The sequence below is a fragment of the Streptomyces sp. NPDC048484 genome (genome assembly GCF_040651415.1).
Taxonomy (GTDB): domain Bacteria; phylum Actinomycetota; class Actinomycetes; order Streptomycetales; family Streptomycetaceae; genus Streptomyces.
This window is the reverse complement of record NZ_JBEZJY010000025.1, coordinates 1-57,671: the sequence shown is the minus strand read 5'-3', so window position 1 is coordinate 57,671 and position 57,671 is coordinate 1. Positions and strand designations below refer to the sequence as shown.

At 70.7% G+C, this 57,671-nt stretch carries 45 protein-coding genes and 2 pseudogenes (1 of these 47 running past the window's edge); 30 read left to right on the top strand and 17 right to left on the bottom strand.

The window, feature by feature from the left end; genetic code table 11:
• Together AB0D14_RS25055 and AB0D14_RS25050 are read left to right on the top strand one after the other, a co-directional pair.
• Nucleotides 1-292: the 3' end of a protein phosphatase 2C domain-containing protein gene (locus AB0D14_RS25055; RefSeq protein WP_362782803.1), read on the top strand. Its footprint begins 1,841 nt before the window's first position; the window shows 292 of its 2,133 coding nt (coding positions 1,842-2,133); its start codon lies off the left edge, out of view; the stop codon is at nt 290-292.
• 95 nt (nt 293-387) lie between these two features.
• On the top strand, nt 388-2,130 hold the full coding sequence (locus AB0D14_RS25050; RefSeq protein ID WP_362782801.1) for a pyruvate dehydrogenase: 1,743 nt from the start codon (nt 388-390) through the stop codon (nt 2,128-2,130).
• Between the two features lie 25 nt (nt 2,131-2,155).
• On the opposite strand, the gene AB0D14_RS25045 is transcribed toward AB0D14_RS25050, so the two are convergent.
• Entirely contained in the window at nt 2,156-3,730 is a 1,575-nt protein-coding gene (locus tag AB0D14_RS25045; protein WP_362782799.1) for a helix-turn-helix domain-containing protein, read from the bottom strand.
• A gap of 311 nt (nt 3,731-4,041) precedes the next feature.
• Here AB0D14_RS25045 and AB0D14_RS25040 point away from each other — a divergent pair, with 311 nt between their 5' ends.
• Together AB0D14_RS25040 and AB0D14_RS25035 are read left to right on the top strand one after the other, a co-directional pair.
• Entirely contained in the window at nt 4,042-4,698 is a 657-nt protein-coding gene (locus AB0D14_RS25040) for a hypothetical protein (RefSeq protein ID WP_362783006.1), read from the top strand.
• A gap of 813 nt (nt 4,699-5,511) precedes the next feature.
• Nucleotides 5,512-5,934: an ATP-binding protein gene (locus tag AB0D14_RS25035; RefSeq protein ID WP_362783003.1), complete on the top strand. Its 423-nt coding sequence runs from the start codon at nt 5,512-5,514 to the stop codon at nt 5,932-5,934.
• 50 nt (nt 5,935-5,984) lie between these two features.
• Here the strand turns inward: AB0D14_RS25035 and AB0D14_RS25030 are convergent, their stop codons facing one another.
• On the bottom strand, nt 5,985-7,016 hold the full coding sequence (locus AB0D14_RS25030; RefSeq protein ID WP_362782796.1) for a DUF2637 domain-containing protein: 1,032 nt from the start codon (nt 7,014-7,016) through the stop codon (nt 5,985-5,987).
• Nucleotides 7,017-7,362: 346 nt separating this feature from the next.
• Nucleotides 7,363-8,286 carry a (2Fe-2S)-binding protein gene (locus tag AB0D14_RS25025; RefSeq protein WP_362782794.1) on the bottom strand — a complete coding sequence of 308 codons (924 nt, stop codon included), beginning with the start codon at nt 8,284-8,286 and terminating at the stop codon, nt 7,363-7,365.
• Between the two features lie 524 nt (nt 8,287-8,810).
• On the opposite strand from AB0D14_RS25025, the gene AB0D14_RS25020 reads away from it, so the two are divergent.
• Nucleotides 8,811-9,587 carry a GntR family transcriptional regulator gene (locus tag AB0D14_RS25020; protein WP_362783001.1) on the top strand — a complete coding sequence of 259 codons (777 nt, stop codon included), beginning with the start codon at nt 8,811-8,813 and terminating at the stop codon, nt 9,585-9,587.
• Between the two features lie 88 nt (nt 9,588-9,675).
• On the opposite strand, the gene AB0D14_RS25015 is transcribed toward AB0D14_RS25020, so the two are convergent.
• Both AB0D14_RS25015 and AB0D14_RS25010 read right to left on the bottom strand, forming a co-directional pair.
• Complete coding sequence (locus AB0D14_RS25015) at nt 9,676-10,455, bottom strand: hypothetical protein (RefSeq protein WP_362782791.1); 780 nt, start codon at nt 10,453-10,455, stop codon at nt 9,676-9,678.
• A 190-nt stretch (nt 10,456-10,645) separates the two neighbouring features.
• The gene (locus tag AB0D14_RS25010) at nt 10,646-12,409 is read right to left on the bottom strand and encodes a PucR family transcriptional regulator ligand-binding domain-containing protein (RefSeq protein WP_362782789.1); all 1,764 of its coding nucleotides are present in this window, start codon (nt 12,407-12,409) and stop codon (nt 10,646-10,648) included.
• 401 nt (nt 12,410-12,810) lie between these two features.
• Between AB0D14_RS25010 and AB0D14_RS25005 the strand changes: the two genes are divergently transcribed.
• The 5 genes from AB0D14_RS25005 (at nt 12,811) to AB0D14_RS24985 (ending at nt 19,735) form a co-directional block, all read left to right on the top strand.
• Nucleotides 12,811-13,710 (top strand): xanthine dehydrogenase family protein subunit M, encoded by a 900-nt coding sequence (locus tag AB0D14_RS25005; RefSeq protein WP_362782786.1) that lies wholly within the window; start codon nt 12,811-12,813, stop codon nt 13,708-13,710.
• Nucleotides 13,710-14,348 carry a (2Fe-2S)-binding protein gene (locus tag AB0D14_RS25000; RefSeq protein WP_362782784.1) on the top strand — a complete coding sequence of 213 codons (639 nt, stop codon included), beginning with the start codon at nt 13,710-13,712 and terminating at the stop codon, nt 14,346-14,348. Before AB0D14_RS25005 ends, AB0D14_RS25000 begins: the two co-directional genes overlap by 1 nt.
• 2 nt (nt 14,349-14,350) lie before the next feature.
• A complete protein-coding gene (locus AB0D14_RS24995; RefSeq protein WP_362782781.1) occupies nt 14,351-16,795 on the top strand; it encodes a molybdopterin cofactor-binding domain-containing protein in 2,445 nt (814 codons plus the stop codon).
• 154 nt (nt 16,796-16,949) lie between these two features.
• Nucleotides 16,950-18,407, top strand: a complete 1,458-nt coding sequence (locus AB0D14_RS24990; protein ID WP_362782778.1) for an NCS2 family permease — start codon at nt 16,950-16,952, stop codon at nt 18,405-18,407.
• A gap of 131 nt (nt 18,408-18,538) precedes the next feature.
• Nucleotides 18,539-19,735, top strand: a complete 1,197-nt coding sequence (locus AB0D14_RS24985) for an XdhC/CoxI family protein (RefSeq protein WP_362782776.1) — start codon at nt 18,539-18,541, stop codon at nt 19,733-19,735.
• 79 nt (nt 19,736-19,814) lie between these two features.
• On the opposite strand, the gene AB0D14_RS24980 is transcribed toward AB0D14_RS24985, so the two are convergent.
• Nucleotides 19,815-20,474 carry an ATP-dependent endonuclease gene (locus AB0D14_RS24980; RefSeq protein ID WP_362782774.1) on the bottom strand — a complete coding sequence of 220 codons (660 nt, stop codon included), beginning with the start codon at nt 20,472-20,474 and terminating at the stop codon, nt 19,815-19,817.
• 69 nt (nt 20,475-20,543) lie between these two features.
• Here AB0D14_RS24980 and AB0D14_RS24975 point away from each other — a divergent pair, with 69 nt between their 5' ends.
• Entirely contained in the window at nt 20,544-21,068 is a 525-nt protein-coding gene (locus tag AB0D14_RS24975; protein WP_362782998.1) for an NUDIX domain-containing protein, read from the top strand.
• A gap of 38 nt (nt 21,069-21,106) precedes the next feature.
• On the opposite strand, the gene AB0D14_RS24970 is transcribed toward AB0D14_RS24975, so the two are convergent.
• Entirely contained in the window at nt 21,107-21,277 is a 171-nt protein-coding gene (locus tag AB0D14_RS24970; protein ID WP_362782771.1) for a hypothetical protein, read from the bottom strand.
• A 128-nt stretch (nt 21,278-21,405) separates the two neighbouring features.
• On the opposite strand from AB0D14_RS24970, the gene AB0D14_RS24965 reads away from it, so the two are divergent.
• Both AB0D14_RS24965 and AB0D14_RS24960 read left to right on the top strand, forming a co-directional pair.
• Nucleotides 21,406-21,615 (top strand): hypothetical protein, encoded by a 210-nt coding sequence (locus tag AB0D14_RS24965; RefSeq protein WP_362782769.1) that lies wholly within the window; start codon nt 21,406-21,408, stop codon nt 21,613-21,615.
• 30 nt (nt 21,616-21,645) lie between these two features.
• Complete coding sequence (locus tag AB0D14_RS24960) at nt 21,646-21,966, top strand: hypothetical protein (protein WP_362782766.1); 321 nt, start codon at nt 21,646-21,648, stop codon at nt 21,964-21,966.
• Nucleotides 21,967-22,029: 63 nt separating this feature from the next.
• Here the strand turns inward: AB0D14_RS24960 and AB0D14_RS24955 are convergent, their stop codons facing one another.
• Both AB0D14_RS24955 and AB0D14_RS24950 read right to left on the bottom strand, forming a co-directional pair.
• Entirely contained in the window at nt 22,030-22,470 is a 441-nt protein-coding gene (locus AB0D14_RS24955; RefSeq protein WP_362782764.1) for an SRPBCC family protein, read from the bottom strand.
• A gap of 101 nt (nt 22,471-22,571) precedes the next feature.
• Nucleotides 22,572-23,984, bottom strand: a complete 1,413-nt coding sequence (locus AB0D14_RS24950) for a Gfo/Idh/MocA family oxidoreductase (RefSeq protein WP_362782761.1) — start codon at nt 23,982-23,984, stop codon at nt 22,572-22,574.
• 64 nt (nt 23,985-24,048) lie between these two features.
• On the opposite strand from AB0D14_RS24950, the gene AB0D14_RS24945 reads away from it, so the two are divergent.
• From AB0D14_RS24945 to AB0D14_RS24915, 7 genes and pseudogenes are all read left to right on the top strand, one after another.
• Nucleotides 24,049-25,350: an ABC transporter substrate-binding protein gene (locus tag AB0D14_RS24945; protein ID WP_362782758.1), complete on the top strand. Its 1,302-nt coding sequence runs from the start codon at nt 24,049-24,051 to the stop codon at nt 25,348-25,350.
• Nucleotides 25,347-26,288, top strand: a complete 942-nt coding sequence (locus AB0D14_RS24940) for a sugar ABC transporter permease (protein WP_362782756.1) — start codon at nt 25,347-25,349, stop codon at nt 26,286-26,288. The genes AB0D14_RS24945 and AB0D14_RS24940 overlap by 4 nt, the downstream gene beginning before the upstream one ends.
• Entirely contained in the window at nt 26,285-27,175 is an 891-nt protein-coding gene (locus tag AB0D14_RS24935) for a carbohydrate ABC transporter permease (protein WP_362782753.1), read from the top strand. The genes AB0D14_RS24940 and AB0D14_RS24935 overlap by 4 nt, the downstream gene beginning before the upstream one ends.
• Nucleotides 27,176-27,207: 32 nt before the next feature.
• Complete coding sequence (locus AB0D14_RS24930; protein WP_362782995.1) at nt 27,208-27,861, top strand: hypothetical protein; 654 nt, start codon at nt 27,208-27,210, stop codon at nt 27,859-27,861.
• 147 nt (nt 27,862-28,008) lie between these two features.
• Nucleotides 28,009-28,764 carry a hypothetical protein gene (locus AB0D14_RS24925; RefSeq protein ID WP_362782750.1) on the top strand — a complete coding sequence of 252 codons (756 nt, stop codon included), beginning with the start codon at nt 28,009-28,011 and terminating at the stop codon, nt 28,762-28,764.
• Between the two features lie 117 nt (nt 28,765-28,881).
• Nucleotides 28,882-29,634: a sigma-70 family RNA polymerase sigma factor gene (locus tag AB0D14_RS24920; protein WP_362782748.1), complete on the top strand. Its 753-nt coding sequence runs from the start codon at nt 28,882-28,884 to the stop codon at nt 29,632-29,634.
• A pseudogene (locus AB0D14_RS24915) lies at nt 29,628-29,744 on the top strand (DUF2382 domain-containing protein); the annotation flags it as partial. The gene AB0D14_RS24920 and the pseudogene AB0D14_RS24915, both read left to right, overlap by 7 nt.
• Nucleotides 29,745-29,856: 112 nt before the next feature.
• Here the strand turns inward: AB0D14_RS24915 and AB0D14_RS24910 are convergent.
• Nucleotides 29,857-31,287, bottom strand: a complete 1,431-nt coding sequence (locus AB0D14_RS24910; protein WP_362782745.1) for a hypothetical protein — start codon at nt 31,285-31,287, stop codon at nt 29,857-29,859.
• A 599-nt stretch (nt 31,288-31,886) separates the two neighbouring features.
• On the opposite strand from AB0D14_RS24910, the gene AB0D14_RS24905 reads away from it, so the two are divergent.
• The 3 genes and pseudogenes from AB0D14_RS24905 to AB0D14_RS24895 form a co-directional block, all read left to right on the top strand.
• A complete protein-coding gene (locus AB0D14_RS24905) occupies nt 31,887-32,213 on the top strand; it encodes a plasmid stabilization protein (protein WP_362782743.1) in 327 nt (108 codons plus the stop codon).
• Between the two features lie 445 nt (nt 32,214-32,658).
• Nucleotides 32,659-33,156 (top strand): restriction endonuclease, encoded by a 498-nt coding sequence (locus tag AB0D14_RS24900; RefSeq protein ID WP_362782740.1) that lies wholly within the window; start codon nt 32,659-32,661, stop codon nt 33,154-33,156.
• 32 nt (nt 33,157-33,188) lie between these two features.
• Nucleotides 33,189-33,419, top strand: a pseudogene (locus tag AB0D14_RS24895) (transposase); the annotation flags it as partial.
• A 41-nt stretch (nt 33,420-33,460) separates the two neighbouring features.
• Here AB0D14_RS24895 and AB0D14_RS24890 read toward each other — a convergent pair.
• From AB0D14_RS24890 to AB0D14_RS24875, 4 genes are all read right to left on the bottom strand, one after another.
• Nucleotides 33,461-33,838 carry a VOC family protein gene (locus tag AB0D14_RS24890; protein ID WP_362782737.1) on the bottom strand — a complete coding sequence of 126 codons (378 nt, stop codon included), beginning with the start codon at nt 33,836-33,838 and terminating at the stop codon, nt 33,461-33,463.
• Nucleotides 33,839-33,927: 89 nt separating this feature from the next.
• Complete coding sequence (locus AB0D14_RS24885) at nt 33,928-35,796, bottom strand: hypothetical protein (protein ID WP_362782734.1); 1,869 nt, start codon at nt 35,794-35,796, stop codon at nt 33,928-33,930.
• Between the two features lie 433 nt (nt 35,797-36,229).
• Entirely contained in the window at nt 36,230-39,442 is a 3,213-nt protein-coding gene (locus AB0D14_RS24880; protein WP_362782731.1) for a family 78 glycoside hydrolase catalytic domain, read from the bottom strand.
• A 270-nt stretch (nt 39,443-39,712) separates the two neighbouring features.
• Nucleotides 39,713-40,891, bottom strand: a complete 1,179-nt coding sequence (locus tag AB0D14_RS24875) for a magnesium and cobalt transport protein CorA (RefSeq protein WP_362782729.1) — start codon at nt 40,889-40,891, stop codon at nt 39,713-39,715.
• Nucleotides 40,892-41,064: 173 nt separating this feature from the next.
• Between AB0D14_RS24875 and AB0D14_RS24870 the strand changes: the two genes are divergently transcribed.
• Nucleotides 41,065-42,192 carry a winged helix DNA-binding domain-containing protein gene (locus AB0D14_RS24870; RefSeq protein ID WP_362782727.1) on the top strand — a complete coding sequence of 376 codons (1,128 nt, stop codon included), beginning with the start codon at nt 41,065-41,067 and terminating at the stop codon, nt 42,190-42,192.
• Nucleotides 42,193-42,321: 129 nt separating this feature from the next.
• Here AB0D14_RS24870 and AB0D14_RS24865 read toward each other — a convergent pair whose 3' ends face one another.
• Nucleotides 42,322-43,113 carry a serine protease gene (locus tag AB0D14_RS24865; protein WP_362782724.1) on the bottom strand — a complete coding sequence of 264 codons (792 nt, stop codon included), beginning with the start codon at nt 43,111-43,113 and terminating at the stop codon, nt 42,322-42,324.
• Nucleotides 43,114-43,488: 375 nt separating this feature from the next.
• Nucleotides 43,489-46,392, bottom strand: a complete 2,904-nt coding sequence (locus AB0D14_RS24860) for an AAA family ATPase (protein WP_362782721.1) — start codon at nt 46,390-46,392, stop codon at nt 43,489-43,491.
• 433 nt (nt 46,393-46,825) lie between these two features.
• On the opposite strand from AB0D14_RS24860, the gene AB0D14_RS24855 reads away from it, so the two are divergent.
• On the top strand, nt 46,826-48,463 hold the full coding sequence (locus AB0D14_RS24855) for an AMP-binding protein (RefSeq protein ID WP_362782992.1): 1,638 nt from the start codon (nt 46,826-46,828) through the stop codon (nt 48,461-48,463).
• 21 nt (nt 48,464-48,484) lie between these two features.
• Here the strand turns inward: AB0D14_RS24855 and AB0D14_RS24850 are convergent, their stop codons facing one another.
• Entirely contained in the window at nt 48,485-49,453 is a 969-nt protein-coding gene (locus tag AB0D14_RS24850) for a substrate-binding domain-containing protein (protein WP_362782719.1), read from the bottom strand.
• Nucleotides 49,454-49,650: 197 nt separating this feature from the next.
• Between AB0D14_RS24850 and AB0D14_RS24845 the strand changes: the two genes are divergently transcribed.
• Genes AB0D14_RS24845 through AB0D14_RS24825 form a run of 5 tightly spaced genes read left to right on the top strand, consistent with a single transcriptional unit; the run spans nt 49,651 to nt 57,455 of the window.
• Nucleotides 49,651-50,958: an extracellular solute-binding protein gene (locus AB0D14_RS24845; protein WP_362782716.1), complete on the top strand. Its 1,308-nt coding sequence runs from the start codon at nt 49,651-49,653 to the stop codon at nt 50,956-50,958.
• Nucleotides 50,955-51,926: a sugar ABC transporter permease gene (locus AB0D14_RS24840; protein WP_362782713.1), complete on the top strand. Its 972-nt coding sequence runs from the start codon at nt 50,955-50,957 to the stop codon at nt 51,924-51,926. The genes AB0D14_RS24845 and AB0D14_RS24840 overlap by 4 nt, the downstream gene beginning before the upstream one ends.
• 8 nt (nt 51,927-51,934) lie before the next feature.
• The gene (locus tag AB0D14_RS24835) at nt 51,935-52,801 is read left to right on the top strand and encodes a carbohydrate ABC transporter permease (RefSeq protein WP_362782710.1); all 867 of its coding nucleotides are present in this window, start codon (nt 51,935-51,937) and stop codon (nt 52,799-52,801) included.
• Nucleotides 52,801-54,744 carry a DUF2264 domain-containing protein gene (locus AB0D14_RS24830; RefSeq protein WP_362782707.1) on the top strand — a complete coding sequence of 648 codons (1,944 nt, stop codon included), beginning with the start codon at nt 52,801-52,803 and terminating at the stop codon, nt 54,742-54,744. The genes AB0D14_RS24835 and AB0D14_RS24830 overlap by 1 nt, the downstream gene beginning before the upstream one ends.
• A gap of 11 nt (nt 54,745-54,755) precedes the next feature.
• Complete coding sequence (locus AB0D14_RS24825) at nt 54,756-57,455, top strand: discoidin domain-containing protein (protein ID WP_362782704.1); 2,700 nt, start codon at nt 54,756-54,758, stop codon at nt 57,453-57,455.
• Nucleotides 57,456-57,671 lie beyond the last annotated feature (216 nt).

The window sequence follows — 57,671 nt, the reverse complement described above, 5'->3', positions numbered from 1 at the left end:
CATGGACCTGGGCATCACCACGCCCCCGAGCCCGTACGAGCCCGCTCCCGAACCGCCTCTCCGCGACCCCTTCCGCTTCCGTGCCTCCGTCGCCCGCCCGGGCGACACGCTGCTCCTGTGCAGCGGCGGGTTCGCCGAACCCCTGCGCGGCGAACCGCGCCTGGTCGAACACCTCACCTCCCGCTGGTCGGAGGGCGAACCGCCCGGCCTCGCCGCGTTCCTCGCGGACAGCACGGTCCGGGTCAAGGGCTACGCCGACGACCGGACCGCCGCCGCCGTTTGGGAGGCGTAACCGCGCACGCTGTGAATTCATGGGACATGAAAGGGAACTCGCGGGTTCCGTGGATTTCGTGACGGAGAACGACAGCAGCAAGGGGCGTGTGACTCATGGCCAAGCAGAACGTCGCCGAGCAGTTCGTCGACATCCTCGTCCGTGCGGGCGTCAAACGCCTGTACGGAGTGGTCGGCGACAGCCTCAACCCGGTCGTCGACGCCATCCGCCGCAACTCCGCCATCGACTGGATCCACGTGCGGCACGAGGAGACGGCGGCCTTCGCGGCGGGTGCCGAGGCCCAGATCAGCGGCCGGCTCGGCGCCTGCGCGGGCTCCTGCGGCCCGGGAAACCTCCACCTCATCAACGGCCTCTACGACGCCCACCGCTCCATGGCCCCCGTGCTCGCCCTCGCCTCGCACATCCCGTCCAGCGAGATCGGCCTGGGATTCTTCCAGGAGACCCACCCCGACCATCTGTTCCGTGAGTGCAGCCACTACAGCGAGATGATCTCCAACCCCCAGCAGATGCCCCGGCTGCTGCAGACGGCCATCCAGCACGCGGTCGGACAGGGCGGAGTGAGCGTGGTGACGCTGCCGGGCGACATCGCCGACCAGCCCGCACCCGACAAGGCCGCCGAGACCGCCCTCGTCACCTCCCGGCCCACCGTGCGCCCCGGCGACACCGAGATCGACAAGCTCGCCGCGATGATCGACGAGGCCGACAAGGTCACCCTCTTCTGCGGCAGCGGCACGGCGGGCGCGCACGCCGAGGTCATGGAGTTCGCCGAGAAGATCAAGTCGCCGGTCGGACACGCCCTGCGCGGGAAAGAATGGATTCAGTACGACAACCCTTATGACGTGGGCATGAGCGGACTCCTCGGATACGGCGCCGCCTACGAGGCCACCCACGAGTGCGACCTGCTGATCCTGCTGGGCACCGACTTCCCGTACAACGCCTTCCTCCCCGACGACGTCAAGATCGCCCAGGTCGACGTACGGCCCGAACGCCTGGGCCGCCGCTCGAAGTTGGATCTCGCGGTGTGGGGCGATGTGAAGGAGACCCTGCGCTGTCTCACACCGAGGGTGAGTCCGAAGAGCAACCGCCGCTTCCTCGACAAGATGCTCAAGAAGCACGCCGACGCGCTCGAAGGGGTCGTCAAGGCCTATACGCGCAAGGTCGACAAGCACATCCCCATCCACCCGGAGTACGTCGCTTCCGTCCTCGACGAACTCGCCGACGACGACGCCGTGTTCACGGTCGACACCGGAATGTGCAACGTGTGGGCGGCCCGCTACATCTCGCCCAACGGCCGCCGCCGCATCATCGGCTCCTTCTCGCACGGCTCCATGGCGAACGCCCTGCCGCAGGCCATCGGCGCCCAGTTCACCGACCGTGGCCGCCAGGTCGTCTCGATGTCCGGCGACGGCGGATTCTCCATGCTGATGGGCGACTTCCTCACCCTCGTCCAGTACGACCTGCCGGTGAAGGTCGTCCTCTTCAACAACTCCTCCCTGGGCATGGTCGAGTTGGAGATGATGGTCGCCGGGCTCCCCGCGTACGGGACGGGCAACAAGAACCCCGACTTCGCCGCCGTCGCGCGGGCCTGCGGTGCCTACGGCGTACGCGTCGAGAAGCCCAAGCAGCTCGCGGGCGCACTGAAGGACGCCTTCAAGCACAAGGGGCCGGCCCTCGTCGACATCGTCACCGACCCGAACGCCCTGTCCATCCCGCCGAAGATCAGCAAGGAGATGGTGACGGGGTTCGCCCTGTCGGCGTCCAAGATCGTCCTCGACGGCGGAGTGGGCCGCATGGCCCAACTGGCCCGCTCCAACCTCCGTAACGTGCCCCGGCCGTAGAGGATGTTCGAAAGTCCCAGGGCCGTCAGTCGGCGGGGACCCACCGGCGCTCGGAGCCGTCCGCGCCGTCCGAGGCGTACCAGTAGCGCGGCAGGCCCTTGATGCCGCTCGTACGGAACGGACGGCCGTGGTCGTCGATGCGGGCCGTGCCGGTGCGTCCCTCGGAGGACCAGTCGAGTTCGAGGTACCAGGAGCAGCCGCAGGTCTCCGTCCGCGCGTTGACCAGCAGCACCTCCGGGTCCTCGGCGGACACCCGGTAGGGCATGCGCACCGCGGGGATCGGCGTGCCGGTGTCGTTGCCCGGGACCGATCGGGCGATCGGGCGGTCCTTGTCCAGGTCGACGGCGAAGGAGCGGGGGGTGATCGAGCCGCCGCAGCCCTGGTCCATGGCGTAGACGGTGCCGGGTACGGGCGCGGTGCGGCCGACCACCCGGACCCGCAGTGCCGTCAGGACGACGGCTGTCGAGGTCCGGCCCTGCACCGAGATCTCCACGTTGGTCTCCCGCCCGTGCACGGCACCCTGGGTCGCCGCCCAGGTCCCGGCGTCCTGCGGCGCCGGTGGCGGCGGAACCTGCTGCGGTTCCTTGCGGATGACGTAGTCGTGGCCGCAGCCCAGCTTCCACGCCTGCGAGTTCGCGGTCCAGGTGAGCGGTACGGCGCCGGATCCGCTGCCGCCCTGCTTCGTGTTCTTCGAGTTCTTCGTGTTCTTCGAAGGCGCGCCGCTGTTGCCGGGGGACGTGGACGCCTTGCCGGTGCTACCGGCCGAGGGCGACGGGCTGGTCCCGGGGGAGGGGCTCGTCGACGGGCGGTGCCGTGCGCCCGAGGTGGCCTTCGTCGTGGTCGGGGACGGGCCGGCAGTCGGGGAGGCGTGGTGGGAGGACCGGCCGTCGGGGAGAGCCGACAGGCCGCCCAGCGTGGCGAGCAGCGCGGACACCGCCGAGACGGTGACGGTGACCCGCCGCCGCCGATACCAGGCGCGCCGGGGTCGCGGGTCGGAACCGACGACTGGGCCGGCACCTGAATCGGACCTGGTCTCGGTCTCGGACCCGGACCCGGACCCGGTCTCGGTCTCGGACCCGGACCCGGTCTCGGACCCGGTCTCGGAGCCGGCCTCTGAGCCGGAGTCGGCCTCGGATACGAGGTCGTGTGCGGGGCTCGGGGCGGGTAAGTCGTGGGTCTGCGTGCCGGAAGCGCCCGTTGCCCGCGCGGCGGACGCGCTGGCGGCGACCTCGCCGGCAGGTTCCGGCAGCGGCCCCGGCCCCGGCTCGCCGTTCGTGCGGGGCTGCGGCTGTGGCTCGGCCGTGTCCGGCGCCGGGCTCTCCGGCGGACCGGGCGTACGCGGCCGCTGCCGTGCCGCGACCGCCAGGATCCACCGGCGGTGCAGTTCGAGCCGCTCGGCCGGAGTGGCCCCGCACAGTGTGGCGAACCGCTCCACGGGAGCGAAGTCGAGTGGCACCGCGTCACCTGCGCAGTAGCGGTGCAGCGTGGAGGTGTTCATGTTCACCCGACGCGCCAGGGCGCCGTAACTGCGGTCCGTCCGAGCCTTCAGCTGTCTCAGCAGCGCCGCGAACTCCTCGACGTCGTCGTCCCGAGTCGACACCGTTCCCCCGTAGTCGTCGTCGCCCCCTGGCCGAGGGGCGTGTCCCGTCCCGGAAGCGCATCCCAGGCACCCCATATACCTGCACGTCAGGAGGGATGGGATGGTTCCACCGTCGCGAAAAGGGCGCGGCCGGTTGCGCGGGCACCGAGTGACGGCTGATGCTCTTGGTGTCGCACCGACCGCCGCCGGACCGACCATCCGGCGGCAGCCCAGGACGGGCTTTCGCGGCGGCACCCACCACCCACGCACGTAGTTCGACCTGCACGTGTGCAGGTGGCTCGTGCATGCACGCAGCAACAGGGGGACACATGATGATCAAGCGCAGCCGGGCCGTGGCGCTCACCGCACTCGCCGTCGCGGGCCTCGCCGTCGGTACGGCACTCGCAGGCCCCGCCGGCGCCACGGTGGACGTCACGGCGAACGCCTCGGTGCCCGTCTCGGTGAAGTCGAGCGTCGCGCCCAAGTTCCTGTCGGCCTCCCAGCTGCCGCCTCACCCCACGTCCGCCTGGACGGCGGGCAAGGTCACGCCCGGTGTCCCCGACGAGCTGCTGTTCTGCCTGGAGGAGGCGCTGCCGGGCTACGACTCCTCGTACCGGGACTTCCGGACCGACCTGGAGACCAACGCCCAGCAGCTCACCATCGTCGTGGGCAGCAACGCCAAGGCCGATGCCCTCGCCAAGCGGCTGAACGAGGAGACGAGGGACTGCGCGGCCAAGGCCGAGCGGGCCGACCCCGACGTCGGGGCCACGCTGAAGGACTACGGCACGTTGCCCGTCGAGGAGGGCGCCCACGTCTACGGAGTGCACACCACCACCTCCTGGGGCGCCACGGACATCAACCTCTACGCGGTCGGCCGCGACGGCCGCACCGTCACGGTCGTGAAGTGGGGCCAGATGGGCGACTTCTCCGACGCGCCGGTGAAGGCCTTCAGGAAGACGACGACCACCGCGGTCAACAAGCTGTACTGACCGACGGAAGAGCCGGGGCGCCCTCCCGTCACGGGGGTGGGGAGGGCGCCCCTCTTCCCTTTACCCGTTCTCTCCGTTACCCGTCGTTTTCTTTTACCCGCTGTCCGAGGTCGGAGGATCCAGCTCTCCCGCCGGTCCGCAGCCGGTCCGTAGCCGTTCGGCGTACGGCCGGTGCGACAGGTGCATGTCGGCAGTTGGGCCGAGTGCCTGCGGCCGCTCCGCCCGTCGGGAACGTCGGCTCGAAGTAATGAGGCACCGCCGGGTTCGCCGCTGTCCTGCGCCGCAGATGACCCGGGCGGTCTCCTTCGCAAAGCCGCCTTGGGGCGCCCCTCTCGTGTCAGGGTCACGGCCGTCGTGCCGGGGCATCGGCCGGGCTCCGGCCGCCGTGTCCGAGGGCCCACCCCTTCCGGAGCACCTGGTATCCAAGCGGAACCAACCCGTCGAGCAGGGCTTTGTGTACATCGCTCAGGTCTGGCAGATACGGGAACCGCCGCGTGGCCCCGGCCCGCCGACGTACGCCGTACCTGCCCTGCCCGCCGCCGGTCGTCGCCGACGGGGCGTCCCGGAAGGCTTCTGAGGGGTGGCCCGGCCCATGGACGGCGGGCGTCTGGCATGGGCCAGTGGCCTACGTACGGCAAGTGGTTCGAGAATCGACATGACTGCCGTCATTCCGGGCGGGGCATGCATCCCGTGAACGTGTTCGAGCAAGGGGGAACCAACAACGCGGCGGGGGTCATGAAGAGATATGCACGAGGAGGCGGTCCCGCCTTATCAGGGGCCTTCTCGGTGGAGACGGTGAAGACGGCCACGGCCGTGGAGGACACGGCGGAGAGCGCGCCCGACCAGCACAGCTCCTGGCAACTCAGGCGCAGACTCCGGCGCTGCGACCTCCGGGCGGTGCCCGAGGTCCGCAGGGCGCTGCGGGAGCTGCTCGCCCACTGGGGGAGGCCCGGCAGGGCCGAGACAGCGGAACTGCTGACCAGTGAGATCGTGACCAACGCGCTCGTCCACACCGATCAGGAGGCGCTGCTGACGGCAACCGTCGGCCCGCGCGGACTCCGGGTGGAGGTACGGGACTTCGAGGCACGCAGGCCGAGGCTCCGGGTACCGAACGTGAGCGACGGTACCCACGGCAGGGGCCTGGTGCTGGTGCAGTCGCTCGCGGACGCCTGGGGCGTACGCATGCACGGAGTGGGGAAGGCGGTGTGGTTCGAACTGGATGGGGGCGCGGCATGAACTGCCGCGCCCCCACCCGGAGTCGGGCCGTCGTGCGGCCCGGTCCCCGCTCAGCCGAACTGCTGCTCCAGGTCCTTCAGCTTGCGCTCAAGGGAGTCGAGCCGTGGGAGAGCCATTGTGTCGTCCTCCGCGGTGAGGTCGACCGTTGCCGACTCACTGCTGCGGCGGACGGGCTGCAACGAGGGTCGGGCGCGTGTGGGTAGTTCTGGCGTTGATATGGCAGGCTCCGCGGCGACCTGGGGGGCCGCTTGGGCCGACTGGAGTTCCGCCTGACGGCCACCGCGGCCGATCATTCCGCGGTGGCCGCGGGTGATCGCCTTGATGCGGGCGCGGTCCAGCTTCTCCTGGTCACGCCGGCGCAGGCGGTTCTGCTCCTTCTCCCGCTTGTCCTCACGCACTTCCTCGACGGCCTCGTCCAGGCTGCGCACGTTCTCAAGGAGCATCAGCGACCAGGCGCTGTAGGTCTCACGAGGGGCACGCAGCCACCGTACGATCCGGATCTGCGGCAGCGGCCGGGGTACCAGGCCCTGCTCGCGCAGGGCGGCGCGGCGGGTCTGCTTCAGCGCGCGGTCGAAGAGGACGGCGGCCGACATGGACATGCCGGCGAAGAAGTGCGGGGCGCCGGCGTGGCCGAGGCCCCTGGGCGCGTGCACCCAGTTGAACCAGGCGGCGGCGGCCGCGAACGTCCATACGAGTATGCGGGAGCCGAGGGCCGCGTCACCGTGGCTGGCCTCGCGCACCGCGAGCACGGAGCAGAACATGGCCGCGCCGTCCAGGCCGAACGGCACCAGGTACTGCCAGCCGCCGGTCAGGTTCAGATTCTGCTCGCCGAAGCCGACCAGGCCGTGGAAGGAGAGTGCGGCGGCGACCGCGGCGCAGCAGAACAGCAGCACATAGGAGGCGGTGCCGTAGACGGCCTCCTTGCGCCTGCGGCGCTCTTCCGTGCGTTCCCACGAATCTTCGACGCGGGTCTTCTCCCCGGTGCGTTTACCACGCGCGAGCACCGCAACCGCTGCCAGCAGGCCCAGGAGCAGTACGGCGCCGGGTAGCAGCCAGTTCAGCGATATGTCGGTCAGTCTCATCTGGGGTCCCTTGCATTGGGATAGGGCGTAACGCCCGTCATAGTGGCCCAATCCCGTGGGTCCTCAGGGGGTTTCGGGGCAAGAGGCCGCCAAGAGAGTGCAAGGGGGTGTGCGCGGGCGGCATTCTCCTCGAACTGCCGCTTGAGGGGCGGGAGTTGAGTTCGAGTTAGATTACCCGTACGGGTGGTTCCACGGAAAGTTCTTGCGCAAGGTGAGGATATTGTGAAGCGGCTGTAACCTAAGAGGCCGCTTACGTCGCCAAGGCGCCTGATTCCGCCCCGAGTTGGTCCATCCGGGGGGCTCACACCTGCGGGGCTCACACCTGCGGGGCTCACACGTGCGGGGCTCAGCCCGCCATCTGCGTTGCCGGCGCTGCCTGGGCCGCATGCGTCGCCTCGGCCGCCTGGGTCGTCAGCTTGGCGATGCGAGCGGCCTCGGAGTTGCGGGGGCAGTTGGCGCAGGTGTCCTCGGCGTCGAGGGTGTAGTAGAAGCAGCAGCTGGCCCGGTCCCGGGTGGGCAGGCACTCGCCGTTCGAACCGGTCACCTCACGGAAGCCGGCCGTGCCGACGTACGGCTTGGTGGTTCCCGGGAACAGCCGTTCCAGTTCCACCGTCGCGCGATGCTGCTCGCCCAGCAGACCGGCCACGTACCAGAGGCTCTCGACGACCTCGTCGGTCGCCATGGCCCACAGGGCGCGGCCCCGGCGCCGCATCCGCGGGCCGAATCCGTTGAGGACCGGCTCCAGGTGCTCGGCCACGGAGGCCCGTACCTCGGCGCGCAGGGCCTCTTCGTCCCGGACGACCCGGGCACCGGGCAGTGTCGCGGCCGGGTCGTCCGGCAGGCAGGCGAACTCGCCCACGCGCACCGCGATACGGCCGGGCATGCGCTGGAAGGTGACGTCCTGCACGGGGAACCGGGGGACACGGCGGAGCACGAACCACGGCACTGTGATCAGCAGACAGGCGGGCCAGGCGTACCGGTGCAGGCCGAAGCTGGCGATGACGTCGGGGCGGGCCCGCCGTCCGTGGTCGGCCAGCACCTGCTCGTCGTCCCAGGCGAGGTAGGAGTCGAGGTCGGCCCCGGCCTTCGCGAGTTCGGCGACGCCGATCCGTCCGTCACCCGTCGGGGCCGGTTCGCCCGCGGCGAGCTCTGTCACTCCCAGGGCCGGGAACACCTCGGTCATCCGCGTGTACGCCTCGGTGAGCGCCGAGCGGGCCGGGTGCGCGGCGGCAGCACGGGGCGCGGTCTCGGCCGGGGCGGGAGCGGACATGCAGGGGACCCCGTTTCGCGATCATCAACAGGTAAGGCTTACCTTACCCGATAGGGTCGAGGTTTACCCTGTTCTGTCGGGGTCACGACGGACCTCACCCGAAACACCCACCAGCACCGCCAGCCCCGGAGGAGGCTCCCGTGGAGAAGGCCGGTTCGCGCGAGGCGTACGGCTTTGCCGGAGACCCTGCGCAGACGCGCCCCGCGGAGGCCTGTCACGGGGCGGCCCGCACCGGGGAGACCCGCTCCGCCGAGACTCGGCCCGCGGAGGGCCGGCCCGCAGAAGCTCGTCCCGGGGGCGTCCGGCCCACGGGGGCTCACCCCGGGGTCGCCCCTGCTCCCGGGGGTGCCCCTGCTCCTGGGAGTGCCCGTGCCGGGGCGGCCGCCGTGCGGGTCCCTTTCCAGGCACGGTCGGAGGACGGCAGCCGGCAGCGCGGGGCGAGTCATGGCGAGGCCGTGCGGGACGACGGCACCTCTCCCGCGCCCCCGACGCCTCCCGCCGCTCCTGTCGCCCCTGCGGCCCCCGTGGAACGCGCGACCCCCGTCGAACACGAGGCCCGCGGCGAGCACACCCACAGTGAGACGCCGATTCCGCGGCCGCGGGTGCGGCGCTCCCCCGCCCCCGCCCCCGCCCCCGGGTCCGGAGCCGGCTCAGCCTTCGCCTCCGCGGTTCCCCGTCACGTGATCCAGCGGGCCTCCGTCCGCGGCCAGATCCTCGACGCCCTCCGGTCCGCCCTCGTCGCCGGCGAGCTCGCCCCCGGTGAGGTCTACTCCGCCCCGGCACTCGGCGAACGCTTCGGCGTCTCGGCGACCCCCGTGCGTGAGGCCATGCAGCAACTCGCGAACGAGGGCGCGGTGGAGGTCGTGCCCAACCGCGGCTTCCGTGTCATACGGCGCGGAGCCCGGGAACTGGCCGAGCTGGCCGAGATCCGGGCCCTCGTCGAGATGCCGGTGGTGCTGCGGCTGACCCGTACGGTGGCCGCCCCCCGCTGGGCGGAGCTGCGCCCGCTCGCCGAAGCGACCGTGGCCGCGGCGTCCACCGGCGACCACGCGCGCTATGCCGAGTCCGACGGCGCCTTCCACGCCGCAGTCCTCGCCCTCGCGGGCAACCGCCAGCTGGTGCAGCTCGCGGACGACCTGCACCGCCGCGCCCAGTGGCCCCTGGCCGGCGCGCCCGTCCGCCGCACGCGCGCCGACCTGCTGGCCGACGCGGCCCAGCACACGGCCCTCCTCGACGCGCTGACCGGCCAGGACGTCGCGACCGCGCAGTCCCTGGTACGGGAACACTTCGCGGGCATGTAGAGGGTACGCACCCGTTCGTCAGGCCCTGATTCGTCAGGCCGTGACCGTCGATGGGGCCGAACCCGCCGGTGAGGCCGAACCGTAGACGTCAGGCCGAGGCAGCCGGTGGGGCCAACTGCTCTGCCAGCCACGTGGGTACGCCCCCGAGGAGCCGGAACAGCCGCCCCGCCTCCGCCCGCAGCCGGGACGCCTCCGGTTCGGTCTCCGCGTCGGCGAGGGACGCCAGGGCCGGGGCCGTACCGACGAGGTAGCCCAACTCCTCGCGGATGCGCAGGGATTCGGCGAAGCCGTGCCGAGCCTCCGCCAACTCGCCCTCGCGCAAGGCGAGTCCGGCGAGGTGGCGCCAGGTGGAGGAGAGGAGCAGCGGGTCGTCGTGGGCGGTGGCGCCGGCGTGGGCGCGGCGGTAGGCGGCGCGCGCCGACTGCGGGGAGCGGGCGAGGTTCTCGGCGAGCAGGCCGCGCCGGAAGTCGAGCAGGGCCCGCCCCCGGGCGCCCGGCGCGAGCAGGGCCGCGGCCCTGCCGAGCGCGGCCCGTGCCTCGTCGGCGCGGTCACGGACCGCGAGCAGCGTGGACGCGTACGCGAGCTGCCCCCGCTCGCACGCCGCCGCGCCCCGCTCGTCGTCGCTCTGTGCCAGCGCCTCCGCCGTACGCAGTGCGTCCTCCGCCTCCGCCCACCCCTGCTCGGTGTAGAGGCACCGTTCGACGAGCAGCGAGGCCCGTTGGAGAGCCGCCGATGCCGTGTGTGGTTCGAGGAGCGCGGCCGCGTCGGCCCAGCAGGCGCGTGAGCGCAGCCGCCATACCGCGGTCTGGAGTGGATCGTCTCCTGCGGTTGTTCCGTAACCAAAACCAAACATGGCGGGATGCGCCACGTTGCCCTCCCCGAGCACGCCATTGAGCTGTTGAGTGGTGGCGGCATCTCAGCACGAATCAACGCGCCCGGCCAAGGGGGTAGGTGAAAGATTTCACAAAGTCGTGGGACAGAGAAGACACTTGGTGCCTTCTCCTGGCTCTCTGCTGCGCCCCGGCAACGCCTGCCTCACGGCCCACAACGCCGTGACCTCAGCTCATCCGCAAAGCCAGGAAGAAGTCCAGCTTGTCCTCAAGCCGGGAAAGATCTCGCCCCGTCAACTGCTCGATACGCCCGACCCGATAGCGCAGCGTGTTGACATGCAGATGCAGACGGGCCGCACAGCGCGTCCAGGAGCCGTCGCAGTCGAGGAACGCCTCCAGGGTCGGGACCAGCTCGGCCCGGTGCCGGCGGTCGTAGTCGCGGAGCGGATCCAGGAGCCTGGCCGTGAAGGCGCGGCGCACGTCGTCCGGCACGAAGGGCAGCAGCAGCACATGGGACGCCAGCTCCTGATGACCCGCCGCGCACACCCGGCCGGGCCGGGCCGCGGCCACCCGGCGCGCGTGCCGGGCCTCCTCCAGAGCGCCGCGCAGCCCCTCCGCCGAGTGCACGGCCGCGCTGACGCCGAGCGTGAGCCGCCCGTCGCTGTCGAGCCCGGCCGACAGCGGGTCGCGTACGGCCTCCAGGATCGCGTCGGCGAGCAGTCCGGTCTCCGAACCGTCGTGCTCCGAGGAAACAGCCGGCAGTGGTACGAGCGCGACCGCCTCGTCACCGGTGTGGGCGACCGCGATCCGGTCGGACGGCTCGGATCCCGGCGACAGCGGGTCGACCAGGATCTCCTCCAGCAGTGCCTGCGCCGCCGGTCCGCCCGCCGGTCCGCCTGCCGGTCCGCCCGCGGGCCCACCCGCCGGCCCTTCGGTCCGCCTTCCACCGCCGGCCTCGGCCGAGGTCCCCCCGGGCCCGCCCCTCGCCTCGTCCCATTCGACGCGGGCGACCACGACCTGCCAGTGCGGGGCCGCACCGAGCCCAGGCAGCAGCACGGGCGCCGCGACCCGCAGCCGTGCCGCGATCTCGGCGGGCGCGGCACCGGTCTGCACCAGCTCCAGAACCTCCTGCGCGAGTCTGCGCCGCACGGTGCGCGCCGCGTCCCGCCGGTCCCGCTCCACGGCGATCAGCTGCGTCACGCCCTCCAGCAGTTCGAGCCGCTCCGCCGGCCAGTCCCCGGCATCCGCCTCGACCGCGAGCAGCCACTCCGACAGCACCGTCTCGCGTACGTCGGGGGCACCCGCCGTACCGCGGCCGCCGCTGCGGACCGGGAAGAGCGAGTACGTCGCGGGGCCCACCGCCACCCGGTACGGCCCGCGCCGGCCCGCGCGGACCGCCGCCAGATGCTCACCGGCCAGCGCCGCGCGCACGCCCGCGGGCAGCCCCGTCTCCGCGAGGTGCGAGCCCGCGATGAGGCGCCCGGCGGGGGAGAGCACCCAGGCCCGCAGGTCCAGGTCGGAACCGAGCAGGTCCAGTACCACGTCCGGGCCGCCGCCCGCGGGCCCCGAGGTCATCATCCGGCGGTGCCGGTCCACCACGGCCGCCAGGTCCCCGGCACGCTCGCCCGACACCTGCCGTACGACGTGCTCGGTGATCGTCGCGAAGGCCACCGACTCGACGACGGCGAACAGCGGCAACCGGTGCTTGGCGCAGGCCGTCACCAGGTCGTCCGGGATCGCGCCCAGCTCCGCCTCGCCCGCGGCCAGCGCCGTGACCCCGGCGCCCGCGAGGATCCGTACGAAGGGCTCGGAGTCGGCGGCGCCGCGGCGCCAGGCGAGACCCGTGAGCACCAGCTCACCGCCCGAGAGGTAACGGCTCGGATCCCGCAGGTCCGTGGTCATCACGCCCCGCACGGTGCGGTCCAGCTCGCCCTGGCCGCCGAGCAGCCGCAGGCCCAGCGCGTCCGTGTCCAGCAGTGCGCGCAGCCGCATCTCGTCGCCGCCGTTCTGTCTCGAAATCTACGATGGATGGGAGGGATGGGGGGTGGGGGAGGGGCTCGGACCGAGGTCGGCACGTAGAGGGCTGTGTCTGATGGTTCCGGAGGGCTGTGTCTGATGGTTCCGGAGGACTGTGCCTGAATGTTTCCAGAGGGCTGTGCCTGAATGTTTCCAGAGGAAAACCAAGAGGTTGCTGATGACCTCCGTTCATATGAATCTACAAGATGAGCCCCCTGGCCAGCCAACTCCTTCATGGTTTCGGTGACTGACCCCGTTGGTGGAACGGGCTGTGTACTGACTTCGATCCGCGTGAACACCTCATGAAACGAGCCGGGCCCGCCGCACACGATCTGGCTTGATCAGCACGATCCACGAGACGAAGAAGAGAGCCGGTCATGGACTTCCTTCGCCCTGCCAGCTGGGAGGAGGCGCTTGCCGCGAAGGCAGCGCACCCCACCGCTGTGCCGATTGCGGGCGGCACCGACGTGATGGTCGAGATCAACTTCGACCACCGCCGGCCCGAGTACCTGCTGGACCTGAACCGGATCGGCGAGCTGGGCGACTGGGAGGTCGGCGAGGAGTCGGTCCGCCTGGGCGCCTCGGTCCCGTACACGGCGATCATGGACAGCCTGCGCGGCGAACTGCCCGGTCTGGCCCTGGCCTCCCACACCGTGGCCTCCCCGCAGATCCGCAACCGCGGCGGAGTCGGCGGCAACCTCGGCACCGCCTCCCCGGCCGGCGACGCCCACCCCGCCCTCCTCGCCGCGGGCGCGGAGGTCGAGGCCGAGTCCGTACGAGGCTCACGACTGATCCCCATCGACGCGTTCTACACCGGGGTCAAGCGCAACGCCCTCGCCCCCGACGAGCTCATCCGGGCCGTCCACATCAAGAAGGCGGACGGCCCGCAGCAGTACTCGAAGGTCGGCACCCGCAACGCCATGGTGATCGCGGTGTGCGCCTTCGGCCTGGCCCTGCACCCGTCGTCGCGCACGGTCCGCACCGGTATCGGTTCGGCCGCCCCCACGCCGGTGCGGGCCGAGGTCGCCGAGGAGTTCCTGAACGCGGCGCTCGAAGAGGGCGGGTTCTGGGACAACGGCAAGATCATCACTCCGTCGGTGGCCAAGCAGTTCGCCGAGCTGTGCTCAGCGGCCTGCAACCCCATCGACGACGTCCGGGGCACGGCGAGCTACCGCCGCCACGCGGTCGGCATCATGGCGCGCCGCACGCTGACCTGGACCTGGGAGTCGTACCGCGGCACTGACGGCGTCGCACATCAGAAGGGCAGGGTCGCGTAATGCGCGTCAGTTTCACGGTCAACGGCCGCCCACAGGAAGCCGACGACGTGTGGGAGGGCGAGTCCCTGCTGTACGTACTGCGGGAGCGAATGGGCCTGCCGGGTTCGAAGAACGCCTGCGAGCAGGGCGAGTGCGGCTCCTGCACGGTCCGCCTCGACAACGTGCCGGTCTGTTCCTGCCTGGTCGCGGCCGGGCAGGTCGAGGGCCGTGAGGTCGTCACGGTCGAGGGCCTGGCAGACTTCGCCAAACAGCGTGCGGAACACGGGAGTCGCGCCTCAGGAGGGGCCGAAGGCGCCGACGGGGCCGGACGGTCCGCAGCATCCGGACGGTCCGCAGCATGCGGTACGCCTTTGGACGCGGCCAGGCGATGGGAGGCCGGGCCCGCCGACTCCCGGACCGGCGAGGGCGCCGAACTGTCCCCCATCCAGCAGGCGTTCATCGACGCCGGAGCCGTCCAGTGCGGCTTCTGCACCCCCGGCCTGCTGGTCGCGGCCGACGAGATGCTGGAGCACAACCCGACCCCGACCGACGCGGACATCCGCGAGGCGCTCTCGGGCAACCTCTGCCGCTGCACCGGCTACGAGAAGATCATGGACGCGGTCCGCCTGGCGGCCGCGCGGCAGGGAGAGGCGGTCTGACGATGGCTACCGACACCGATCGCAACACCGCCCGTAACGCCGCTCGCAACACCGCCCGCAACGCCGCTCCCGTCGGCACTCCCACCAAGGTCACCCAGGGCTCCCCGACCAAGGGCGGCATCGGCGAGTCCACGCTCCGTCCGGACGGCACCCTCAAGGTCACCGGCGAGTTCGCGTACTCGTCCGACATGTGGCACGAGGACATGCTGTGGGGCCAGATCCTGCGCTCCCCGGTCGCGCACGCCGAGATCCTCTCCATCGACACCGGCGAGGCCCTGGCCACGCCCGGCGTGTACGCCGTCATGACGTACGACGACCTGCCGACCGCCGTGAAGAACTACGGCCTGGAGATCCAGGACACGCCCGTACTCGCCCACGGCCGCGTACGCCACCACGGCGAGCCCGTCGCCATCGTTGCCGCCGACCACCCCGAGACCGCCCGCCGCGCCGCCGCCAAGATCAAGGTGGAGTACCGGGAACTGCCCGTCGTCACGGACGAGGCCTCGGCCACCGCGCCGGACGCCCCGCTGCTCCACGAGGACCGCGACGACCACCACAGCGGCCACGTCGCGCATCCCAACATCGTCCACCGCCAGCCGATCGTGCGCGGTGACGTGGCGGCGGCCCGGCAGCGCGCCGACTTCGTCGTCGAGGGCGAGTACACCTTCGGCATGCAGGACCAGGCGTTCCTGGGCCCCGAGTCGGGCCTCGCCGTGCCCGCCGAGGACGGCGGCGTCGACCTCTACGTCGCCACCCAGTGGCTGCACTCCGACCTGCGCCAGATCGCCCCGGTCCTCGGCCTGCCCGAGGACAAGATCCGGATGACGCTCTCCGGCGTCGGCGGCGCGTTCGGCGGCCGCGAGGACCTGTCCATGCAGATCCACGCCTGTCTGCTGGCGCTCCGCACGGGCAAGCCGGTCAAGATCGTCTACAACCGGTTCGAGTCCTTCTTCGGGCACGTCCACCGTCACCCCGCGAAGCTCCACTACGAGCACGGGGCGACGAAGGACGGCAGGCTGACCCACATGAAGTGCCGGATCGTCCTCGACGGCGGCGCGTACGCCTCCGCGTCCCCGGCGGTCGTCGGCAACGCGGCATCCCTGGCGGTCGGCCCGTACGTCCTCGACGACGTCGACATCGAGGCCATCGCCCTCTACTCCAACAACCCGCCCTGCGGTGCCATGCGCGGCTTCGGCGCGGTCCAGGCGTGCTTCGCCTACGAGGCGCAGATGGACAAGCTCGCCGACGCGGTGGGCATGGACCGGGTGGAGTTCCGGCAGCTCAACGCGATGTCGCAGGGCGCGGTCATGCCGACGGGCCAGCCGGTCGACTCGCCCGCCCCGGTCGCCGAACTCCTGCGCCGCGTCAAGGCGATGCCGATGCCGCCTGAGCGGCAGTGGCTCGCGGCCGGCGAGGCGGCGGACGTCCGTCAGCTCCCCGGCGGCCTCTCCAACACCACCCACGGCGAAGGCGTCGTACGCGGCGTCGGCTACGCGGTCGGCATCAAGAACGTCGGCTTCTCGGAGGGCTTCGACGACTACTCGACGGCCAAGGTCCGGATGGAAGTCGTCGGCGGCGAGCCCGTCGCGACCGTCCACACCGCGATGGCGGAGGTCGGCCAGGGCGGTGTCACCGTGCACGCGCAGATCGCCCGTACGGAGTTGGGTGTCACCCAGGTGACGATTCAGCCGGCCGACACCCAGGTGGGGTCGGCCGGTTCGACGTCCGCGTCCCGCCAGACGTACGTCACCGGCGGCGCCGTGAAGAACGCGTGCGAGCTGGTCCGGGAGCGGGTCCTGGAGATCGGCCGCCGCAAGCTCGGTACGTATCACCCGGCGTGGGCCACCGCCGAACTGCTCCTGGAGAGCGGCAAGGTCGTCACCGACGGCGGTGAAGTGCTGGCCGACCTGGTGGACGTACTCGAAGACGAGGCCGTCGAGGTCGAGGAGGAGTGGCGGCACCGGCCGACCGAGGCCTTCGACCTCCACACCGGGCAGGGCTTCGGGCACGTCCAGTACTCGTTCGCCGCACACCGCGCCGTAGTCGAGGTGGACACCGAGCTGGGCCTGGTGAAGGTCATCGAGCTGGCCTGCGCCCAGGACGTCGGCAAGGCGCTCAACCCGCTGTCCGTCGTCGGCCAGATCCAGGGCGGCACGACTCAGGGCCTGGGTATCGCGGTCATGGAGGAGATCATCGTCGACCCCGTCACGGCGAAGGTCAGGAACCCCTCCTTCACCGACTACCTCATCCCCACGATCCTCGACACGCCGACCATCCCCGTCGACGTGCTCGAACTCGCCGACGACCACGCGCCGTACGGGCTCCGTGGCGTCGGCGAGGCCCCGACCCTGTCGTCCACTCCGGCTGTCCTCGCGGCCATCCGGAACGCGACGGGTCTGGAGCTCAACCGCACGCCGGTCCGACCGGAACACCTGACCGGTACGTAGCCACGTAGCCACGTAGCCACGTAACCAAGAGCCACGTGGCTCTTCGGGATCCACCTGTCCGCCTCGGGCCGTCCCCCGGGTCGTGCACATCCCAAACCCCGCGCAAGCCGAAGGCGAGGCGCGGGTGCCCCTGTGAACCTTGGGAGACGGCACCATGACCCAGCAGTCACTGAAGCCCGGAGCCACCGCCGACGACGCGGGTGAAGGAACCCGCGTCCCGGCCGGCCGGTCCTGGCTCGACCGCTACTTTCACATATCCCTGCGAGGAAGCTCGGTCGCGCGTGAGGTGCGCGGCGGCGTCACCACCTTCATGGCGATGGCGTACATCCTCCTTCTCAACCCTCTCGTCCTGTCCGGCAAGGACGCGGCGGGGGACACGCTCGGCCAGCAGGCCCTGATCACCGCGACGGCGTTCGCGGCGGCCCTCACCACGCTCCTGATGGGCTTCTTCGGCAAGGTGCCGCTCGCCCTCGCCGCGGGACTGTCCGTGTCCGGAGTCCTCTCCTCACAGGTCGCACCCCAGATGACCTGGCCGCAGGCCATGGGCATGTGCGTGATGTACGGCGTGGTGATCATGCTCCTGGTGGTCACCGGGCTACGCGAGATGATCATGAACGCGATCCCGCTGGCGCTGAAGCACGCCATCACGATGGGCATCGGTCTGTTCGTCGCCCTCATCGGCCTGGTGAAGGCGGGCTTCGTCCACCAGGGCAGGGCGACCCCGGTCTCCCTCGGCGCGACGGGCGAACTGGCCGGCTGGCCGGTGCTGCTCTTCGCCGTCACCCTGCTCGCCATCTTCATGCTCCAGGCGCGCGGCATTCCCGGCGCGATCCTGATCGGCATCGTGGGCGGCACCGTACTCGCCGTCGTCCTCAACGCGCTTGACGTCATCGACCCGAAGCAGTGGGCCAGTGGCGCACCCGAACTGCACGGCAGCGCGGTGTCGATGCCCGACTTCTCGATCTTCGGTGATGTCGAGTTCGGCGGCTGGGGCGAGGTCGGCGCGATGACGGTCGGCATGATCGTCTTCACGCTCGTCCTGGCCGGCTTCTTCGACGCGATGGCCACCATCATCGGCGTCGGCACCGAGGCCGGTCTCGCCGACGACAAGGGCCGGATGCCCGGCCTGTCCAAGGCGCTGTTCATCGACGGCGCGGGCGGGGCGATCGGCGGCGTCTCGGGCGCCTCCGGGCAGACGGTGTTCGTGGAGTCCGCGACGGGAGTGGGCGAGGGTGCCCGGACGGGCCTTTCGTCAGTCGTCACGGGCCTGTTCTTCGCGGCCTGCCTGTTCTTCACGCCGCTGACGGCGATCGTCCCCGGGGAGGTCGCCGCCGCGGCCCTGGTCGTCATCGGCGCCATGATGATGACGAACGCCCGCCATGTGGACTGGGCCGACCGCGCCACCGCGATACCGGTCTTCCTGACCGTGGTCATCATGCCGTTCACGTACTCCATCACCGCGGGTGTCGCGGCCGGAGTCATCAGTTACGTCGCCATCAAGATCGCTCAGGGCAGGGCCCGGGAGATCGGGGCGTTCATGTGGGGCCTGACGGCGATCTTCCTCGTCTTCTTCGCCCTGAACCCGATCGAGAGCTGGATGGGCGTCCACTAGGCGCTCAGCTTGAAGCGCCGGTGACGAACCTGCGAGCCGGTGGCCCCATAGGGGCGCGGGGAGCTGCGCGACCAGCCACAACGCACCCGCAGACGGCCACAACGCACCCGCAGACGGAGGGAGACCGAAAGATGCTGGACATAGCCGAAGAGCTACAGCGGTGGGTGGCGGAGGGCCGCGACTTCGCCGTGGCCACCGTCGTGGCCGTCGGCGGAAGCGCGCCAAGGCGGCCCGGCGCCGCCCTGGCCGTGGACGCCGACGGTACGGCGATCGGCTCGGTCTCCGGCGGTTGTGTGGAGGGCGCGGTCTACGAGCTGTGCCAACAGGCCCTGGTGGACGGGGAGTCGGTCCTCGAACGCTTCGGGTACAGCGACGAGGACGCCTTCGCCGTGGGCCTGACGTGCGGCGGGGTCATCGACATCCTGGTGACCCCGGTGCACGCCTCGGCGCCCGCCCGCGAGGTGTTCGCGTCGGCGCTGTCCGCGGCCGCCCGCAAAGAGGCGGCCGCGGTGGCGCGCGTCGTCTCCGGCCCGGGGGAACTGCTGGGCCGCGCCCTGCTCGTACGCCCCGACGGCTCGTACGAGGGCGGATTCGGCGCGCACCCCGCACTGGACCGCACCGTGGTGGAGGAGGCGCGGGCCTTCCTCGACGCGGGCCGCACCGGCACCCTGGAGATCGGCGAGCAGGGCTCCCGCTGTGGAGCACCGCTCACCGTGCTGGTCGAGTCCTCGGTCCCGCCACCCCGCATGATCGTCTTCGGGGCGATCGACTTCGCCTCGGCCCTGGTCCGCATCGGCAGGTTCCTCGGCTACCGCGTGACGGTCTGCGACGCGCGGCCCGTCTTCGCGACGGCGGCGCGCTTCCCGGAGGCGGACGAGATCGTCGTGGAGTGGCCGCACACGTACCTGGAGCGCACGGAGGTCGACGCCCGTACGGTCCTGTGCGTCCTGACCCACGACGCCAAGTTCGACGTGCCGCTCCTCGGGCTCGCGCTGCGGCTGCCGGTCGCGTACGTCGGTGCGATGGGCTCCCGCCGTACGCACCTCGACCGCAACGAACGTCTCCGTGAAGTCGGCGTCACCGAAAGGGAGTTGGCCCGGCTGCGGTCACCCATCGGGCTCGACCTCGGCGCGCGTACGCCCGAGGAGACCGCCCTGTCGATCGCCTCGGAGATCGTCGCGAACCGGCGGGGCGGGAGCGGGGTGCCACTCACCGGGGCGCACACGCAGATCCACCATGACGGGATCCATCACGACGGGGCCCATCACGACGGATCGTCGGGGCCGTTGTCGTCGGTGCAGGCGTGCGGCATCGGATCAGTGGTCTGAGGCCCCCCGCCCTGCCCCGCCCCGGAAGGCGTCGGGCATGTCAGGCACGGTGCGGCAGTCCGGCACGGCGTGCGGAGTGTCAGAGGTGGGTGAGGAGGCGTTCCAGCGGGCGCGGGGTGCGGTCGAGGTCCAGGCTCGCGACGAGTTCCTGCGCGTACTGGGCCTTGCGGCCGCTGTGGGTGCCCATGAAGCGGTGGAGATGCTGCTCCACGGTCCGCTCCCGTTGTGCGGGCTGGTTCTGGAAGGTGCGGAACGCGCGCAACTCGCCCTGTTCCTCAACGACTTGCTGGATGACATCGGCGCCCAGGGAACGGATCAGCTCGTCCTCCAGGTCCGCGTCGCACATGTAGAACCCCAGCGACTCCAAGCCGTCGGCCGTGAGGCCGGAGCCGATCCCGGCCCGCTCCAGCGCACGCCGGAAGAACCGCTCCTCCGCGACGTCGCACAGGCCCGCCAGCCGCACGTCGAGCCCCTGGGGCCCACAGAGATCCACGAACCTCCCGATGCTGGTCGCGCCCCCGAGCGGCACGACCGAGACCCCCTCCTCGTCGAGGTCCCGGCCGAGCCGGGCGGCCAGTGCCTCGACGGCGACCTGGTCGCTTCCCCCCTCGACGAGGACGACCGTACGCAGCCCGACGCCGGCCGCCAGCTTTCGCGCGGCCGTGCCCGCCCCCGACGCGTCCGGGCCGCCGGCCGCCCACTCGACGACTGCCTGACGGAACCGCCCCATGTCGTTCATGGGCCCAGTCTCGCAACTCCGAGCGAACTCACTCCACAGACTTTTGAGATCGTGAACCTCATGAGTCCTTTGAGCGAGCCGGTGGACCGCGTCGACGAGCAGGACCGGGTGATGGGAGTGGTCGACCGGGGGGAGGCCATCCGGCGTGGCTGGCTGCACAGGGTGGCGACGGTCGTGTGCCGTGACACCGACGGGCGGATACTCGTGCACCGCAGGCCGGAGTCCGCCTCGCGGTTCGCGGGACAGTACAGCTGGCTGCTCGGCGGAGCTGTCGAGGCCGGCGAGTCCTACGCGGACGCCGCGGTCCGCGAGCTGAGCGAGGAACTCGGCACCCGGGCCACACTCCGGTTCGCCTTCAAGTACTTCTGCCGCGGCGCGATCAGCCCGTACTGGATGGCGGTGCACGAGGCCGTCCCGGCCGGGGACTTCACCCCGGACCCGACGGAGATCGCCTGGTACGACTGGCTCCCGGAGGCGGACTTCCGGCGGGTGCTGTGGCAGTGGCCGTTCGTCCCTGACAGCCGTGAGACGTTCACGAGGTACACGCAGCTGCCGGGGGGCTCCCACGCCTCACGCTCGACTGCGGGGGGATGAGGAGGTCACGCCGGGGTTTCTTTACTGGAGGGTGTCGATCAGGACGCGCCCGCGACCGCCGGCGTCGACGCGGTCGTGGGCCTTGGCGATGTCGGCGAGAGGAACGCCAGGATCGTGAACCGGCGGGAGAAGTCGGTGATCTCGTGCTCGGCAGTTTCCCGCAGCCGCCGCGGTATGTCCTCGCGTCCCGCCGCGGTCGGGTCCAGCACGTACCGGCCGCCGCCCGCCTCTGGTGCGGGGCGCCGTTCCGCCAGGGCGGGGCCTAGGCAGGCCTCGACCCCGCCCTGGCAGAACGGCTGTGGGACGCGACCGCCGGCCTCGTCGGGACGGTCGCTCGATGAGCCACCCGAAGGCTCACGTCGAAGCCGCCGACCACGCCGAGATCTACGTACCGCACGGCTACCCGGAACCCACCGCCGACCTCGGCGAGATCCGGCTGAACCATGCCGTGGCCGGCCACCCCGACCTCTGGGGTCGCCCGGGCAGTGGCCGGGAATTCTTCTCGTTTCTGCAACTCGGGCCGGTGTTCCGGCGTCCAACTCCATGACGGACGGCCGCCGATCACCTGGGAGAGCACGTGGCGAACAAGGACCGGACGACGGACATGGCGGGGGAGAAGGACCGCGAGAAGTGGATGGCGCGTTTCCAGGTACGGCTGGCCACGCAGCCGGGAGTGGACCGGGCGGTCGTCCTTGAGGCGGTCAAGGATGTCACGGTGCATTGCGCGGAGACGGGAGAGGACCCGCAGACCGCCTTCGGCGATCCGGACGCCTACGCCGTGCAGGCCGCCGCGCGGTTGGTGCCGGCAGACCGGGCGGCGCACGCGAGGCGGCGCAACGCCGTGGTGGACAGGGTCAGTTCGGTGCTCAAGAGGGTCAGGGACGTCCCCGGTCCGTGACCGGTTGAAGCGACTTCTGCCTTGGCTCGGCGCACGGATTCTGACACAGCCACTTACCTCAGCTCAGGGACGCGCCAGCAACCCCTTCACCGCCCGCCCGAACATCCACCGACCCGCCCGCTCCAACAGCGGGTCGAAAGCCCGCGGCAGCCCCCGCACCCCCAGCTCCTCCCGCCACACCACCCGCGACCCGCCTTCCGGCGCCGGCCGCACCTCGATCTCGGCCCAGCCGACGACGAGGCGGCCGCGTTTGACGAGTCGGCACAGACCAGGGGTGCCGTCGCGGGGCGGGCGCCAGACGACGACCTCCATGCGGTCGTCGAACGCCAACCGGCCCACACCGGTCCGCGCCACGAACACGGTGCCCTCACCACGCGGCGGCAGCGTGACGACCCGGACCCGCGTCAGCGGCACCACGTCAGCATGCCGCTCCCACCCGGTGAGCCGCCGCCACGCATCGTCGGCGCTCAACGGGGTGCCCCTGCGCACAAGAAAGAGAACCACCCCGGGATCGTACGCACACGACGGGGCCAACGGCCGCCGCCGAGGCCCGGGGCGCGCGAGCCGCCACCGCCACGATGTCGGGACCGCGGACGCGGTGCCCCTCACAGGTCCGGCAGATCCCGCACCCGAACCGGCATCCCCGTCTCGAACGACTCGTTGGCCGCAAGCCCGGTGACCAGGGACTTCGCCCCGTCGACCGCGTCCGCCGCCCGGCCCAGGGGATCCGCTTCGGACCGGGGGCCGAACAGGTCCCGCAGCATGCGCACGTCCCCGCCACCGTGCCCGCCCTCGCCGCTCGCGACCTTCACCTCGCGCGGTCGCTCCCAGTGCCGGCGCAGCAGCACCTCGGTGCGGCCGGCCTCGTCGCCCACGCCGGCGCCGTGCATGACCGGGCTCGCGCCGTCGGTCCGTACCTCGGGCTGTACCTCGGTCCGTTCCTCGGTCCGTATCTCGCTCCGTACCTCGGGCCGCAGCCACGTCGACTCCTCGACGAGCAGTTCGAGCCGCCCCTCGCTCCCGTTGAACGCGACGCGGTAGCCCTCCCAGGGTGCGTACGCGGTGAGGTGGTAGGTCAGCGACGCCCCCGAGGCGTACCGCACGAGTACCGCCATGTCGTCCTCGATGGTCACGCCGGGCGCGAACACGTTCTGGTCCCGGTGGTAGCCGTCCTCTCCCTCGGCGTCGAGATACAGCGCGCTGAGCACGGACGAGTCCGCCAGGTGTACGGCGAAGGGGTCCCCCTGTGCGGAAGGGGAGCCGTGGGCGCGGGCGTAGGGCCGGGCGAGCCCGCGTCGCTCGCCGGCCTCGTCGCCGTAGAAGAACAGGCCGCCCTGTGCGAAGACCGTCTCCGGCTCGGTGCCGAGCCACCAGTTCACCAGGTCGAAGTGGTGGGTCGACTTGTGGACCATCAGGCCGCCGGAATTGGCCTTGTCCCGGTGCCAGCGCCGGAAGTAGTCCGCGCCGTGCCGAAGGTCGAGCAGCCACTCGAAGTGCACCGAGCCGACCTCGCCGATCTCACCGGCCGTGATGAGTTCGCGTACGGCCGAATGTGCCGGGTTGTAGCGGTAGTTGAACGCCACCCGCACCTCGCGGCCGGAGCGTCGCTGGGCCTCCAGGATGCGGCGGGCGTTCCCGGCGTCGGTGGTCATGGGCTTCTCGGTGACCACGTCGCAGCCCGCCTCCAGGGCGCGCACGATGTAGTCGTCGTGGGTCCGGTCGACGCTGCACACCACGACGAGATCCACCCGCTCGCGCCGCAGCATCAGGTCGAAGTCCTCGGCGGCGTACGCCGGCACGGGTTCACGGCCGGGGTGGTCGTCCGCGAGCCAGCCGTTGTGGACTGCCATCCGGTGCGCGTTGACGTCGCAGAATCCCACGAGGTCGATACGGTCCGCGTACGGTCCGGCCAGCGCTTCTGTGAACAGCCGGGCACGGGCGCCCAGGCCCACCACCGCGCAGCGGCGACGCGAACCGGAACCGGAACGGGAACCGGCGCAAGGGGCTTGTACTGACATCTGGACCATCCTTAGAGTCGGGTAGAGGGGGCAAGCGCTTTCTGACGATTGAGGTGACCCACTCATGCCCGGAAACAGGACAAGGGAGTCCTGGAAACCGAGAGTCGCGGCGGCCACGGCGGCGCTCACGCTCTGCGCGGCTCTCGCCGGCTGCTCGGGTTCCGACGGGTCGAGCAGCGCCGGCGGCAAGGTGGTCCTGCGCTACACCTGGTGGGGAAACCCGGACAGAGCGGCCAGAACGCAGCAAGCCGTCGACCTCTTCGAGAAGAAGCATCCGGGGATCGAGGTGCAGACGTCGTTCTCCGGTTACGACGCCTACAAGCAGAAGCTGGCCACCCAGGCCGCGGGCGGTGACGCCCCCGACGCCATGCAGCTCGACTACCGGATGATCGACCAGTACGCCTCCGGAGGTGTCCTGCTGGACTTCGCCGAGCAGCGCGCCACACTGGACACCGGCGAGTTCGACGCGGGTCTGCTGGCCACCGGCGAGGTGGACGGCAAGCAGTACGCGATCCCGCAGGCGCGCGGCACGGAGACCGTGGTGTACGACACCGCACAGTGGAAGAAGGCCGGGGTCGGCCCGCCGCGCGAGGGCTGGACCTGGAGCGAATGGGCCGACGCCATGCGGGAGCTGGCCGAACGGACCGGCAAACCCGGCGCAACCGACCCGGGACAGAGCGAGGACGCCTTCGAGGTCTGGCTGCGCGGCCGGGGCAAAGCCCTCTACACCGAGGACCGCCGGCTCGGCTTCACCGCCGACGACCTGACCCGCTGGTGGACCTTCACCGACAAGCTCCGCCGCGAGGGCGCCGTCTCACCGGCCGAGCAGACCACCCAGCTCGACGGCACCGTCGAGAACACCGCGCTCGGGCGTGGCAAGGCCATCTCCGACACCAACTGGGACGCACCGTCCAGCGGGTTCGTCGCACTCGTGCCGGACGGGGTCACCCTCGCGCCCATGCCGTCCGGCGAGGACGGCACACCGGGGCAGTACTTCAAGCCCGCGATGTTCATGGGAGTCGCCGCCGACACGGGGCATCCGAAGGAGTCCGTCCAGCTCGTCGACTTCATGCTGAACGACCCGGACGCCGCGAAGATCCTCGGAGCCACCCGCGGCATCCCCGTCAACGAGACGCTCCGCGAAAAGATCGCCCCCGAGCTCAAGGACTTCGACAAGACGGTCTTCGACTACCAGGCGTCCTTGGAAGGAGACCTCAACGCCCCGCCCCAGGCCCCGCCCTCGGGGGACAGCGCGCTGCAGACCACCTTCCAGCGGGACTACGACCAGGTGTCGTACGAGCGCATGTCGCCCCGCGAGGCGGCCGAGGACTACGTCACCGAGGCGAAGGCGGAGCTGAGGTCATGACCACCACCGAGATGCCCACGACCGCCCGCTCCAGGAAGCCGGCCACACCCCCGCGGCGGCCCCGCAAGCGTCAACGCGAGGGTGCCGCCTGGGTGTTCCTCTCTCCATGGGTGCTCGGCGCCGCGGTGCTGACCCTGCTCCCGATGGCCGTCTCGCTCTATCTTTCCTTCACCGACTACGACTTGTTCAACCCGCCCCAGTGGGTGGGCCTGCGCAACTACACGCAGATGTTCACCGAGGACCCGCGCTACTGGCGCTCGGTCGGCGCGACCCTCACCTACGTCGTGATCGCCGTGCCCCTCCAGCTCGCCCTCGCCCTCGTCGTCGCGCTCGCCCTCAAATCCATGCGGCGCGGCCGGGGCTTCTACCGCTCGGCCTTCTACGCGCCCTCCCTGCTCGGCGCCTCCATGTCCATCGCCCTCGTGTGGCGGGCGGTCTTCAACGACGGCGGCACGGTCGACAACCTGCTGGGCACCGGCGGCTGGGTCAACCGGCCCGGCTGGGCGCTGCTGGCCGTCGCGCTCCTCACGGTGTGGCAGTTCGGTGCCCCGATGGTCATCTTCCTCGCCGGACTCCAGCAGATTCCCACGGAGCTGTACGAGGCGGCGTCCGTGGACGGGGCGAGCCGGTGGCGGCAGTTCCTGTCCATCACCGTGCCCATGCTCTCGCCTGTGATCTTCTTCAACCTGGTGCTCCAGACCATCCAGGCGTTCCAGGTCTTCACTCCCGCGTTCGCGGTGAGCGGCGGCAAGGGCGGGCCCGCCGACTCGACGCTCTTCTACACCCTCTACCTCTACGACCGCGGCTTCGTCGCCTCGCACATGGGCTACGCCTCCGCGATGGCCTGGGTGCTGCTCCTCGTCATCGGCGCCGTCACCGCGGTGCTGTTCCGGACTTCACGCAACTGGGTCTTCTACGCGTCCGAGGGGGACCGATGACCACCTCGACCACCACCTCGACCTCGACCGACTCAACCGCCGTCGTACGCAAGCCGGTTGCCTGGCGCCGCGTCGCTCTGCACCTCGGCGCTCTCGCCGCGCTCCTTGTGATGCTGTACCCGCTGGCCTGGCTGCTCGCGACCTCGCTCAAGCCCGCCGACGAGGTGATCGCCAGCCTCGACCTGCTGCCCAGTAGCCTGGAGTGGTCCAACTACTCGACCGCACTCGACGGAGTGAACGACGTCTCCGTGTGGCGGCTGCTCAGCAACTCGCTGCTCATCGCGGGCGGCGCGGTCGTCGGCAACGTACTCAGCTGCTCCCTGGCCGCGTACGCCTTTGCCCGCCTGCGGTTCCGTTTCCGTGGGCCGCTCTTCGCCTTCATGATCGCGACGATCATGCTGCCGCACCATGCCGTGCTGATCCCGCAGTACATCATCTTCAACCAGCTCGGCATGGTGAACACCTACTGGCCGCTGATCCTGCCCAAGTTCCTTGCCACGGAGGCGTTCTTCGTCTTCCTCATTGTGCAGTTCATGCGGGGTCTGCCGCGTGAACTGGAGGAGGCTGCCCGGATCGACGGCTGTGGGCCGTTCCGCAGCTTCTTCCTCGTCATCCTGCCGCTCACCCGGCCCGCGCTGATCACCACGGCGATCTTCACCTTCATCTGGACCTGGAACGACTTCTTCACCCAGCTGATCTATCTCTTCTCCCCGGAGAAGTTCACGCTCACGCTGGCCCTGCGGTCGTTCGTGGACGCGTCGAGCACCTCGGCCTTCGGTCCGATGTTCGCGATGTCGGTGATCGCGCTGCTGCCGATCGTGCTGTTCTTCCTCGCCTTCCAGCGGTTCCTGGTCGAGGGCATGGCGAACTCCGGGATCAAGGGATGAACGGCGATCGAGGGCTGAACGGCGATCGAGGGATGAACGGCGGACAGGCCCGCGAGGCGGGCGAGATCTTCGGGCCGCGCATGACGCTGTTCGCGGACGTGCTGAGCGTGGGCGTGTGCACAGCGTTCGCGTCCCTGCCGATCGTCACCCTGCCGGCGGCGCTGTCCACCGCGTGCGCGGTCCTGCGTGGCGCCCGCGAGGACCAACCGGTCACGGCGACCCGGTACTTGGCGGTCCTGCGGCGCAGGCTGCGCCTCGGCGACCTCGCGGCCGGAGCACTGTCCCTGACCGGCGCCCTGCTGCTCTGGGCGGACCTGGCCCTGGCCCGTACCGGACTGCCCGGCGCCCCGCTGTTCGCGGTCGTCGCGGCGGCCATCGGCGGGTACGCGGCTGTCGTCGGCCTGCGCGCCTGCGGGCGCCCGGAGTCGCTCACCGACTGGCGGACGGCGGTGGCCGGCGCCGCCCGGGACTCCGTCGGGGACGCGGGCGGCAGCGGACTCGTCCTGCTCGCCCTCGCGGCGGCCGTGCTGTGCGCGTGGATGATGCTGCCGCTGGCCTTCCTGGCGCCGGGGCCCCTGGCGTTGGCACTGACGGCGGTGGACGTACGGATGCCGACGCGTACGGACGCCCCCGAGGGGCCCGCGGTCCGGTCGGGAGGGGGCGGCCGCTGGTCCGGGCGCAGTTGAGGCTCTGAGACTGTGAGGTTTCGAGGTTCTGGGCCGGTTGTGTGTGCCGTGTGTTCTGGATCACGTGTTCCGAGGTGAGCGTGGGACGGGGGTGATTCCCGTACCTCACCACGACATGCGTGCCCGAATGCGAGGATGAGGCCCGTCATGACTGTTGGGTGGGGTGTTCGCGCAGTTCGGGCCGCGATGTTCGCGGTCGTCTGTGTGCTGCTCGCCGCCCTCGGCCACGTGATGATGTCCGGTTCTCCGGCGGCCTGGTGGACGATGGCCGCCGGGGCCGTGGTGACGGGTGGCGTGGGCTGGTGCCTGGCCGGCCGGGAACGCGGCCTTCCCCTGATCGTGTCGGTGGTGGTCGTAGCCCAGGGCCTGCTCCACTCGGCGTTCACGCTCGCGGGGTCGGGGATGGGGCTGGGGCCGGTGGCTTCGGGCCGGGGCCGGGGCGCGGGGGCTGACCTCGGCACGGGCTCGGGCGCGGCGCACACGCATTCCATGGACGCCGTGGACACCACGGACGCCATGAACGCCATGGGTGTGGGGCACATAGCTTCCGGACACGTACCTTCCGGGCACATGGGTGCCGGACCTGTGAGTTCGGGTCAGATGGGTCACCCGGTGCACGACATGGACGGAACGTCCTCACTCGGCATGCTCGCCGCCCACCTCGTGGCCGCACTGCTGTGCGGTCTGTGGCTGGCATACGGCGAGCGCGCTGCGTTCCGCATCCTGCGCGCGGCTGCCGCACGGCTGGTCGCACCCCTGCGGTTGCTGCTCGCGCTGCCGACGCCTCCGCACCGCCCGCGCCTCCACGTTCGCCGCGGTTCCTCCGACCGGTCGCCGCGGCGCATCCTTCTCGTCCACGCCATCACTTCTCGGGGTCCGCCCGTGGGGACCGCTGCCATCTGAGACAGCCGGATCCCCGAGGTGCCGCCATGCGCGCCTCGGGCGTCGGCCGTACCTCCGCGTACGGCCGTATCCCCTCGCCGGACCGATGCGCGTGCGCGCCACCGGCCCGGAGCACGGATGACCCGAGAAGGACACCTGGTGATCACTCCTGCCCCGCCCGTCTCACGCGACGGAAGCGACGGAAGCAGCAGAAACGACGGAAACGACGGAAACGACGGAAGTGATCAGGGGACAGCGGGCCGCTCAAGCCAGCCGAGCCGCTCAAGCCGCTCAAGCCGTTCCAGCCGCCCGAGCGACACGGCGGCATCCGTCGACGAGTCGATAACCGCCTGGGCGCTGGCCGCCCGGAGCGGCGACCCCGACGCCGTCGACCGTTTCGTGCGTGCCCTGCACCGTGACGTCGTGCGCTATGTGGCGCACCTGTCCGCCGACCCCCAGGCCGCCGATGACCTGGCCCAGGACACGTTCCTGCGGGCGCTCGGCAGCCTGCACCGGTTCGAGGGCCGCTGCTCGGCCCGTACGTGGTTGCTGGCCATCGCGCGTCGCGCGGTGGTCGACAGCCTCCGGTACACCGCCACCCGGCCGCGCCTGTCCGATGCACCGGACTGGCGACTGGCGGTCGAACGGGCCCAGCCGCGCGGCCTGCCCGGTTTCGACGACGGGGTCGCTCTCCTGGACCTGCTGGCCGCGCTGCCCGACGAGCGCCGGGAGGCGTTCGTCCTCACCCAGATGATGGGGCTGCCCTATGCGGAGGCGGCCGAGCTGAGCGGCTGCCCGGTGGGAACGGTCCGCTCCAGGGTGGCCCGGGCCCGGGCCACCCTCATCGGCCTGCTCGGCGAGACCGAGGCACCTGCCGCCCTGGCCGCCTGATGGTGACGGAGGAGGTCCAGCAGACAGTACCGCTGCACCACGAGGAGGTGCGTATCGAGCGGGAGCCGATCATGGACGCGAACCGGGGCGACGCCAGGTCCGGCCCGGAGTCCCGTCGCGCAGACCGAGGCGGTCCCTGTGGAAGGCGCGAACCACCGCGAGTTCCGCGCGCCGACTTGGTCCGGCCTGGTCCGGCTGGGTGAAGGCGCGCCGCCAGGAGGGTCACCAACCGGTCAGCAGCAGGTGGTTGAGGAGCAGCGCGAGTACGGCCTGCGCTGTGAGCCAGGCGCGTGGCCGCGGGAGGAACGCGCCCACCGCGAGCAGCCAGAAGGCGAAGGGCAGCCAGATCCGCTCGGTCTCCGCCTTGCTCATCCCGGACAGGGCGGCGACCAGGAGTGCGAGAAGCGCCGCGAGCACGAGCAGGGCCAGGCGGAATTCGGCAGAGCGCCGGGAAAGGTCCTGGACGCCCTGGACGCCCTGGACGCCCCGGACGCCCCGGAAGCCCCGGACGTTCCGAACGGGGCGGACGTCCGGAACGGGGCGGAGTGGTTCGCGCTCCCGGGCGAGGACGGTGGCGCCCCGCCGCAGACCCGCCACCGTGGCCGGGCCGACCACCAGCACCGTACAGGCGAGGTTCGCCCACACCCAGTAGCCGTACGGTCTGAAGCCGCCCGCTCCCTGGTGGTAGCGCTCGACCAGCAGGTGGTACGCCTCCCACCAGTAGAAGCCGCCGAGCGTGAACGCCAGCGGTACGACGGCTGCTCCGGCGAGCAGGAAGGGCAGTGCTCGGAGCCGCTTGCGCCCCAGCACCAGCACCCCCGCACCGATCAACGCGAAGAGCGTGAGTCCGTACGAGAGGTAGCAGGTCAGGCCGAACAGCAGGCCCGCCCCGCATGCGGTGGTCCGCGACCGGTGTGCCGTGCGTACCGTCACCGCGAGGGCGAGCAGGGCCATGGACCATGCGGCGACGGCGGTGAAGTATCCGTCGGCCGACGTTCCCATCCACACCGCGGCCGGGGCGAGCACCAGGAAGGGTGCCGCCCGGCGGGCGAGGGTCTCGTCGGCCAGGGCCCGTACGGTGACGAGGACGGCGGCCGCCGTGGTCGCCCCGACGGCGATGCACCACACGCCGGCCCACCCGCCGCCGCCCAGGCCGATCCGGTCGAGGAGGACGAAGGTGAGGGTGGCACCCGGGGGGTGTCCGGAGACGTGCGCGGGCCAGGGCTCCGGTGAGCCGAGCAGGATGTGGTGGGTGAAGTCCCGCAGGGTGGCGGGAACGTCGTGGAAACGGTCGATGACCTGGAGGTACTCGTACCGGGTCGTCAGTCGGCGGGCGATGCCGCGGTGCCAGCCGTCGACGAGGGCGAGGGAGAAGGCCCAGGCTGTGGCTGTCGCCCATGAGGTGAGCAGCAGGTAGCGCCAGGGCAGCCGGGCGGCGAGGGCCGGGCCGTAGGCCACGACGGCCACCGCCACGGCGAGCGCGGCCGGGGTGCCCGGGCCGACGTGGGGCAGCCAATTGGCGTACAGGGGTGGCAAGCCCACGTGGAGGGTGTCCCTCGACCGTTTAATGGCGGCGCCGACCAGCGCGGCCGTCACGACGAGCAGTGCGGCGGTCACGACGGCGGACAGATCGCGGCGAAGATCACGGTTCACGCAGGGAAGGCTAGGCCGGACCGCGGTGACCTGGCCGTTGCCGGGGGCGGACGTCAGCGTTTCGTCATAGGTCGCCGAGGGGATCGGCCACCAGGGACTGCGGGACCGCATCCTCGACGAACGGCTGGGCAGTGCTCCATGGCCCGGTCGGTTGGTGAACGCCGGATTGCCGGCCTTGCCGATCGGGGCCGAGATACGGACCACGCCGTCCTGGCCGCCGCTCGCTGTCCGGACCGTGCCGGTTGAACACCTCGCTGACGACCTGCCCACGACAGGGATCGCACAGCTGCCCCCCGTCACCGCCGCGTCGGCGCCCACAGCTCGACCACGCCGCTGAACCGGGCGGCAGCGAACCCGGACGCGCCGTCACCGAACCGCACGCCGACCATCTCGATGCCGTTGACCTGTTCCCCGGTTGCCCCAGTGAGTCGGCAGTCACGACGTTCATGCGGCTGCGGAACTTCGCCGGAGGCCCCCCTGGGGGCGCGCAGAAGCCGTGCAGTGCGTTATGCGACCCGCGGAAGGGGGAACCCGTGGAGCGTCCACCAGGGCCTACAGACCAGGGCCCACGGATCGCAGCCGAGGACAGGAGTAAAGCGATGCCTGCAGGATCGACCAGAAAGCGGGAACGACAGTACGAGCACATCAAGGAGGGCGCCGAGGAACGCGGCGAGTCGACGGGCCGGGCGAAAGAGATCGCGTCCCGCACGGTGAACAAGGAGCGCGCCCGCGCCGGCGAGGCGAAGAGTGCCAGCAAGACCTCCACTCGTGACCCGAAGTCTGCCTCGCAGCGTGGCGGGCAGCGTTCACACAGCGGCTCCCAGGGGCCCACGAAGGATCAGCTCTACGAGGAGGCGAAGAAGCGCAACATCGACGGCCGCTCCTCCATGAACAAGCAACAACTGCAAAAGGCACTCGGCCGCTGATATCGGTGCCGGATCCGCGACTGTCCGGTGGCGCCGCAACCGGCGCGGCGGGAGACCGAACGCGGCGGCACGGGCACATCGCACGCCTTGGGCTTATCCCCTGATGGCTGGAAACGCCCTCTTGGCACCGTCTCTGGAGGCTTCCACACTGCCCACCGGATTCGTTTGAGGGGGAGGCAACGCGATGCCGAAGGGGAAGGGGCGCCGCGTCACCAAGGCGCGGCGGCAACGAGAATTACGGCAACGGCAACGCGCGTTCCTGGCTGTAGCCGGACTGGCGGCGACGCTCTTCATCCTGTGGCAGTCGCTGTGGCTCCTGCTCGGAGTCACAGCAATAGGAGCCGTGGGCGTCACAGCATGGCTCTTGTGGAGGAGGCACCAAAGGGAGCGTGTCGGCGACCGCGCTTGGCGCGAACAGGACCGGCGCATGGAGCTGGAACGTTCCATGGCCGCCATCGACGCCATGACCTGGCAGGACTTCGAACACTACGTGGCGGAGCTGTGCCGTCGCGACGGGTGCACAGAGGTCTCGGTGGTCGGCGGCTCCGGAGACCTGGCCGCCGACGTCGTCGGCCGTATGTCCGACGGGCGGCGCCTCGTCATACAGGTCAAGCACTACGCATCCCATCGCACAGTTCCCAGCGGCGACATGCAGAAGTTCGTCGGCATGGCCTTCAACGAGCACCACGCGGACGTCGCTGTGTTCGTAGCCACCTGCGAGTACGGCAAAGCAGCACGTGAACTGGCTCTGAAACACAACATTGTTGCCCTGAACCGAAACCTGTTCGGCTCCTGGAACAGCGGAGCTCCCCTGGGATCGCTACTGTCCCTGAGCGGGGCCGGCGGCGGGATGCCGCGTCGTCGGGGCCCGGTACGGAAGCGCAACGATGAGGCTTCCCGGGTTCGATCGACGACGGACAGACGAGCACGCGAAGCTCCGTAAGTTGTTGGGTGGCCCGGGAATTGTTGGGTGGCCCGGGACGGCCCAACCGTATGTCCTGGGCTTACCGGGGCGAGACCAAGACCGACGCACGAGACGCCTGCGTCATCGCCGAAACCGCCCGCCGGCGCCGCGACTTCACCACCATCGGCGTGCCCGCCCGGTTGGCCGCAGACCTTGCGTTGCTGACCGCGTACGGCACCGGCATGGCCGCCGAGCGGGTGCGGATGATCAACCGGCTGCGCGACGTGCTCACCGGCGTCTTCCACGGCGGACCGCTACGGGGCGGCGTGTTGAGCCGGGGCGTTCAGGCTCCCGGAAGGAAGAAGCAGAACGGGTGGCCGTGCGGGTCGCGCAGGACCCGTACGGTCTTCTGGGGCTGGTGTTCCTCCAGCGTCGCGCCCAGCGCGCACGCTCGCTCCGTCTCCGTCTCCGCCTCCAGATCGTCGACCTGCAGGTCCAAGTGGGCCTGCATCTGCTGAGTGCCCGGCTCTTGGGGCCACACCGGGGGTGTGTGGTCCGTCTCCAGCTGGAAGCTGAGGCTCGGACGCTCCTCTCCTGGAGCCCGCAGGCGGACCCACTCCGGGTCGCGCTCCACCTCCTGCCAGCCCAGCAGGGCCCGGTAGAAGTCGGCCAGCGCGGGCGGGTCGGGAGTGCCGAGAACAAAGGCTGCGAGCGTCGTCATGCCCTCTCCTTGCCCTCGACACCCGCCTCTACGCTCGCTGGCACGCACGGCCCGCCATCTCCAACATGCGGCGCCGGTGTCGGTGACGGTCAGCGCTGGTCGATCGCGAGCCCGCGTGCCTTGAGCTCGGTCAGGACGGGATCGCGTCGGCCTTGCAGTATCTGCCCGTTCATCTGCAGTGACTTGTTGAGCCGTCGCAACGACTTCATCTCGAGCAGGGGTCCGAGCTCGGTGAGGGCGTGGTGGCCGCCGAAGAGGAGTTCGGAGAGGTCGGGTAGGTCGGCCAGCGTACTGATGTCCGTCACTTCGTCCATGTAGCCCATACGCAGGGACTGGAGCGATGTGAGGCCGGCCAGGGGCGACAGGTCCCCCCAGGGCAGGCGGGAGAGGTAGAGCCGGGTCAGGGAGCGAAGGGCAGGGAAGTCGATCAGCTGCGGGATCCGTTCCACGCTCAGTACGCGCAGGTCGGGGCAAGTCTCCAGGATGCCGAGCGAGTCGAGGCTCGTGACGCTGTCGAGTGTCAGGTCGGTGACCGGGGTGCCGGCCAGCCCGCTGACGTCCGTGAGCGCACGGCAATCCCGCACACTGACCTTGGTGAGCGCGGTCAAGCCGTCGAGGCAGCCGAGGTCGGTGAGCGAGGGAAGACTGCTGAACCCCAGCTCGCGCAGGGTCGGCAGATCCCCCACGTCACCGGGGCCGCTCAGGCTGTCGGTATGGCTGACGGACAGTTCCTCCAGCGCGCGATGGGAGCCAAGGCCGGTGAGGTCCAGCAGTCCGGGACACCTGTCGAGACTGAGCCCGCGCAGGCCAGGGAGGGACGCGAACGGGGAGAGGTCCCGGAGCAGGCCCAGCCCGTCCAGGTGAAGCCGGTACGCGCCGGTGAGGCCGGCCAGGTCCGCGAAGTCCGCCAGCGCGGGGCAGTTCTCGAAGGTGATCTTTTCCAGGGAGGGCAAGGGCCCGACTCCCGTGACGGAGGCGAACCGTTCGCTGTCCACGATCCGCAACTGCGTCAAGTGCGTCAGTGCGGAGACTCCGCGCAGGTCGAACAAGTCCGGACAGCCCTTGATCTCCAGCGTCGTCAGACTGGGGTGGTGGCCGAAACCGCGGAAGGACTGGAAACGGGGGCAATCCTCGATGACCAGCTCGGAGAGGTTCGCTGCCGCGGCGATGCCGGTCAGGTCACGAAGCTGCTTGCAGCTCGCCAGGTGCAGGGCGGCGAGTGCGGGCACGTTTGTCAGGCCGGTCAGGTCGCGGACGGCCGTCCAGCCGAGATCGAGGTGGGTGAGGCGGGTCAGGCCGGAGAGCTGCGCCGGGGATTTGAAGGACCGGCAACCGTGCAGGTTCAGGTGCTGAAGCAGGGGGAACGCCGCTGCGAAATCAATCACCGAGGTGACCCGGGTGATGCTCAGATCGAGGTGGCGCAGGCGGCTGAGGGTCAGCAGCGGCTTGACGTCGGACACCGGACGGCAGCGGTGCAGGCTCAGCCGGGTGAGCTGGGTGAGACCGCTGAGGGGGGTCAGGTCCTCGACTCCTGCGCAGCCGTTCAGGTCGAGGTGGCGCAGCTCGGTGAGCGCGCTGAGCTCTGCGAGGTCGGTTATCTCCTTGCAGCGATCCACTGTCAGCGTGCGCAGCATGGTGAGGTGCCGCAGGCCCGACAGCGAGGTCACGCGCTTCAGCGTCAGCTCCGTACGGCCCTCACGGCGGAAGGCCGGCGCCAGCAGGGCCGCGGCGAAGCCGTCCGGGTCGCCGGCCGCCGGCCACAGCCGCAGCAGCGTGTCCAGGGCGAGGTCCGCGACCGGCGCGAAACGGGCAGCCAGCTCCAACGCGGCGCCGTTGTCAGTGACCACCACCAGTTCGCGCACCGCCTTGCGAGCCTGAGCCGGCTTCGCTGTTCCGAGCAGGGCGGAGTAGGCCACCACGAGTTCGTCCGGGGTTCCGCCGCCGGTGATCGAATTCATGCCCGGAACCCTACAACTCCGTTTCTGAGCGCCCTTGAACAGTGTTGCGAAGCCCGATGAGGCGGCCGCTGGACAGCGTTCTGTGCCAGATCAAGGTTCTATGCCAGATCAAGGAAAGTGCGCGGTGTCCGCCAGTGCGACGGCCTGCGAACGGGCCGTGACGGGCTCCCAGTCAGCTGGACCGATGGTCCCGGCGCGAGTCCCCGGAGTGAGGCTGTCAAAGGACTCCGCAGTGAGGCCGGCAAAGGACCGATGTCAGGACTCGCGAGGTCAGGTCGTGTCTGATCGTGTCTGACAAATGATCTACGGTCGCTGGCTGCCTCCGCTGTGCCGTCGAGGTGATGTGTTCTCCGCCTGGGCGGGATCTGGTGGGGGCTGTCCTTGGCCGTTCAGACGGGGTTGGCCCCCGGGCCGTCACCCTGGGGCCACGCCGTCAGGAACGGGTGCGCTCGACCTTCGTCGTGCCGGAGCCGACCGGCCCGATCCGCAGCACGGTGCCGGTGAGGTCGGTGAGCGGTCTGACCTCCACTCGTCCCTGTCCGCCGGGTGTCCTCGCCGTCACCCGGTAGTCCGCCGGCCGGGCGTCGCCGATCTCCACCTCCAGCACCGCGCGGGAGTTGGGCGGCACCGTCGTCCGTGTCGTATGGGCGTCGGCCGATCGGTGCACGGAGACCTTGACCGGGCCGCGCACGGACGGCACCGTCCCCGCCACATCGGTCAGGGCGCCGGTCCTGGGGCGGATCAGGAACTCCGCCGCGCCGGGAGCGGTGACGCGGACGCCGAGCACGTGCCGGGCAATCGCGTTCGCGGGAGCCGAGGCCCAGGCGTGGGAGAGCGTCATGTTGGACTTCAGCGCGGGATCCCAGGCCTCGGTCACGATGGTGGCCTTGAGCGCGTCGAGCATGTGCAGCCACGAGTCGGTGGCCGTGGAGGTGAGCAGCGCGAGGGCCGCGTCGGCGCGGCCCAGCCGGAAGAGGGCATCGAGGAGGAACTGCGCCCCGTACACACTCATCCGCATGCCGCCCGCGGCAAGGGTGTTCCCGAGCCGGGTGCGCACCTGGTTGTCCAGTGCGTCCGACACGCCGAGCGCGACCGGGAAGGCGGTGGCGTGCTGGGCGCTGTGCGTGGTGCCCGCGCCGTCGAGGAACCGGCCGGCCGCGCTGTCGAGCAGGGTGGCGCGCATGGCCGTGGCGAGGGTGTCGGCGCGTGAGCGCAGGACCGTCGCATCGTCGTCCTTGCCGAGTACCGTGGCGCACCTGGACAGGGCGTCGAAGGCCGCGTACTGGAATGCGTTGACGACGGTGTTGACGTTCGTGAAGACGTATCCGTCGCGGCTGGTGGTCGGCCAGTCGACGAGGTCGCCCAGGTCCTGGCTGCTGCTGCCGGGAGCCTTGCGCACCAGGCCTCGGGAGTCCAGGTAGGCGGTGAGGTTCTTCGCGGCGAGCAGGTCGTAGTCCTTGGCGAGCTGCCGGTCGTCGCCGGTGGCGAGGTAGTCCTCCCAGGCGGACAGCGCGCACATCAGCCGGTACTCGGTGGGCCAGGTGCCCTTGCGGACCAGGTAGTCGTTCGACCAGCGGGCCAGCGCGTAGGAGCGCTGGACGCCGTACTCGGAGAGCTGGTTGATCAGTGCGTCGCCCTCGTAGGGGCCGCGTTCCCGGGTCGGGGTGTCGGTGTAGAGGTCGCCGCGGGTGGCCTCGATGGAGTACCGGCACAGTTCCCAGACGCGGTCGAGGTCGGGGTCGGAGCTGCGGAAGGAGGCGTCGCTGTCGTCCCAGTCGAGCTTCCAGGCGCGGCCGGTGACGACGGCTCCGGACAGGTCGAGCGTTGTGCGCAGTTCGGCCCAGCGGAAGCCTCGGTAACCCCAGTGCTCGAAACTCTGCTTCCCGTCGCGCAGCGTCCACACCTCGCGGTACGTGTTGGTGGCGCGCAACTGGTACCTGACGGTGCCGTCGGCGTTGAGCTCCTCGCCGAGCCGCACCTCGACGGTATCGCCGGCGCTCCCGGTGACCTTCAGGGTCAGCCCGCCGACGATCTCCCGGCCGAGGTCGACCAGCCAGCGGCCGTCGGCGGCCTTGGTGACGGAGGCGGGGGTGATGTCGTGCAGCCGCGGTGGCTCGATCGGGGCCGGGACGAGTCCGCTGATCGCGGTGCGGACGACGGGCGTGTGCCAGCCGCTGTCGTCGAAGCCGGGCCGCGTCCAGCCGACGGGCTCCTGCCGCAGGTCCCAGTACTCCTGGGGGACGGTGAAGAAGCTGCTGCCCGCGCTTCCCTTCGCGGGCAACAACCCGGCCTGGCGGCGCGCCTTCCAGCGGTCTCCCGATGCGACGGTGGTCCGGCTGCCGTCGGTGTACGTGATCTCCAGCTGGGCCAGGAGCTTCTGCTGCGAAGTGGTCCAGCACAGGGCGGCGAGCGCGTTGGGCCTGCCGTCCTCCCGCAGGGTCGAGGTGACATCGAACGCCTGGTACGCGGTCCCGGTGCCGGAACGCACGGAAGCGTGCCCGACCACGGTGCCGTTGCTCCAGAGCTTGGCCACGTACTGACGGGCGGGGGCGGGCGAGGCGGCCGCGACGTAGAGGACGGCGGCGGCTATCTCCTTGTCCGCGGCCGTGTCGTACTCGTGGCGCAACAGCGCCCAGGTGTCGTCGGCCCCGTGGAAGGAGAGCGAGGAGGCGCCGGTGGGGAAGGTGAGCATGCCGCCGGAAACCGTGCCGGCGGAGAAGGTGCCCTTGTCGGAGGTGAAGTCGTCGTCGAGGAGGACGGTGCCGTCGGCGGCGGTGAAGGTGACGCGGTCGTAGACCTGGGACTCGGTCAGGCCGTTGCGCAGGCCGATGCTGCCGGAGGCGTAGCGGGTGTCGGTGGTGGTGTCGACGACGGTGCCGTTGACGGTGGTGGTGAAGGTGGAGCCGGTCATGGTGACGGTGAGGTCCAACCACTCCCCGGTGGTGACCGCGGAGCGCAGCCGGATCTCGCCGAGGACGGTGTACGTGCCGTTCACGCAGACATGCTTGCGCAGGACACCGGGACTGCCGGAGCGCAGCTGCCACATGTAGTTGCCGGCGGTGTTCGCGGCGCGGAACCAGACCCCGGCGGCCACCGCGGTGATCCGCAGCCGGGCGGCGAAGGTGCCGTCGGCCATGACCGGACCGGACGGCACCCAGATCGGCTCGGCCTCCCACTCGTCCTCGACCGAGGTGGCGAGCAGGGCAGGTTTTGACCAGGCCGATCGCTTCTCACCCCAGCTGGCGACCCGCCACCAGTAGGCGGTACGCGGGTTCAGGGCCGGACCCGCGTACGGAACGGCGATGGAGTCCGCGGACCGGCGCCTTCCCGAGTCCCAGACGAGCCGCTCGTCCTTGAAACCGCCCGGAGCGGTGGCCAGTTGTAGTTGGTACGCGCGCTGCAGGCTACCGGCACCGAAGTCGGGCACCTGCCAGCTGAACCGGGGGCGCTGCCCGGCGCTCGTGGCCAGTGCCTGGGGGAGTAGATCGGTCAGGGTCCCGGTCGGCACGGGGGGCTTGCCGGGTGGCGTGATGACGCCCGGGCCCCCTGCCGCGAGTGCCCGGTGCCCGATCCCGGTCAGCACGACCGAGGCGGCTGGGGCGCCACCGAGTTGGAGAAGTCTTCGACGCGACAGGTCCCAGGACATGGTGCACCCTCGGCTCATGAAAGGTTTCAAGGCGAATGCCCGGAGGTTAGGGTTCCGCGTCCAGGTGGTCAATGCTTGCGCCGAGAATGAGTGGGTCGCCAGCATGAAACGATCAAATCGTCATGCGACCGAGCATGACTATCCACAGTTGTTCGCTGGGCCCGAGGACCAAAACCACCGCCCAGTTGACGAAGGAGGAGCCGCATCTGTCATGGGCAGCTCAGGCTGTGCCTCTTCTCTCGCCCGCCGGCTGCCCGGCATCGACCTGGCTCAGAGCCAGTCCCGTCGCTTGAAGATCACGTACAAACTGGCGCAAACAACCCCCATCAGGCCGATCGCGAAGGGGTATCCGAGGCTCCAGCCGAGCTCAGGCATGTGCTTGAAGTTCATGCCGTAGATAGTTCCTACGAGTGTGGGGGCGAAGAGAATGGCGGCCCACGACGAGATCTTCTTGATCTCCTCGTTCTGTTCGAAGCCCGCCTCCGCCAACGCCCGCATCTCCGCGTTCTGTTGCTGTGTGACCAGTGTGGCGTTGACCGTGAGGATGTCCGTGAGTGCCTGACGGAAACCGTCCACGCGCTCGCTGGTGTGGGTGACGTGGTCGGCGACGTCGCGGAGGTAGCGCTGGAGTTCCTCGTCGGTGCCGTACTTGGCGAAGCCCGCCATCAGGGCGTGCAGCATGCCGACCAGGGGGCGGGTGGCACGCTGGAACTCGACCATTTCGCGGGAGAGTTCGTAGATGCGGCGCGAGACCCAGGGGTCGCCGCCGAAGACCTCGGTCTCGATCTCGTCGATGTCGTTCTGGACACCGGAGACGACCGGGGCGTAACCGTCCACGACCGCGTCGAGGATGGCGTACAGAACTGCCTCGGGGCCGAGTTTCAGCAGTTCCGGGGTTTCTTCCATGCGGCGGCGCACGGCGGACAGTTCGGGAGCGGCTCCGTGCCGGACCGTAATCAGGAAGTCGGGGCCGAGGAACACGTGCAGCTCGCCGAAGTCGACCTCCTCCGACGCGTCGAGGTAGCGGGCGGCGCGCAGGACGACGAAGAGTGTTTCGCCGTACCGTTCCAGCTTCGGCCGCTGATGGGCCTCCATCGCGTCCTCGACGGCGAGCGGATGCAGGTCGAACTCGGCCGCCAGGGACAGGATCTCGTTCTCCGTGGGGCGGGCCAGCCCGATCCACGCCATGCCGTCCGGCTGGTCGCGCAGTTCACGGAAGGTGTCCGCGAGGGAGGCGGGCGTCGCGACCCGCATGCCGTCGCGGTAGAGCGCCGCCTGTACGACGCTGCCTGCCTCGGCCGTGGCCGCGTCGGGGGAAGCGGGACCGGGAGCGGGACCGGGCGCCGGCGGATCCGGCGGCGGTGGCGCGGCCGGGCCCATGGCGCGTCGCCACACCGATTTCCGACCGCCCTTCGCGGGGGGTACGGGGCGGGTTCGGCGCTCCGGCATCGACTGCCTCCGTGTCGCACGTGTCGAACGTCTGGCTGACTGATCACGGAGCAGGATATACGGGTCAAATGGTTGGAGCGGCCAGGGGAAGCGGGAGGACGGCGGGGCTTGCGGACAGGGAGGGCGGGGCCTGCGGACAGAAGGTGTCCGCAGGCCCCGCTAGCGTGCGGAGCATGACGAAGACCTCGACCGCCCCCGTGCTGAGCGCCCGTGAGCTGAACCGCGCGACCCTCGACCGGCAGTTGCTCCTGCGCCGGACCGGCCTGTCCGCGACCGATGCCGTCGAACATCTCGTCGGTCTTCAGGCGCAGAACGTGAAGCCCCCGTACTACGCGCTCGCCGCCCGCCTGGAGGGCTTCGCCCCCGAGGAGCTCTCGGTCGCCATGGAAGCGCGGGAGGTGGTGCGGATCGTCACCATGCGCTCCACCATCCACACCCACACCGCCGACGACTGCCTCACCCTGCGCCCGCTCGTGCAGGCCGCCCGCGAGCGGGAGTTGTACGGCTTCCGCGCGGGGCTCACCGGAGTGGACCTGGACCGCCTCGCCACGATCAGCCGGGAGCTGGTCGAGGCCGAGCCGCGGACCATGAAGCAGTTGCGGGAGGCGCTGCTCACCGAGTGGCCGGACGCCGATCCGTCGGCTCTCGCGATCGCGGCCCGCTGTCGCCTGCCGCTCGTGCAGGTCACTCCGCGCGGGCTGTGGCGTCAGAGCGGCCAGGTCGCGCTCACCACCGCCGAGCACTGGCTCGGCAGGCCGTCCGAACCGGCTCCCGCCCCCGACGCCACCGTTCTGCGCTACCTCGCCGCCTTCGGCCCCGCCTCCGTCAAGGACATGCAGACCTGGGCCGGCCTGACCCGGCTGCGGGAGGCTTTCGAGCGGCTGCGGCCCGGCCTGGTCACCTTCGTCGACGAACACGGTGTCGAGCTCTTCGACCTGCCGGACGCGCCCCGCCCGGACGCGGACACCCCGGCTCCCGCCCGCCTGCTGCCCGAGTTCGACAACCTGCTCCTCTCGCACGCCGACCGATCCCGGGTGGTGCCCGCGGAGTACAAGGGCCGCACCTGGCGGGGCAACCAGGCCCACTGCACCCTGCTCGTCGACGGATTCCTGGCGGGCGTGTGGCGAGTGGAGGAGACCGGCGACCGGGCCGTGCTCACGGTCGAGCCCTTCGGCACGCTCAGCAGGAGTCGGCGCGACGAAGTGACCGAGGAAGCCGTGCGGACGCTCGCGGTGCTGAACGGGTCGTCCGCGTACGACATCCAGTACGACATCCGGTTCGGGACCGTCGTACGCGGCTGACGTGACGGTCGGACGCGGCCTGACGCGGCCTGACGCGGCCGGGCATGTGGATAGGGGGCGTTGCGGGCCGCTCGTGGAGGCCCGCAACGCCCCCTGGCTCTGATGGAGTTGCCGGGAGCAGGACTGGGACTAGGAGTTGACCTGCGTCGTCACGAGGCTGGAGAACGTCGTCAGGCGGGTGTAGACGCCGGGGTAGCCCGCGTCCGCGCAGCCGTAGCCCCACGAGGTGATGCCGGCGAGCTTGCCGCCGATGACGAACGGGCCGCCGCTGTCACCCTGGCAGGTGTCGACGCCGCCGGAGGTGTAGCCGGCGCAGACCATGTCGGTGGAGATGTACGACGAGCCGTACGCCGAGGAGCAGGTGGAGTTGGACACGGTCGGAACCGTGGCCGTACGCAGCTGGTTGGAGGAGGAGCCGCCCGAACTGGTGGTGCCCCAGCCGAGGATGCGGGCGGTGGCGCCGGCCGTGTACACGCTGGTCTCGGAGGAGGAGACGTAACTGATCGGCGTGTACGGCATGGACGTCGACAGGGTCAGGACGGCGACGTCGTTGCCTTCCTCGGCGTCCGTGTATTCGGGGTGGATCCATATCTTGCTGAGCTGGGCGACGGTGCCGTTGGTGCCGTTGAGGTAGGTGCGGCCGCCGACCACGCGGGTGTTGCTCGTGGTTCTGCCGACCATGCAGTGGGCAGCCGTGACGACCTTGGTGGCCGACACCAGGGTGCCGCCACAGAACTGGCTCTGCGAGGCGTTGGTGATCTGCATGACGTACGGGTACGCGGCCGCCGTGGTCGTCGAACCGCCGACGATGGGCTGGGGAGCGGCGCTTGCGGTGGTCGCGCCGAGAAGACAGGTCGTCGCGGCGGCGGCGACCGCCGCGGTGACGGCGGCGGCCTTCTTGGCAAGGGTGAGCCCGAACATGGATCTCCTCAGGAGTGCCGGTGGGGGGTGCACTGTGGGGGTGGAGCGACAGCCTGCGGGGCGGGTCCCACGCTAGAAGCGGAACCGTGCTTTCCCCAATGAGGGAACTCCCTGCGGGAGTTGCCGAGGGATAACCCTCGGTCATGATCTTGGCCGTCTCCAGCCGGGGCGGCGGGATGCGGGTTGCGGCTGCGGCTGTGGGGCCGGGGTGGCCGGGTGGCCGCCGATGGGGGCTTGTCGCGCAGTTCCCCGCGCCCCCGAGCGGCCAGTTCCCCGCGCTCCCGAGCGGCCCGCACCCCTGAACGGCGGGTGCTCCTTCACCCGCGGAGATCCATCAGCATCCCCGTAGGCAACCGGCCCCCAGAGCCGGTGCGTTCAGCCGCCCCGTCGCTGTCCCGCAGCCAGTCGCACGATGTCCACCCGGGAGCGGATTCCGAGCTTGCGGTAGACGCGGGTGAGTGTTGCCTCGACCGTTTTCACGCTGATGAACAGGCGCGCGGCGATCTCCCGGTTCGTGGCGCCCTCCAGGACGAGCGCCGCGACCTGACGCTCCGTCGAGGCCAACCGGTCGAGATGCGGCAGCACCGACTCGGGAGCTGTCGGAGCGGGGACCGTGGGGGAGGCAGCGGAGCCGGGGAGGCCGGGGGTTCCGGGCGTCCCGGTCCCGGGGGAGGCGCCTGACGCGGAGACCGCGTCCAGCTGGCGCAGCCACGGCATCGCCCTGCAGCGCCGGAACAGCCGTGCCGCCTCGTCGTACGAGCCCCGCCCCGACCGCTCCGCGCGCAGCCGCGCCAGCGCGAAGGCGGCCCGTGCCTCTTCGAGCCCGTAGCCGAGCTGAGCCAGCCGGCCCTGCGCCGAGGTCAACTGCTGTGCTGCCGCCTCGTGATGGCCGGTCACAGCCTTCACCAGGGCCTCGGCCCGGTCCAGTACGGCCAGAACGCTCGCCCGCCGCAGGCGGACCGCGTGCTCCCGCGTGGTGGTGATGACGTCCTGCGCCTCCGCCGGTTCGCCGATGAGGACGAGCGCCTCGGCGAGATCGCCGTGCCAACGGCCCCGTGCGGGGTCGCAGATGCCGAGCCCCTGCTCCAACTCCCATGCCCTGCGCAGCGACTGGACCGTGCCCGCGGCGTCCCCCGCCACCAGCTGGGCGTGCCCGAGCGCACCCAGGGCCCGCGAGAGGTAGATCAGGTCGCCGTCGTCCTCGGCGCGGCGCACCGCGTCGCCGGCGAGTACGAGCGCCCGGTGCACATCGCCGCCCGCGGCCTCGGCGAGCGAGGTGAACATGTTGCCCGCCGCCTCGCCGATGCCGGTGTCCCTGGCTAGCCGCAGACTCTCGTGGGCGAGGTCGAGTGCCCGGCCGCAGTGCCCGGAGTGCAGTTCGGTCTCGGCGAGCCCGCGCAGGAAGTGGACCTCGCTCTCGACGATGCCGCGCCGGCGCACCTCGCCGAGCAGCCGGGTGATCGTGGCCCGGGCCTCGGTGAGCTGGTCGCTCATGATCAACCAGCGGAAGCGGGTGGCACCCGCGCCGTTGTGGTCGCAGGCGACCCGCAGGTCCTGCGGTTCCGCGAGGGCCTTCTCGAGCGTCACCGGGGCCGCGGGGTGGCCCATCAGGGTCTCCATCTGGGCCTGGAAGGACAGGGCCAGCAGTTCGGTGCTCCGGTCGCCCGCCGTGGCGGCGAGCCGCGCCGCGTGGGCGGCCTCCTCACGGCCCTTCGCCATCGCGCCCTCCACCAGCAGCGCCCGCCACGCCAGTTGGTAGCGGACCAGCGCGAGCAGCCGCGGGTCGTCGCCCGCGTCCGTGAGGGCTTGCGGGAACACGGACTCGACGTCGGCCATCGCCTGCCCGGCCGAGTCGATCACGACCATCCAGGCACGTACCCGAACGGCCGGGTCCGTCGCCCGCTCCAGGACGTCGCGGGCCACCTCGCGGGCCAGGTCGATCGCGCCCGAGGTCAGGGCGTCCTCGGCGGACCGCAGCCGGCGTTCGTCCGCGCCCGGCCGGCCGTCCGCCGGGGTGTGCCGGGCGGCGAGCAGCCCGAGCTGGGCCGCCACCGAGGGGGCGCCGCGGTCCCGGGCCAGCGCCGCAGCCTCGGAGAGCTGTGCGGCGACCTGCTCGTCGGTACCGGTGGTGGCCAGCGCGAGATGCCGGGCCCGCTCGATCGGCTCGGAGGCCGCCGTGGACAGAGCGGCATGGGCGGCCCGCCGCTCCTGGGGCGTTGCCTGGGCGTACAGCGCGGCCGAGACGAGGGGGTGCGCGAAACGCACGGCGCCCTCCTGGCCGTCCGGGCCCTGACCGTCCTGGCCCTGGGCCGCCACCAGCCCGAGCGAGGCCGCGAGGGCGATTTCGGCTTCCGCGTCCGGACGCCCCGCGGCCCCCAGCAGCGCCTGGGTGGGGCGGGCTCCCGCGCTCGCCACGAGAAGCGTCTGCCGGGCCTCGGCGGACAGCAGTTCCAGACGGCTGAGGACGAGGGCGCGCAGTGAGGTCGGCACGGGCAGCGGCTCGCCGGGCCGGGGCGGCGTCGGGCTCTCGGCCAGGGCGCGGCCGAGTTCCAGGGCGAACAGGGGGTTGCCGCCGCTGGTGTGGTGGATGTCCCGCAGGATCGAGCGGCGCAGCCCCGTGTATCCGCGGGCGGTGATCAGCTCGGCGACCTGCGGCCGGGACAGCGGGGGCAGCCGCAGGGCCAGTGTCTCCGGAGGATACGCGCGTAGATACGGAACGTGCTCCTGCTCTTTCGGTTCGGTGCCGGTACGCACCGCGCCGAGTATCCGCACCGGCATGCCGCCGAGGCGGCGGGCGGCGAACCCGAGCAGCTCGGCGCTGGGGGCGTCCAGCCACTGCAGATCGTCGGCGACGAGGAGCACCGGCCCCTTGGCCGCCAGTGCGCGCAGCACCGACAGCACGGCGAGCCGCAGCGCCAGGCCGTCCTGGTGCAGCGACGATTCGGCGCGGCCGGTGAGCGCCGCTTCCAGCGCGGCCTGCTGCGGGGCGGGCAGTGTGTCCGCGACCTCGTCGGCGACCAGGCCGAGCAGATCGACCAGCGCCAGGAACGGGAGATGGGATTCCGACTCGGTGGCCGAGCAGCGCAACACAGTTCGGGCCGATTCGGCGTATTCCGCAGTTATTGCCCGCAGGGCGGTCGACTTTCCTATTCCGGGCGGACCGTGCAGGAGGAGGCTGCTCCCTCGGGAGAGCTGGTCGCGTGCTCGTCCGAGCAGCTCCTCCCGCCCGATGACCTGCTCTGAACGGTGTCTGACAGGCTCCTCGTAATCCCGTCGCACGCGCACCGCCCCCTCAAGTCGTGTCCGAATCAATATTATGCAAAAAGGTCCTTCATTTCGGGGGGTTGCGCCGTGAGGGAAATAACAGAAATTCGGTATACGGGATTTCAGGGCCTCCGCACCTGTATGTAACGCGCGAGGAGGTGCGGACCTTCCACGGCAGCAGCCCCGCCCTCCGCGCCGCCACCTCGACCACCGCGCCGCCACCGCGGCTTTCAGCCACCTGCGCGCCCAGCTTGTGCGTCGCCGAGCGCAGACAGGCCTGCAGATCCTGTGTCACCGTCGCGCACCCCGTTCGGGGGTAGTGGGACCCGCATCATGGACTGGACGATGTAGGTGAGCCGCCCGGCAACGGCCGGACCGCCCTGCACATCGTCGAGGAGGACTTCCGGTGACCGAACCGTCGGAACTGTCGGAACCGTCGGGCACGCAACTGCCCTACGCCCAAGCGCCGCACTCGCAATTGTCGTACGCGCACGGGACGAGCGCCACGACCCTGCTCGGGGACACCATCGGGGCCAACCTGGACCGGGCGGTGGAGCGTTGGCCGGACCGTGAGGTGCTTGTCGATGTGCCGTCGGGCCGGCGCTGGACGTACGCCCGGTTCGCCGCGGACGTCGACCGGCTGGCGTGCGCGCTGCTCGCGAGCGGAGTCGCCAAGGGCGACCGGGTGGGCATCTGGGCGGTCAACTGCCCCGAGTGGGTGCTCGTCCAGTACGCCACCGCCCGCATCGGCGCGGTCATGGTGAACATCAACCCGGCCTACCGGACCCACGAGGTCGAGTACGTTCTCAAGCAGGCCGGGATCTCCCTGCTCTTCGCCTCCCTGAGTCACCGGACGAGCGACTACCGGGCGATGGTCGGCGAAGTGCGGGGCGGGTGCCCCGAGTTGCGGGAGGCCGTGTACGTCGGCGACCCGAGCTGGGACGCGCTGCTCGGACGCGCGACCCCGCAACTTCACGCGGAACTCCCAGCGCGTACGGCCGAGTTGTCCTGCGACGACCCGATCAACATCCAGTACACCTCGGGCACCACGGGGTTTCCCAAGGGCGCGACCCTCTCCCACCACAACATCCTCAACAACGGCTATTTCGTGGGTGAGTCGATCGCCTACAGCGAGCAGGACCGGATCTGCGTCCCGGTGCCCTTCTACCACTGCTTCGGCATGGTCATGGGCAACCTCGCCGCCACCTCGCACGGCGCGTGCGTCGTCATCCCGGCGCCCTCCTTCGACCCCGCGGCGACACTCCGGGCGGTGCAGGAGGAGCGCTGCACCTCGCTGTACGGCGTACCGACGATGTTCATCGCGGAGTTGAACCTCCCGGACTTCGCGACGTACGACCTCTCCTGCCTGCGGACCGGCATCATGGCGGGCTCGCCCTGCCCGGTCGAGGTGATGAAACGGGTGGTCGCCGAGATGCACATGGCGGAGGTGTCCATCTGCTACGGCATGACCGAGACCTCGCCCGTCTCACTCCAGACCCGCCGTGACGACGACCTGGAGCACCGCACGGGCACGGTCGGGCACGTCCTGCCGCACATCGAGGTCAAGGTCGTCGACCCGGCGACCGGGGTGACCCTGCCGCGCGGCTCGGCGGGCGAGCTGTGCACCCGGGGCTACAGCGTGATGCTCGGCTACTGGGACGAGCCCGGGAAGACCGCCGAGGCCGTCGACGCCGGGCGGTGGATGCACACCGGCGACCTGGCGGCGATGCTCGACGACGGGTACGTACAGATCGTCGGCCGTATCAAGGACATGATCATCCGAGGCGGCGAGAACATCTACCCGCGCGAGATCGAGGAGTTCCTGTACGCGCACCCGAAGATCGCCGACGTGCAGGTGGTGGGTGTGGCCCACGAGCGGTACGGCGAGGAGGTACTCGCCTGCGTCATCCCGCGCGAGCCCGGTGACCCGCCGACCCTGGACGAGCTGCGGGCCTTCTGCGAGGGCCGGCTGGCGCACTACAAGGCGCCCAGCCGGCTGCGGATCATGGAGTCCTTCCCGATGACGGTGTCCGGAAAGGTGCGCAAGATCGAACTCCGGGAGAAGTTCGCGGAGCCGGAGCGGTAGCACTCACCGGTGCTGACGCGCTCAGCCGCCGCTGGAGAGTCCCCGGGGGTGCACTCGGGTACTGCTCTCCCGTATCACCAGTTGCGTCGCCACCTCCACCCGTGTTGTCTCCGGCTGCTCCCCGGACAGCAGCCTCAGCACCATCCTGGCCGCGAGCGCGGTCATGTCGGCAAGGGGGGTACGGACCGTCGTCAGGCGTGGGGTGACCCAGTCCGCGAAGGGCAGGTCGTCGAAGCCGACCACGCTGACATCGGCCGGGATGCGCAGGTCCAGTTCGGCGGCGGCCCGGTAGGTGCCCAGGGCCTGGTGGTCGCTGCCCGCGAAGACCGCCGTCGGGCGCTCGGGCAACGCCAGGAGTTCCAGGGCGTGTTGGTACGCGAGGCCATGAGTGAAGTCGCCGTAGCGCACCAGCTCGGGATCGAAGGGCAGACCGGCCTCCGCCAGCGCCGAGCGGTAGCCGTCGACCCGCGCCCGGGAGGTGAGCCTGCGCTCCGGACCGCTGATGATCGCGATGCGCCGGTGGCCCAGCTCGATGAGGTGACGGGTCGCGGCCAGTCCGCCGGGCCAGTTGGTGGCGCCCACCCACGGCGTGCCCGGCGCCGGCTCGTCGATCGGCATCACCAGCGCGTAGGGAATGCCGAGCCTGCTCAGCTCGTCATGCTGCTCGGGTGTCAGTTCGGGCACCACGAGAATCGCTCCGCGCGTGGGGCGGGTGGCCAGTGAGTCCAGCCACTGGCGGGCGCGTCTGGTCCGGCCGTGGGTCGCGGATACCACCAGCCCCATGCCCGCGTCGTGCAGGACGTCCTCCGCGCCCCGGATCAGCTCGACCGCCCAGGGGCTGTCGAGTTCGTTGATGACGAAGTCGATCAGTCCGCCGGGTGGGGCCGCGGTGGCTGCCGGGTGGTGTTTCGCCAGATAGTCGTGCTGCTCCAGCAGCCGCTGCACCTTGGCCCGCGTCTCAGCCGATACATCGGATCTGTTGTGCAGCACCTTGGAGACGGTGGATACCGATACGCCTGCCTGATCGGCGATTTCGGCAAGAGTGCGCCGTCTTCCTGGGCTGGATCCTGTCCGAACCGTTGACGTCATCGGATGAATCTCCTACGTTGCCGGGCGTTCGAGGTTTGCGAAAACTATCGCAACTCTCGTTCCTGGAGTAAGGCTCCTCGGCGAAAAGGTGGTCCTCCGTGAAGAGATGGCGCGTGGCTTCCCTGACCGCGGCCGCGGTCGTGTCTCTGGTGCTCTCCGGCTGCGGAGGCACCGGTGGCGGTGACGGCGGCGGTTCGGGCGACGGGAAGGGTGATCTGCTGGTCTGGGTGGACAACACCCGGATGCCCGCGGCCCAGCAGTACAAGAAGGCCCACCCCGACCAGAAAATGCGCATCGTCACCATCCCGCCCGACGCGGGATACGTGCCCACCAAGATCTCGCTCGCCAACCGCACCAAGCGCGGTTGGCCCGACGTCGTCTTCCTGGCCAACCCGGCCGAGGCGGCGACACTCGCGAGCGAGAAGTTCGGCTACGCGGCGCCACTCGACGACCTGGTCCCGAAGTCCGTCCGCGACGGTTTCACCGGCGGCTCCCTCGACACCTGCACCTTCGGCAGCAAGACCTACTGTCTGCGCAACGACATCGCCCCCACCGTCCTGTGGTACGACGCGAAGCTGATGAAGCGATACGGCTACCAGGTCCCCGAGACCTGGGCCGAGTACCAGAAGACCGGCCTGAAAGCGGCCGAGGACCACCCCGGCACCATCGTCGGAGCAGTCAACGGCAAGTACGGCGCAGGCATCTACTTCGGCAGCAGCGGCTGTCCCACCCGCGACACACTCAGTCTCACCGAGGTCCACATCGATCTCGCCCGGCCGGACTGCACCCGGGTCGCCGATCTGCTCCAGCCGCTCGCCCGCAAGAAGGCCGTCACCACCGTCGTGCCCATCGATCCGGGCTTCTCGAAGTTCGGCAAGGACGACAAGATCCTGATGCTGCCGGCCCCGGCCTGGTTCGGCGACTTCATGTTCGGGCCCGCATTCAAGGTGCCCAAGGGCCGGATCGCCGCCGCGCCGATGCCCACCTGGCCCGGCGAGAGCAAGTCGTACGCAGGACAGGTCGGCGGCGGCGCCTTCCTCGTCTCCTCGCACGCCGGCGGGCGTACCGAGCGGGCCGCGGACCTGGTGCGCTGGATGACCACCGACGTGAACCTCCAGGCGCAGCAGCCCACTTACCCCGCCTTCACGGCAGCCGCGGAGAAGTGGGGCGAAGCCAAGTCGAAGGACCCGTACTACGCCTCCGACCCGATGCCCGCCCTCACCGCGGCGGCGAGCGCACTGCGCCCCGGCTTCGGCGCGGTCCGCTTCGAGGCGGACTGGCAGACCAGCTTCAACGACACGTTCGTCAAGGCGGTGGATTCCGGCGGCAACCTCCGTAGTTCTCTGGGGGGTTGGCAGGACAAACTGGAGGCGGCGGCCAACACCAGTGAGTACACGGCCCGATGAAGACCCTCACGACCCCCCGCCCGCCCGGGACAAGGGCGGCGGCGCCGGCCGCCCCCCGCCGCCGGCGCCGTCCCGCCCGTACCACCGCCGTCTGGATCCTCGTCGGCCCCTACACGGTGTTCCTCGCCGCCTTCGGGCTCGCGCCCGCCGGATACGCCCTGTGGATCTCGTTCGTCCAGGACGGCTCCTTCTCCGGCGGGCGGGACTGGGTGGCCGTGTTCCAGGACTACCGGCTCGGCGACGCGGCCGCCCACGTGACGACGTATCTGCTGCTGTGGCTGCCGATCCTGCTGCTCGTCGTCCTGTCCCTGGCATTCACCCTGCACGTCCGTCCCGGCCGCACGACGAGCGTGCTCCAGCTCGTCTACTACCTGCCCGGCGCGGTCACCGGCTCGGCCGCCGCCCTGCTGTGGCTGTTCATGGTCAGCCCGGACAGCAGCCCGTTCGCCCCGCTGCTCAAGCTGATGGACGTCGAGAGTGCCACGGACGCGCTGTCCGGCGGCAGCCTCATGGCCGTCCTCACTGTGATGGGCGTCGCGGTGCACGCCGGCGGCTGGATCGTGGTCCTGTACGGGGCGCTCAACGCGCTCCCGAAGGACGTCCTGGAGGCCGCGCAGGTCGACGGCGCCTCGGCCTGGCGGACCATGTGGCACGTCAAGCTGCCGATGGTCCGTACGTACGTCGCTTTCGTACTGATCTCCAGTTTCGCCTCCGGCAGTCAGGTGTTCGTCGAACCCACCGTGCTGTCCACCGGCGCGCCCGGCCAGATCAGCCCCACCTGGTCCGTCAACCAGCTCGCCTACGTCTACGCCACCCAGGACGGCGACTTCGGCAAGGCAGCCGCGCTGTCGCTGGCCATGCTCGCGGTCGGAGTGCTGGCCGCGTGGATCGTGATCAGCCGTACGCATATGTACGCCACCGAGTCCTCCGGCCCCTCGGGCGGCTCCAACTCCTCCGAATCCCGGTGAGTGAGGCGATGACCGTTCTGTCGCGCGGCGCCCGCGCCCTGTTCCTGCTCGGCGCGGCCGTCTTCTTCGGACTGCCCCTGCTCTGGCTGCTGCTCGCCCCCACCCGCACGGCCGACGACCTGACCACCGGCTCACCGCTCGGCTTCGGCTCACTGGGCAACGTCGGCGACGCCTGGTCGCACCTGACGTCGTACAACGACGGCGAGATCACCCTGTGGATCGGCAACTCGATCGTCTACGCGGCAGCCAGCGTCGCCCTCGCCCTGCTGCTGTGCGTGCCCGCGGGTTACGCGCTCGCCAAACACGACTTCGCCGGCCGCCGGGCCCTGCTCACCCTGTCGATCGTGACGATGATCCTGCCCCCGGCCGCGCTGGTGCTCCCGCTCTACCTGGAGATGTCGGCGCTCAGCCTCACCGGCACGGTCTGGTCGGTGATCCTGCCGCTGTCCTTCTATCCCTTCGGCGTCTACCTGGCCTTCCTACACTTCCAGGCGAATCTGCCGGACAGCCTGCTGGACGCCGCTCGCGTCGACGGGGCGAGCGAGCTGCGGTTGTTCTGGTCGATCGCGGTGCCGCTGGCCCGTCCCGCCATCGCGCTGATCGCCTTCTTCGGCTTCGTCCGCTGCTGGACCGACTTCTTCCTGCCCTTCGTGATGCTCTCGGACGACCGCACCTTCACCCTCCAGCTCGGCCTGATGTCCCTGCTGCAGTCCACCGGTGCGGTCAACAACTCCGGCGGCTTCGCGGACCTCGACATCCACCAGCCGGAAGCGGCCCTGGCCGGACTCGTGGCCTGCGCGCCGCTGATGATCGGATTCGTCGTCGCCCAGCGCTTCCTGCGCACCGGGCTCCTGTCCGGAGCGGAGAAGGGCTGATGGACGGGGAGCGGCTGATGCGCGGGGAGCGGTCGGTGGAGGGGAAGCGGTCGATGGAGGAGAAGCGGTCGGTCGATGGAGGGGAGCGGTTGGTGGCTGGAGAGGAACTGAGGGGCGGGAGAGGGAGGTTGGACGACGCCCGTACCGAACTCGCCTCCGACGTACGGGAACTCGTCGAGCCCGTCGCGTCCCGCTTCAGCGCGGGCCGGGCCCGCGTACGGCTCGGCGTGAACACCGCGATCCACGACGACACGGCCGCCGAACTGGAGGCGTTCGCCCGGCCGCTGTGGGGACTCGCGCCGCTCGCGGCGGGTGGACATGCCGTTCCACACGCCGAGTTGTGGGTCGAGGGGCTCGCCCACGGCAGTGATCCCACGCACCCCGAGTACTGGGGCGAGCCGGCCGACCGTGACCAGCGCATCGTCGAGATGGCCGCCATCGGTTTCGCGCTCGCCCTCGCCCCCGAGCAGTGGTGGGACCCGCTGAGCGGCCCCGAACGAGACCGGCTCGCACGCTGGCTGCTCGGTGCGCTGCACCGGGAGACCTCCGACAACAATTGGCTCTTCTTCCCGGTGCTGGTCGGCCTCGGCCTCGACCGGGTGGGGGTGCCCTACGACCGCTCGCTGGTCACCGCGCGCCTCGACCGACTGGAGACCTTCTGGCTCGGCGACGGCTGGTACGCGGACGGCCCCACCGAACGGCGCGACTACTACGTCCCCTGGGCCATGCACTACTACGGCCTGCTGTACGACGCGCTCACGGACGGCGACCGTTTCAAGGACCGGGCGGCCCGGTTCGCCGACGACTTCCGGCACTGGTTCGCCGACGACGGCGCCGCCGTCCCGTACGGCCGCAGCCTGACCTACCGCTGGGCGCAGGCCGCCTTCTGGGGCGCGCTGCCGTTCGCGGGCGTCGACGTACTGCCGTGGGGCCAGGTCAAGGGGTACCTGCTGCGGCATCTGCGCTGGTGGCACGGACGGCCGGTGACCGGACCCGACGGGCTGCTCTCCATCGGGTACGGCTATCCGCAGCCGGCGCTGGCCGAGCAGTACAACGCGGTCGGCTCGCCCTACTGGTCGCTCAAGGCGTATCTGCCGCTCGCGCTGCCGGCCCAGCACGCGTTCTGGACCGCGAAGGAGGAGCCGGCGCCCGCACTGCCCGCCGTCAGCGCTCAGCCGCACGCCGGGGCAATCCTCATGCGGGAGTCGGGCGACGTCACCCTGCTCGCCGGACGCCAGCACCACCCATGGGTACGCCATGGAGCCGAGAAGTACGCCAAGTTCGCGTACTCGACCCGTTTCGGCTTCAGCCTGCCGAACGGCACGCTCGGGCTCGAACAGGGCGCGTACGACTCCATGCTGGCGCTGAGCGACGACGCCGGGACGCACTACCGGGTGCGCGAGGAGCCGGCCGACCCCCAGGTCACGGCGGACACGGTCCGCAGCACCTGGCACCCCTGGCCCGACGTGGAGATCACCACCTGGCTGACGGCCGCCGCGCCCTGGCATGTGCGCACCCACCACATCCGCACCGCTCGCGCCCTGCACACCGCCGAGGGAGGCTTCGCCGTAGACCGGGACGCGGGCACGGACCGCGAGACCGGACCGGCGTACGCGAGGGTGTCGGCGCCCGCCGGACTCACCGGACTGCGCGACCTCGACGGCCGGCGCGAGGGCGAGGTCGTCGACTGCCTGCCCGGCACGAACGTCCTCGCCCGACGCACGGCACTGCCGGTGCTTGTGAGTCAACTCGCCCCAGGGGAGCACTGGTTGCGGTGTGCCGTGCTCGGCGCCCCGGCGGGCAGCGAAGCCGACGAGGCCTGGAGCGAACCCCCGGCCGCCGCCGGCCCTCCGACCACCGCACACCTCCCGACCACCGCCCACCTCCCGGCCACCACGCACCTCCCCACCACCGCATATCCGACGACTGGAGACGGGACATGAAACGACGGGACATGAAACAGCAGGTCTTGAAGCGGCGGGACTTGAAGCGGCGGGACGTCAGACTCAGATACCTGTCCGTATTCGCCACCGTGGCCGCGCTGCTGACCTTTCCGGTCCAGGCGGACGCGGCACAGTCCGGCCGCAGCTACCACGTGGCCCCCCGGGGCAGCGACCACGCACAGGGCACCCGGACAAGCCCCCTGCGCACCATCGGCGCCTGTCTCGACCGCGTCCGCCCCGGCGACACCTGTCTGGTCCACCGCGGCACCTACCGTGAACAGCTCACCCCGCCCTCCGGTACCGAGGGCGCCCCCATCACGATCGCCGCCTACGGCGACGGCGCGGTGAGCGTCGACGGGACCGAGCAGGTGACCGGCTGGAAGGACGCCGGCGGCGGGCTGATCGCCGCCGACACCGACCTGCCGCCCGACCCGGACTTCAACGCGGTGTTCCTGGACAACGCCCGTGCCGCGGAGGGCCGTTGGCCCAACTCCGGCACCGATCCGCTGAATGCCACCTGGGCGGAGGCCGACACCACCTCCACCGACCAGCACATCGACGACACGGACCTGCCCGACGCCGACTGGACCGGCGCCACCGTGCACGTGTGGGCGGGCTCCAACCCCTGGGCCCAGCAGACCGGCACGGCCACCGCCGCCTCACCGGGCAAGCTGGACTTCAAGGGCGGCAACTACCGGTGCCCGCCGCTGTGCATGGGCAACCAGACCTACCGCAACTACTACCTCGTCGGGTCGAGGGCCGCCCTCGACCAGCCGGGGGAGTGGTACTACGACAAGGCCGCGCACCGGCTCTACATGGCCCCCCCGAAGGGGGGCATCGCCGGACACACGGTGACTGCCAAGCACCGGCTGTGGGGCGTCGACCTCAGCGACAGCTCGTACGTCACCGTGCGCGGCCTCGACCTGTGGGGAACGTCCCTGCGAACAGGCAAGGCGAGTACGGGAGTTGTGGTCGACCGTCTGCACGCCACGTACGTCTCCGAGTTCTCCACCCTGCCCATGCCGCCGGACGGTGATCTCGCGGTCGAGCCGTTCGAGGGCAACATCGTCGCCTCCCGCATCCTCGATTCCGGCGTGCAGATCCTCGGCAACGGCAACACCCTCAAGAACAGCGAGATCGCGCAGTCGGCCGGCGACGGCGTCCTGGTTCGCGGCACCGGCAACACCGTCACCAACAACTACATCCACGACGTCGGCTGGATGGGCAGCTACACCCCCGGCATCGAGATCAACGGCAACGGCCACACGGTCACCCGCAACACGATCCGGCGCACCGGACGGGCAGCCATCGACACGGCCTGGCAGCTCAACGGCACCGAGTTCCACGACAATCGCATCGCCTACAACGACATCTCCGAGGCCATGCGCACCTCCCGCGACGGCTCTCCCTTCTACGTCTGCTGCAACCTGAACGGTTCCGGCACCTCCATCGACCACAACACCGCGCACGATGCCGACGGTCAGGTCGGCTACTACGTCGACAACTACTCCGGCCACTTCCGGCTGCACCACAACGTCGCCTGGAACACCGGCACCCGGGGCACCTTCTTCAACGGCCACACCGGCCCGAGCATCGCCAACGAGGACCACAACTCCAGTTACGGCATGGGCATCAACGGCAACTCGGTGCTGCTCAGCGGTGCGACGGACGCGTCCGGCTCGTACATCAGCAACATCATCGGCCCGAAGCCGATCAGCGCCACGCAGACCGGCAACCCGCTGCCGGTCGTCCGCTCCAACCTGATCAGCGACAAGCCCGGCTACACGGACGCGGTCAACGGTGAGCTGTGGCTGACACCGGGTTCGCCCGCCATCGACGCGGGCGAGATGGTCGACGGTGTCACCAGCGACGTCCTGGGCGCAGCTCCCGACCAGGGCGCCTACGAGTACGGCGCACCCATCTGGTCGACCGGCTGCGATCTGCCCGGCTGCGGGCAGCGGGTGCGGCACGGCAGCTGGACCGCCACCGCGAGCGACGGCACCAACGCCTCCGCCACCGTCGACGGCGACATCAACACCCGATGGACGGGCGCCGCCCCGCAGGCCGCCGGCCAGTCCCTGACCATCGACCTCGGTGAGAGCAAGACCTTCGGCCGGCTGTCCCTCGACGCGGGCCGCGACACCAGCGGGCAGCCGTACGGCTTCACGGTCTCCGTAAGCAGTGACGGCACGCACTGGGGTGAACCGCTCGCCCGGGTCACCGGCCGCTCCTTCACTCAGGACGCGGTGTTCCCCGAACAGACCACCGCCCGCCAGGTGCGGATCACGCTCACCGCGAGCGGGCCCGCGCCCTGGGTCGTCAACGACCTCCGGTTGTACGGCGACGGGCCCGACGCCGCCTCGACGCTCCAGGCCGAGCAGGCCACGACCGTACGAGGCGTGGAGCGCGGCGCGGCGGCCACCGGAGTTCTCGGTCAGGGCGACCGGGTGACCTTCCGCAAGGCGAACATCCGCGGAAAGCACCTCACCGTGCGCCTCGATCCCGCCTGCGCACAGGGCTGCTCGCTCCAGTTGCGGCTGGACGCGCCGGACGGTCCGCCGGTCGCGGTGGTGCCTGTCGCGGGTAAGGGAGGCTGGCAGGAGCGGACTGTGACGCTGAAGCGCGAGGTCACCGGCGCGCACGACCTCTACCTCGTGGCGAAGGGCACGGGCCGGGTCGCCGCCCTCGACTGGCTGACGATCAGGCCCTGACGCGATCAGGTGCTGACACGATCAGGCCCTGACGCGATCAGGTACTGACAGGATTGGCCCGGACAGGATCGGGGTTTGACACACGACGGCCGGGTCGGGCGGCGGGGTACGGAACCCCGCACGGCGGTGGTCTTCTGGGTGTCGGGCCGCAGCGCGTCGGGCCGCATTGGGAGGCCTGACGCGTGGACGGTCTCGCCAACCGGCAACCTGGACAAG

What these genes read in the sequence shown, in the direction of transcription:
- AB0D14_RS25010 (WP_362782789.1), bottom strand. Translation starts at nt 12,409, where the DNA reads ATGCGGCTGCGCGCACTGCTGGACACGGACGCGCTGGGCCTGCGGCTG.
- AB0D14_RS24985 (WP_362782776.1), top strand. Translation starts at nt 18,539, where the DNA reads ATGCTGGACATAGCCGAAGAGCTACAGCGGTGGGTGGCGGAGGGCCGC.
- AB0D14_RS24900 (WP_362782740.1), top strand. Translation starts at nt 32,659, where the DNA reads ATGGCCGCCATCGACGCCATGACCTGGCAGGACTTCGAACACTACGTG.
- AB0D14_RS24925 (WP_362782750.1), top strand. Translation starts at nt 28,009, where the DNA reads ATGACTGTTGGGTGGGGTGTTCGCGCAGTTCGGGCCGCGATGTTCGCG.
- AB0D14_RS24930 (WP_362782995.1), top strand. Translation starts at nt 27,208, where the DNA reads ATGAACGGCGGACAGGCCCGCGAGGCGGGCGAGATCTTCGGGCCGCGC.
- AB0D14_RS24880 (WP_362782731.1), bottom strand. Translation starts at nt 39,442, where the DNA reads ATGTCCTGGGACCTGTCGCGTCGAAGACTTCTCCAACTCGGTGGCGCC.
- AB0D14_RS24840 (WP_362782713.1), top strand. Translation starts at nt 50,955, where the DNA reads ATGAAGACCCTCACGACCCCCCGCCCGCCCGGGACAAGGGCGGCGGCG.
- AB0D14_RS24870 (WP_362782727.1), top strand. Translation starts at nt 41,065, where the DNA reads ATGACGAAGACCTCGACCGCCCCCGTGCTGAGCGCCCGTGAGCTGAAC.
- AB0D14_RS24825 (WP_362782704.1), top strand. Translation starts at nt 54,756, where the DNA reads ATGAAACAGCAGGTCTTGAAGCGGCGGGACTTGAAGCGGCGGGACGTC.
- AB0D14_RS25025 (WP_362782794.1), bottom strand. Translation starts at nt 8,286, where the DNA reads ATGTCCGCTCCCGCCCCGGCCGAGACCGCGCCCCGTGCTGCCGCCGCG.
- AB0D14_RS25050 (WP_362782801.1), top strand. Translation starts at nt 388, where the DNA reads ATGGCCAAGCAGAACGTCGCCGAGCAGTTCGTCGACATCCTCGTCCGT.
- AB0D14_RS24945 (WP_362782758.1), top strand. Translation starts at nt 24,049, where the DNA reads ATGCCCGGAAACAGGACAAGGGAGTCCTGGAAACCGAGAGTCGCGGCG.
- AB0D14_RS24920 (WP_362782748.1), top strand. Translation starts at nt 28,882, where the DNA reads ATGACCCGAGAAGGACACCTGGTGATCACTCCTGCCCCGCCCGTCTCA.
- AB0D14_RS25000 (WP_362782784.1), top strand. Translation starts at nt 13,710, where the DNA reads ATGCGCGTCAGTTTCACGGTCAACGGCCGCCCACAGGAAGCCGACGAC.
- AB0D14_RS24835 (WP_362782710.1), top strand. Translation starts at nt 51,935, where the DNA reads ATGACCGTTCTGTCGCGCGGCGCCCGCGCCCTGTTCCTGCTCGGCGCG.
- AB0D14_RS24965 (WP_362782769.1), top strand. Translation starts at nt 21,406, where the DNA reads ATGAGCCACCCGAAGGCTCACGTCGAAGCCGCCGACCACGCCGAGATC.
- AB0D14_RS24940 (WP_362782756.1), top strand. Translation starts at nt 25,347, where the DNA reads ATGACCACCACCGAGATGCCCACGACCGCCCGCTCCAGGAAGCCGGCC.
- AB0D14_RS24875 (WP_362782729.1), bottom strand. Translation starts at nt 40,891, where the DNA reads ATGCCGGAGCGCCGAACCCGCCCCGTACCCCCCGCGAAGGGCGGTCGG.
- AB0D14_RS25030 (WP_362782796.1), bottom strand. Translation starts at nt 7,016, where the DNA reads ATGAGACTGACCGACATATCGCTGAACTGGCTGCTACCCGGCGCCGTA.
- AB0D14_RS24890 (WP_362782737.1), bottom strand. Translation starts at nt 33,838, where the DNA reads ATGACGACGCTCGCAGCCTTTGTTCTCGGCACTCCCGACCCGCCCGCG.
- AB0D14_RS24905 (WP_362782743.1), top strand. Translation starts at nt 31,887, where the DNA reads ATGCCTGCAGGATCGACCAGAAAGCGGGAACGACAGTACGAGCACATC.
- AB0D14_RS24865 (WP_362782724.1), bottom strand. Translation starts at nt 43,113, where the DNA reads ATGTTCGGGCTCACCCTTGCCAAGAAGGCCGCCGCCGTCACCGCGGCG.
- AB0D14_RS24885 (WP_362782734.1), bottom strand. Translation starts at nt 35,796, where the DNA reads ATGAATTCGATCACCGGCGGCGGAACCCCGGACGAACTCGTGGTGGCC.
- AB0D14_RS24830 (WP_362782707.1), top strand. Translation starts at nt 52,801, where the DNA reads ATGGACGGGGAGCGGCTGATGCGCGGGGAGCGGTCGGTGGAGGGGAAG.
- AB0D14_RS24995 (WP_362782781.1), top strand. Translation starts at nt 14,351, where the DNA reads ATGGCTACCGACACCGATCGCAACACCGCCCGTAACGCCGCTCGCAAC.
- AB0D14_RS24980 (WP_362782774.1), bottom strand. Translation starts at nt 20,474, where the DNA reads ATGAACGACATGGGGCGGTTCCGTCAGGCAGTCGTCGAGTGGGCGGCC.
- AB0D14_RS25005 (WP_362782786.1), top strand. Translation starts at nt 12,811, where the DNA reads ATGGACTTCCTTCGCCCTGCCAGCTGGGAGGAGGCGCTTGCCGCGAAG.
- AB0D14_RS24990 (WP_362782778.1), top strand. Translation starts at nt 16,950, where the DNA reads ATGACCCAGCAGTCACTGAAGCCCGGAGCCACCGCCGACGACGCGGGT.
- AB0D14_RS25040 (WP_362783006.1), top strand. Translation starts at nt 4,042, where the DNA reads ATGATCAAGCGCAGCCGGGCCGTGGCGCTCACCGCACTCGCCGTCGCG.
- AB0D14_RS24950 (WP_362782761.1), bottom strand. Translation starts at nt 23,984, where the DNA reads ATGTCAGTACAAGCCCCTTGCGCCGGTTCCCGTTCCGGTTCCGGTTCG.
- AB0D14_RS24935 (WP_362782753.1), top strand. Translation starts at nt 26,285, where the DNA reads ATGACCACCTCGACCACCACCTCGACCTCGACCGACTCAACCGCCGTC.